Origin of the sequence: Motilimonas sp. 1_MG-2023, assembly GCF_030547455.1 — a bacterium.
Lineage (GTDB): Bacteria > Pseudomonadota > Gammaproteobacteria > Enterobacterales > CBDFNC01 > Motilimonas.
This window is the reverse complement of the sequence record NZ_JAUOPX010000006.1, coordinates 1-57671: the sequence shown is the minus strand read 5'-3', so window position 1 is coordinate 57671 and position 57671 is coordinate 1. Positions and strand designations below refer to the sequence as shown.

General features: G+C 42.5%; 53 protein-coding genes and 1 tRNA gene (1 of these 54 running past the window's edge). 20 read left to right on the top strand and 34 right to left on the bottom strand.

Annotation, left to right across the window (positions count from 1 at the left end):
- The 10 genes in view from pseB to Q4519_RS04630 are tightly spaced (at most 31 nt apart) and all read left to right on the top strand, a layout consistent with a single transcriptional unit that may run on beyond the window.
- Positions 1 to 831, top strand: the 3' portion of a protein-coding gene (gene pseB, locus Q4519_RS04675; protein WP_232800382.1) for a UDP-N-acetylglucosamine 4,6-dehydratase (inverting). Its footprint begins 159 nt before the window's first position; only the last 831 of its 990 coding nucleotides appear in the window; the start codon falls outside the window, past its left edge; its stop codon occupies positions 829 to 831.
- Entirely contained in the window at positions 831 to 1991 is a 1161-nt protein-coding gene (gene pseC / locus Q4519_RS04670; protein ID WP_303510064.1) for a UDP-4-amino-4,6-dideoxy-N-acetyl-beta-L-altrosamine transaminase, read from the top strand. The genes pseB and pseC overlap by 1 nt, the downstream gene beginning before the upstream one ends.
- On the top strand, positions 1988 to 2863 hold the full coding sequence (locus tag Q4519_RS04665; RefSeq protein WP_303510062.1) for an aldo/keto reductase: 876 nt from the start codon (positions 1988 to 1990) through the stop codon (positions 2861 to 2863). Before pseC ends, Q4519_RS04665 begins: the two co-directional genes overlap by 4 nt.
- Positions 2864 to 2894: 31 nt before the next feature.
- Positions 2895 to 3635, top strand: a complete 741-nt coding sequence (locus Q4519_RS04660) for a glycosyltransferase family protein (protein WP_303510059.1) — start codon at positions 2895 to 2897, stop codon at positions 3633 to 3635.
- Entirely contained in the window at positions 3623 to 4897 is a 1275-nt protein-coding gene (locus Q4519_RS04655; RefSeq protein ID WP_303510056.1) for an aminotransferase class III-fold pyridoxal phosphate-dependent enzyme, read from the top strand. The genes Q4519_RS04660 and Q4519_RS04655 overlap by 13 nt, the downstream gene beginning before the upstream one ends.
- Complete coding sequence (gene pseG, locus Q4519_RS04650; RefSeq protein WP_303510054.1) at positions 4897 to 6384, top strand: UDP-2,4-diacetamido-2,4,6-trideoxy-beta-L-altropyranose hydrolase; 1488 nt, start codon at positions 4897 to 4899, stop codon at positions 6382 to 6384. The genes Q4519_RS04655 and pseG overlap by 1 nt, the downstream gene beginning before the upstream one ends.
- The gene (pseI, locus tag Q4519_RS04645; protein ID WP_303510051.1) at positions 6377 to 7447 is read left to right on the top strand and encodes a pseudaminic acid synthase; all 1071 of its coding nucleotides are present in this window, start codon (positions 6377 to 6379) and stop codon (positions 7445 to 7447) included. The genes pseG and pseI overlap by 8 nt, the downstream gene beginning before the upstream one ends.
- Complete coding sequence (locus Q4519_RS04640) at positions 7444 to 8520, top strand: hypothetical protein (RefSeq protein WP_303510048.1); 1077 nt, start codon at positions 7444 to 7446, stop codon at positions 8518 to 8520. The genes pseI and Q4519_RS04640 overlap by 4 nt, the downstream gene beginning before the upstream one ends.
- Positions 8513 to 9796, top strand: coding sequence for a motility associated factor glycosyltransferase family protein (locus tag Q4519_RS04635; RefSeq protein WP_303510046.1), 1284 nt, complete (start codon positions 8513 to 8515; stop codon positions 9794 to 9796). The genes Q4519_RS04640 and Q4519_RS04635 overlap by 8 nt, the downstream gene beginning before the upstream one ends.
- Positions 9769 to 10032, top strand: a complete 264-nt coding sequence (locus Q4519_RS04630; protein WP_303510044.1) for a hypothetical protein — start codon at positions 9769 to 9771, stop codon at positions 10030 to 10032. Before Q4519_RS04635 ends, Q4519_RS04630 begins: the two co-directional genes overlap by 28 nt.
- Here Q4519_RS04630 and Q4519_RS04625 read toward each other — a convergent pair.
- From Q4519_RS04625 to Q4519_RS04515, 23 genes are all read right to left on the bottom strand, one after another.
- The gene (locus tag Q4519_RS04625) at positions 10015 to 10953 is read right to left on the bottom strand and encodes a hypothetical protein (protein ID WP_303510041.1); all 939 of its coding nucleotides are present in this window, start codon (positions 10951 to 10953) and stop codon (positions 10015 to 10017) included. The genes Q4519_RS04630 and Q4519_RS04625 overlap by 18 nt on opposite strands.
- Positions 10953 to 11672, bottom strand: a complete 720-nt coding sequence (locus tag Q4519_RS04620) for a bifunctional 2-polyprenyl-6-hydroxyphenol methylase/3-demethylubiquinol 3-O-methyltransferase UbiG (RefSeq protein WP_303510039.1) — start codon at positions 11670 to 11672, stop codon at positions 10953 to 10955. Before Q4519_RS04620 ends, Q4519_RS04625 begins: the two co-directional genes overlap by 1 nt.
- Positions 11669 to 12985 (bottom strand): NAD(P)/FAD-dependent oxidoreductase, encoded by a 1317-nt coding sequence (locus Q4519_RS04615; RefSeq protein WP_303510035.1) that lies wholly within the window; start codon positions 12983 to 12985, stop codon positions 11669 to 11671. Before Q4519_RS04615 ends, Q4519_RS04620 begins: the two co-directional genes overlap by 4 nt.
- On the bottom strand, positions 12985 to 15078 hold the full coding sequence (locus tag Q4519_RS04610) for a 6-hydroxymethylpterin diphosphokinase MptE-like protein (RefSeq protein WP_303510032.1): 2094 nt from the start codon (positions 15076 to 15078) through the stop codon (positions 12985 to 12987). The genes Q4519_RS04615 and Q4519_RS04610 overlap by 1 nt, the downstream gene beginning before the upstream one ends.
- 6 nt (positions 15079 to 15084) lie before the next feature.
- Positions 15085 to 15402: a hypothetical protein gene (locus Q4519_RS04605; protein WP_303510029.1), complete on the bottom strand. Its 318-nt coding sequence runs from the start codon at positions 15400 to 15402 to the stop codon at positions 15085 to 15087.
- Complete coding sequence (gene fliS / locus Q4519_RS04600) at positions 15399 to 15824, bottom strand: flagellar export chaperone FliS (RefSeq protein WP_303510027.1); 426 nt, start codon at positions 15822 to 15824, stop codon at positions 15399 to 15401. Before fliS ends, Q4519_RS04605 begins: the two co-directional genes overlap by 4 nt.
- 19 nt (positions 15825 to 15843) lie before the next feature.
- Positions 15844 to 17226 (bottom strand): flagellar filament capping protein FliD, encoded by a 1383-nt coding sequence (gene fliD, locus Q4519_RS04595; RefSeq protein WP_303510025.1) that lies wholly within the window; start codon positions 17224 to 17226, stop codon positions 15844 to 15846.
- Between the two features lie 31 nt (positions 17227 to 17257).
- The gene (locus Q4519_RS04590; protein WP_303510023.1) at positions 17258 to 17692 is read right to left on the bottom strand and encodes a flagellar protein FlaG; all 435 of its coding nucleotides are present in this window, start codon (positions 17690 to 17692) and stop codon (positions 17258 to 17260) included.
- A gap of 66 nt (positions 17693 to 17758) precedes the next feature.
- The gene (locus Q4519_RS04585; protein ID WP_303510021.1) at positions 17759 to 18574 is read right to left on the bottom strand and encodes a flagellin; all 816 of its coding nucleotides are present in this window, start codon (positions 18572 to 18574) and stop codon (positions 17759 to 17761) included.
- Positions 18575 to 18869: 295 nt separating this feature from the next.
- A complete protein-coding gene (locus Q4519_RS04580; RefSeq protein ID WP_232800357.1) occupies positions 18870 to 19688 on the bottom strand; it encodes a flagellin in 819 nt (272 codons plus the stop codon).
- 61 nt (positions 19689 to 19749) lie between these two features.
- Positions 19750 to 20973, bottom strand: coding sequence for a flagellar hook-associated protein FlgL (gene flgL / locus Q4519_RS04575; RefSeq protein ID WP_303510018.1), 1224 nt, complete (start codon positions 20971 to 20973; stop codon positions 19750 to 19752).
- 5 nt (positions 20974 to 20978) lie between these two features.
- Positions 20979 to 22976 (bottom strand): flagellar hook-associated protein FlgK, encoded by a 1998-nt coding sequence (gene flgK / locus Q4519_RS04570; protein WP_232800355.1) that lies wholly within the window; start codon positions 22974 to 22976, stop codon positions 20979 to 20981.
- 149 nt (positions 22977 to 23125) lie between these two features.
- A complete protein-coding gene (flgJ, locus tag Q4519_RS04565; protein WP_232800354.1) occupies positions 23126 to 24175 on the bottom strand; it encodes a flagellar assembly peptidoglycan hydrolase FlgJ in 1050 nt (349 codons plus the stop codon).
- 8 nt (positions 24176 to 24183) lie between these two features.
- The gene (locus Q4519_RS04560; RefSeq protein WP_232800353.1) at positions 24184 to 25281 is read right to left on the bottom strand and encodes a flagellar basal body P-ring protein FlgI; all 1098 of its coding nucleotides are present in this window, start codon (positions 25279 to 25281) and stop codon (positions 24184 to 24186) included.
- Between the two features lie 20 nt (positions 25282 to 25301).
- Entirely contained in the window at positions 25302 to 25991 is a 690-nt protein-coding gene (gene flgH / locus Q4519_RS04555) for a flagellar basal body L-ring protein FlgH (RefSeq protein WP_303510011.1), read from the bottom strand.
- A gap of 10 nt (positions 25992 to 26001) precedes the next feature.
- Positions 26002 to 26790, bottom strand: a complete 789-nt coding sequence (flgG, locus tag Q4519_RS04550; RefSeq protein WP_303510008.1) for a flagellar basal-body rod protein FlgG — start codon at positions 26788 to 26790, stop codon at positions 26002 to 26004.
- Between the two features lie 21 nt (positions 26791 to 26811).
- A complete protein-coding gene (flgF, locus tag Q4519_RS04545; protein WP_303510005.1) occupies positions 26812 to 27558 on the bottom strand; it encodes a flagellar basal-body rod protein FlgF in 747 nt (248 codons plus the stop codon).
- Between the two features lie 136 nt (positions 27559 to 27694).
- A complete protein-coding gene (gene flgE / locus Q4519_RS04540; RefSeq protein ID WP_232800350.1) occupies positions 27695 to 29026 on the bottom strand; it encodes a flagellar hook protein FlgE in 1332 nt (443 codons plus the stop codon).
- Positions 29027 to 29072: 46 nt separating this feature from the next.
- A complete protein-coding gene (locus Q4519_RS04535; protein WP_303509999.1) occupies positions 29073 to 29870 on the bottom strand; it encodes a flagellar hook assembly protein FlgD in 798 nt (265 codons plus the stop codon).
- 12 nt (positions 29871 to 29882) lie between these two features.
- The gene (flgC, locus tag Q4519_RS04530) at positions 29883 to 30305 is read right to left on the bottom strand and encodes a flagellar basal body rod protein FlgC (protein ID WP_303509996.1); all 423 of its coding nucleotides are present in this window, start codon (positions 30303 to 30305) and stop codon (positions 29883 to 29885) included.
- A 2-nt stretch (positions 30306 to 30307) separates the two neighbouring features.
- Positions 30308 to 30703 carry a flagellar basal body rod protein FlgB gene (flgB, locus tag Q4519_RS04525; RefSeq protein ID WP_232800347.1) on the bottom strand — a complete coding sequence of 132 codons (396 nt, stop codon included), beginning with the start codon at positions 30701 to 30703 and terminating at the stop codon, positions 30308 to 30310.
- Between the two features lie 182 nt (positions 30704 to 30885).
- A complete protein-coding gene (locus Q4519_RS04520; RefSeq protein ID WP_232800581.1) occupies positions 30886 to 31728 on the bottom strand; it encodes a protein-glutamate O-methyltransferase CheR in 843 nt (280 codons plus the stop codon).
- Between the two features lie 31 nt (positions 31729 to 31759).
- Positions 31760 to 32677 carry a chemotaxis protein CheV gene (locus Q4519_RS04515; protein WP_232800346.1) on the bottom strand — a complete coding sequence of 306 codons (918 nt, stop codon included), beginning with the start codon at positions 32675 to 32677 and terminating at the stop codon, positions 31760 to 31762.
- Between the two features lie 242 nt (positions 32678 to 32919).
- On the opposite strand from Q4519_RS04515, the gene flgA reads away from it, so the two are divergent.
- From flgA to Q4519_RS04500, 3 genes are all read left to right on the top strand, one after another.
- Positions 32920 to 33597 carry a flagellar basal body P-ring formation chaperone FlgA gene (gene flgA / locus Q4519_RS04510; RefSeq protein WP_232800345.1) on the top strand — a complete coding sequence of 226 codons (678 nt, stop codon included), beginning with the start codon at positions 32920 to 32922 and terminating at the stop codon, positions 33595 to 33597.
- A gap of 74 nt (positions 33598 to 33671) precedes the next feature.
- On the top strand, positions 33672 to 33992 hold the full coding sequence (flgM, locus tag Q4519_RS04505; protein WP_232800344.1) for a flagellar biosynthesis anti-sigma factor FlgM: 321 nt from the start codon (positions 33672 to 33674) through the stop codon (positions 33990 to 33992).
- Positions 33992 to 34438 carry a flagella synthesis protein FlgN gene (locus tag Q4519_RS04500; protein WP_232800343.1) on the top strand — a complete coding sequence of 149 codons (447 nt, stop codon included), beginning with the start codon at positions 33992 to 33994 and terminating at the stop codon, positions 34436 to 34438. Before flgM ends, Q4519_RS04500 begins: the two co-directional genes overlap by 1 nt.
- A gap of 44 nt (positions 34439 to 34482) precedes the next feature.
- On the opposite strand, the gene Q4519_RS04495 is transcribed toward Q4519_RS04500, so the two are convergent.
- Positions 34483 to 34559: transfer RNA gene (locus Q4519_RS04495), tRNA-Arg, on the bottom strand.
- Positions 34560 to 34625: 66 nt separating this feature from the next.
- A complete protein-coding gene (locus Q4519_RS04490; RefSeq protein WP_303510260.1) occupies positions 34626 to 35756 on the bottom strand; it encodes a flagellar assembly protein T N-terminal domain-containing protein in 1131 nt (376 codons plus the stop codon).
- 439 nt (positions 35757 to 36195) lie between these two features.
- Here Q4519_RS04490 and Q4519_RS04485 point away from each other — a divergent pair, with 439 nt between their 5' ends.
- Both Q4519_RS04485 and Q4519_RS04480 read left to right on the top strand, forming a co-directional pair.
- Positions 36196 to 37020 (top strand): FlgO family outer membrane protein, encoded by an 825-nt coding sequence (locus tag Q4519_RS04485; RefSeq protein WP_232800341.1) that lies wholly within the window; start codon positions 36196 to 36198, stop codon positions 37018 to 37020.
- A 15-nt stretch (positions 37021 to 37035) separates the two neighbouring features.
- A complete protein-coding gene (locus Q4519_RS04480; RefSeq protein ID WP_303509981.1) occupies positions 37036 to 37488 on the top strand; it encodes an LPP20 family lipoprotein in 453 nt (150 codons plus the stop codon).
- Positions 37489 to 37561: 73 nt separating this feature from the next.
- On the opposite strand, the gene Q4519_RS04475 is transcribed toward Q4519_RS04480, so the two are convergent.
- Positions 37562 to 38410, bottom strand: coding sequence for a hypothetical protein (locus Q4519_RS04475; protein WP_303509979.1), 849 nt, complete (start codon positions 38408 to 38410; stop codon positions 37562 to 37564).
- A 120-nt stretch (positions 38411 to 38530) separates the two neighbouring features.
- Positions 38531 to 39571, bottom strand: a complete 1041-nt coding sequence (locus Q4519_RS04470; RefSeq protein ID WP_303509976.1) for a porin — start codon at positions 39569 to 39571, stop codon at positions 38531 to 38533.
- A gap of 586 nt (positions 39572 to 40157) precedes the next feature.
- Between Q4519_RS04470 and Q4519_RS04465 the strand changes: the two genes are divergently transcribed.
- The 3 genes from Q4519_RS04465 (at position 40158) to Q4519_RS04455 (ending at position 42198) form a co-directional block, all read left to right on the top strand.
- Positions 40158 to 40985, top strand: a complete 828-nt coding sequence (locus Q4519_RS04465) for an SDR family oxidoreductase (protein ID WP_303509973.1) — start codon at positions 40158 to 40160, stop codon at positions 40983 to 40985.
- 37 nt (positions 40986 to 41022) lie between these two features.
- Positions 41023 to 41910: a TraB/GumN family protein gene (locus tag Q4519_RS04460; protein ID WP_303510258.1), complete on the top strand. Its 888-nt coding sequence runs from the start codon at positions 41023 to 41025 to the stop codon at positions 41908 to 41910.
- A gap of 132 nt (positions 41911 to 42042) precedes the next feature.
- A complete protein-coding gene (locus Q4519_RS04455; RefSeq protein ID WP_303509969.1) occupies positions 42043 to 42198 on the top strand; it encodes a DUF3149 domain-containing protein in 156 nt (51 codons plus the stop codon).
- Between the two features lie 20 nt (positions 42199 to 42218).
- On the opposite strand, the gene cobC is transcribed toward Q4519_RS04455, so the two are convergent.
- The 6 genes from cobC to purL all read right to left on the bottom strand — a co-directional run bounded on the left by cobC (position 42219) and on the right by purL (position 53069).
- Positions 42219 to 42815: an alpha-ribazole phosphatase family protein gene (gene cobC, locus Q4519_RS04450; protein WP_303509966.1), complete on the bottom strand. Its 597-nt coding sequence runs from the start codon at positions 42813 to 42815 to the stop codon at positions 42219 to 42221.
- Positions 42800 to 43591, bottom strand: coding sequence for an adenosylcobinamide-GDP ribazoletransferase (gene cobS / locus Q4519_RS04445; RefSeq protein WP_303509963.1), 792 nt, complete (start codon positions 43589 to 43591; stop codon positions 42800 to 42802). The genes cobC and cobS overlap by 16 nt, the downstream gene beginning before the upstream one ends.
- Positions 43584 to 44615: a nicotinate-nucleotide--dimethylbenzimidazole phosphoribosyltransferase gene (gene cobT, locus Q4519_RS04440; RefSeq protein ID WP_232800333.1), complete on the bottom strand. Its 1032-nt coding sequence runs from the start codon at positions 44613 to 44615 to the stop codon at positions 43584 to 43586. Before cobT ends, cobS begins: the two co-directional genes overlap by 8 nt.
- 360 nt (positions 44616 to 44975) lie before the next feature.
- Entirely contained in the window at positions 44976 to 46448 is a 1473-nt protein-coding gene (gene cls / locus Q4519_RS04435) for a cardiolipin synthase (protein WP_232800332.1), read from the bottom strand.
- Positions 46449 to 46513: 65 nt separating this feature from the next.
- Positions 46514 to 48859 carry a GGDEF domain-containing phosphodiesterase gene (locus Q4519_RS04430; protein WP_232800331.1) on the bottom strand — a complete coding sequence of 782 codons (2346 nt, stop codon included), beginning with the start codon at positions 48857 to 48859 and terminating at the stop codon, positions 46514 to 46516.
- Positions 48860 to 49181: 322 nt separating this feature from the next.
- Positions 49182 to 53069 carry a phosphoribosylformylglycinamidine synthase gene (purL, locus tag Q4519_RS04425; RefSeq protein ID WP_303509957.1) on the bottom strand — a complete coding sequence of 1296 codons (3888 nt, stop codon included), beginning with the start codon at positions 53067 to 53069 and terminating at the stop codon, positions 49182 to 49184.
- 253 nt (positions 53070 to 53322) lie between these two features.
- Between purL and mltF the strand changes: the two genes are divergently transcribed.
- Positions 53323 to 54840: a membrane-bound lytic murein transglycosylase MltF gene (gene mltF, locus Q4519_RS04420; protein ID WP_303509954.1), complete on the top strand. Its 1518-nt coding sequence runs from the start codon at positions 53323 to 53325 to the stop codon at positions 54838 to 54840.
- Here the strand turns inward: mltF and tadA are convergent.
- Positions 54837 to 55346, bottom strand: a complete 510-nt coding sequence (tadA, locus tag Q4519_RS04415) for a tRNA adenosine(34) deaminase TadA (RefSeq protein ID WP_303509950.1) — start codon at positions 55344 to 55346, stop codon at positions 54837 to 54839. The two genes, mltF and tadA, sit on opposite strands and share 4 nt — an antisense overlap.
- A 148-nt stretch (positions 55347 to 55494) precedes the next feature.
- Between tadA and Q4519_RS04410 the strand changes: the two genes are divergently transcribed.
- A complete protein-coding gene (locus Q4519_RS04410; protein WP_303509947.1) occupies positions 55495 to 57423 on the top strand; it encodes a methyl-accepting chemotaxis protein in 1929 nt (642 codons plus the stop codon).
- The last annotated feature ends 248 nt before the right edge of the window (positions 57424 to 57671 follow it).

The window sequence follows — 57671 nt, the reverse complement described above, 5'->3', positions numbered from 1 at the left end:
TGTATGCGTTACTTCATCGGTGATGTACGAGATGGCGAGCGACTAAGACGCGCGATGAAAGGGGTTAATTACGTTATTCACGCAGCGGCTTTAAAGCAAGTTCCTGCTGCTGAATACAACCCAATGGAGTGCATTAAAACCAATATCAATGGGGCTGAAAATGTCATAAACGCCGCCTTAGATAATGAAGTCTGTAAAGTGATCGCCCTTTCAACCGATAAAGCGGCAAACCCAGTTAACCTTTACGGGGCAACGAAACTTGCCTCGGATAAGCTATTTGTTGCCGCCAATAATATGGCGGGTGGCCATAAAACCGTTTTTTCAGTCGTGCGCTATGGCAATGTGGTTTGTTCGCGAGGTTCGGTAGTGCCCTTTTTTCAAAAGTTAATAGATGATGGAGCCACAGAGCTTCCCATCACTCATGAAGACATGACCCGTTTTTGGATTACCTTGCCCCAAGGGGTCGATTTAGTGCTAAAAAGCTTTGAACGCATGCTTGGCGGTGAAATTTTTGTGCCTAAGATCCCATCAGTTAAAATCACCGAACTCGCTCGAGCGATGGCGCCAGACCTGCCGCAAAAAATTGTTGGCATACGTCCTGGTGAAAAACTTCATGAAATTATGTGCCCAGCTGACGATTCGTACCACACCTTTGAATTTAAAGATTATTATGTCATTGCGCCCAGCATTAATTTTAGTTCACGCACAAATGATTTCACTATCAATGCATTGGGAGACAAAGGGAGTGAGGTAGCTGCCGGATTTGAATACAACTCAAGGAATAATCCACACTTTCTCACTGCTGATGAAATTTTGGAATACAACCGTTAATGTCTGACTATATCCCTTACGGTAAACAAACCATTTCACAAGCTGACATCAATGCCGTTGTTGATGTACTGCAATCAGAATATTTAACGCAAGGTCCACAAGTCCCTGCTTTTGAACGGGCTGTTACGCAATATTGCAACGCGCAATACGCGGTTGCATGTAATAGCGCAACTTCGGCTTTGCACCTTGCCTGTTTAGCACTCGATGTCAATGCAGGTGATATAGTTTGGACTAGTGTCAATACCTTCGTAGCATCCAGTAATAGCGCATTATATTGTGGTGCCAAAGTTGATTTTATCGATATTGAGCTCACCACAGGCAATTTAAGCATTGATGCCCTAACCGCTAAACTTGAATCTGCAGCCACTAACAACCAATTACCTAAGGTGGTTATCCCCGTTCATTTCGCAGGGCAAAGCTGTGATATGAAGGCTATCTCAGCATTATCAAAAAAATACGGTTTTAAAATTATCGAGGATGCTTCTCATGCCATAGGTGGCAATTATCTCGATAACAAAATAGGCAGCTGTGAGTACAGTGATATTTGTGTGTTTAGCTTTCATCCGGTCAAAATCATCACTAGTGGTGAAGGAGGCATGGCACTGACCAATCAAGCTAATGTAGCCAAAAAAATGCATCTATTACGTAGCCATGGTATCACACGAGATCCCAATGAGATGCAAAGTGAAAGTCACGGTGATTGGTATTATCAACAAATCGAGCTTGGTTTTAACTACCGCATGACAGATATCCATGCCGCCTTAGGTTTACGCCAACTTGCTGACATAGACTCGTGGGTTGAACAACGGCATCAATTAGCAAAAAGATATAATAAAGCATTCGCAAACACTCAAATTACACCATTAAAACAAAACCTAGATGGATACAGTGCATATCATTTATATGTGGTGCGATTAAGGGGGTTAGACTTAAATGCTAAACGCCGCGTCTTTAACGCGTTACGTAAAAATAACATCGGCGTGAATCTACATTATATTCCTGTACATTTGCAGCCTTATTATCAGCACCTTGGCTTTAATGAAGGAGATTACCCAGTATCTGAGCAATACTATAAAGAAGCCATTTCACTTCCATTGCATCCGAGCCTGACAAAGGTGGAACAGGATTTTGTTATCGAGCAACTTCTGGCCTGTTTATGAAGCTAGCACTTGGCTGTGTTCAATTTGGCTTAGATTATGGTGTCACAAATTCATCGGGACAAGTCCCTCTAGAAGAAGCGAGGCGAATACTTTGTTATGCTACACAAGTAGGCATCGATACTTTAGATACAGCGGCCATGTATGGAAATAGTGAACAGGTATTAGGCTCACTTTTAAAGCCGTTTAATAGTGAGTTCAATATTGTCACTAAACTAGGCCATGTCACAACAAAGACAGAACTAGTTAAAAGCTTCAACAACAGTTTATCCCTTCTAAACCAAAGCCAAGTTAGCGGCTTAATGCTTCATCGCCCTGAAGTATTATTGAGTAAAGAAGGCTCTGTTATTGCCAGTACGCTTGCAGCATTAAAAGCCGAAGGCAAAATATCTCATTGGGGGGTTTCAGTTTACGACCCCATACAAACTAAAACCATTACCGAACGATACAAAATTGATTTAGTACAATTACCATTGAATGTATTTGATCAGCGGTTTGCGTCGTCGGGCATGCTCAAGCAACTCAATGAGCAGGGGGTAAGGATCCACGCACGTTCGATACTCCTGCAGGGCTTACTCTGTCAATCACAATGGCCAAGCTATTTTTCACCTTGGCAAGCTCAACGTCTAGCCTACCAAAAACTCGCCAAGCAACATCAGCTTACTCTGTTGCAGTTAGCGCTCAGTTTTTGTCACTCTCAGCCTCTTGTGGAACGATTTGTGCTTGGTTGTCAATCAGTGGCGCAATTAAATGAGATTGTCATGGCTTATAAAAAAAGTCAGGGACAAGAAGTAATCAACTTTGCAGAATTAGCCAACACAGATATTAAACTCATTATTCCGTCCAACTGGCCGACAAATAAACAAAGAGCGTGAATGAAACCGACTACAGCGAGATGCACTCGATATGATCTTAGCCATTTTACAAGCTAGAATGTCGTCGCAACGACTACCTAAAAAAGTACTAAAACAGATTTTAGGCGAACCGATGCTCGCTCATCAAATACGACGTATAAGAGCAAGTAAAAAAATCGATAAACTGGTAATAGCAACTAGCGACCAAATAGATGATTCTGCTTTGGTAGCCTTTGCGCAAGAATATCAGGTTGAAGTTTTCCAAGGTAGCCTGAACGATGTTTTAGCTCGATTTTATCACTGTGCCTGTCACTACAAAGCAACACATATTGTTAGATTGACCGGAGATTGCCCACTGAGTGACGCAAAAATTATTGATAACACAATAGCACTACATATCAATCAGAAAGCAGACTATAGCTCTAATTGCCACCCAGCTACTTTCGCCGACGGCTTTGACGTAGAAGTAATAACATTTGACGCCTTGCAACAAGCCTATTATCAAGCTCAAGAGCAAAAAATGCGTGAACATGTTACCTTATATTTGGCGAAGTCGCCGGATGCATTTGTGCAAGCAAACCTGACCACCTCACCTGATACATCCCATTTCCGAGTAACGGTCGATAATCAAGATGATTTTGAGTTAGTGTCGCAGATATACCAAAGCATGTCAGAACAAGGTAAAGATTTTACTTACCAAGAAATAATTGATTGGTTAAACGCACACCCTAAACAAAGCGGTATTAACGCTCACTATCAACGCAATGAGGCGATTTCTGTATGTCACAAATAGATCCGAGATATCAAACCAGCAGTGACTTTTATCAACAAGCTAAGACGTTAATCCCTCTTGCATCTCAGACATTTAGTAAAAGCCGATTGAGCTTACCTTATGGCGTAGCGCCATTATTTTTAGAGCGAGGCGAAGGCTGCCAAGTATGGGATATCGATAACAATCAATATACTGATTTTATCAACGGTTTATTATGTGTCAGCTTAGGTTATCAAGATCCCGACGTCGACCGTGCCGTGATTGCACAAATTAGTAAAGGGGTTAGTTTCTCCCTGCCCCATAGACTTGAATTCGAAGTTGCTCAGTTACTCGTCGACTTGATCCCTTGTGCTGAAATGGTTCGATTCGGTAAAAATGGCAGCGATGTCACCGCCGCCGCCATTCGCTTAGCACGTGCTTTTACCAATAAAGAACATATTGCCGTATGTGGTTATCATGGCTGGCAAGATTGGTATATAGGGGCTACCAGTCGAAATTTAGGCGTACCAAAATCAACTCAAGCCCTTACTCATCCTTTTCCGTTTAACGATCTTAGTGCACTTAACACACTATTAAGCCAGCATGAATTTGCAGCCGTGATCATGGAGCCAATGAATGTAGTTGAACCTGAGCCGGGTTATTTAGCGGGCGTTAAGGCACTATGTGAGCAACATCAATGCTTACTGATTTTCGATGAAATCATCACTGGCTTTCGTTTTGATTTAAAAGGTGCGCAACATTTGTTCGGCGTGACGCCCGATCTAGCCACCTTTGGAAAAGGCATGGCTAATGGTTACCCACTTTCAGCGATTGTTGGTAAAAAAGAAATTATGATGTTAATGGAAGATATTTTCTTCTCCGGTACATTCGGTGGTGAAGCGTTATCTCTGGCTGCAGCAAAAGCCAGTATCGAGAAGATGATCCGTTGCCAAGTGCCAGAGCACATCAATCAGTTGGGAACAAGCCTGCAACAGGGCCTCGCGTCGCTGCTTGCTAAAAGTGAACTCTTTAAGCTAGTCGGGCATCCAAGCTGGAGCATTTTAAGCCTCAGTCATGATAGCGAACAATTAATTAAAAGCGTCTTTTTGCAAGAAATGTATCAGCGCGGTATGCTCACTCTCGGCACGCACAATATTAGCTACGCTCATCAACAGCACGATATCACGCGATTAATCAGTGCATACCAGGAAATAGTGCCTTTTATCGAACATCACTGGCAACAAGGCACGCTTAGAACAATATTGAAAGGGGCGGTTATAGAGCCTGTCTTTAAGGTGCGTTAATGAAAGTTGTGTTTCGAGTCGATGCCAGTAGCCAACTGGGTTTTGGCCATTTAATGCGTTGTTTAACTTTGGCAAACAGCCTTGCTCAGTGCGGTGTTGAGTGCATTTTCATCTGTAGAGAAATGTCTGGATTTCAACCCGACAAAATTGAGTCTCAAGGCTATCGATTGTATTACCTAACCGCTCAATCTAACTCAGATGAAACGGGAGATGCTCAAGCCACTCTTGAGATCCTCACAACGCTAACACCCAGCTGGCTCATAGTGGATCACTATCACCTCAACTCTGAGTGGCAACACACGATTAAGCAAGGTGGTGGCCTAGCACGCACAAAATTGATGGTTATCGACGACCTTTGCCGCCCAGCACCTTATGCCGATCTCTTATTAGATCAAAGCCTAGGCCGTCAAGATACGGATTACAAACACCTACCAGCTGAGTGTAAACTGGCGCTCGGCGTTGATTACACTTTACTAAATGCAGCCTTCATTGAACAGCGTGCTGCAGCAGAGGCAAAAAGGCGACACTTTGCTCATCGTGAGCTGCTCGTTTCCATTGGCGCAACCGATCCACTAAACCTCACACAATTAGTGATCGACGGTTTGGCCTATTTATCTGCAGAGATCTATCCCAAAGTTACGATTGTTCTCTCAAAGTCTGCGCCCTATTTAAATCATGTAGAATTGGCCATTGCGCAGCAACATAATCGCAACATCATCTTAATTAAAGATGCCACCAATATGGCAAGCTTAATGCTGAATGCCGACTTCGCAATCGGTGCATGCGGAACCAGTAGCTGGGAGCGCGCATGTCTGGGACTGCCCTGTTTGTCTTTTGTGAGCGCTGATAATCAAGTATTTATCAGTCAGTCGATGCATAAGGCAGGTTTATGCCAACTGGTTGACGCTGATATCTCACCACAGCAGTTAGCTCAACAATTAACGCTGACGAGCCAACCTGACATAGCAAAGGCCATGAGTCAGGCTGGTTTTAATATGATCAGCGGTCAAGGCTGCCAACGCCTAGTCACCACATTGTTTAAGAGCAGCCCATTAGAGGTAAAATTGCGACCTTTTCTTGCTAGCGATGAAGCCCAAATTTTTCAATGGCAGCAAGCGCCGAATATTCGTCAATTTGCTCGTACGCCAACGCCCCCAACATGGCCAGAGCATCAACGCTGGTTTCAAAAAATGATGCACAACGATGATCATAACTACATTATCCAATGGAATGGTTTGCCTTGTGGATTGATCCGATTAACGCCGCAAACCAAAGACTGGGAAGTCTCTATTTTGATTGCGCAGGCTTTTCACGGCATCGGCATTGCCAGTCGAGCACTCGCTGAATTGCAATGCAAACATCCCGTTGTAATGACCGCCGAAATATCCCCCTTGAATAAAGCCTCAATAAAACTATTTTTACAGGCTGGTTTTTACCCTATTTCATTAGACCAATACCGCTATACTGGAGACAAGCTAAATGCCTAGCCCGATGAAAATTAATGGCCGAGCTATCGCCAATGGTTTATTGCCTTATATGATTGCAGAAATTTCAGCTAATCATAATGGCGACATTAACAACGCGTTTCGGCTAATTGAACTGGCTAAACAGGTCGGTGCCGATGCCGTGAAAATCCAAACTTATACCGCTGATACAATGACCATAGATGCCAATCAAGCCGAATTTAAAATTAAGGGTGGCTTATGGGATGGTTATTCCCTCTATGAGCTCTACCAGCAAGCGCATACCCCTTGGGCTTGGCATTCCGCGCTATTTGCGAAAGCAAAACAAGTAGGCATAACCTTGTTTAGCTCTCCATTTGATGAGACGGCCGTTGATTTACTGGAGTCATTACAGGCACCTGCATACAAGATTGCTTCGTTTGAATCATTAGATTTCCCGCTGATTGAATACGTGGCCAAAACGAATAAACCGATGATTATCTCAACAGGTTTAGCTACATTAGATGAGATCACAGAGCTACAACAGTTTCTAACCGCAATCAAGCATCAAAATTATTGCTTATTACATTGTGTCAGTGGTTACCCTACTCCTGTCGAGCAATCAAATGTTACAACATTGACTGACTTACAACATCGCTTTCAGTGTCATTCCGGCTTAAGTGACCATAGTTTAAGTCATGGCGCAGCATTGGCCGCTAGCGCCCTTAATGCCGCAATCATCGAAAAACATTTTACCTTTTGCAGAAGTGAAGGAGGCCCAGATGCCGACTTCTCACTAGAACCAAATGAATTAGCGGAGCTATGTAGCTTAATCAAACAAGTACATTTGGCAAAGGGAAAAGTAAATTACGAACGAAAACCCGCCGAGCAACAAAATCTGCAGTTCCGCCGCTCTATTTACGCCGTAAAAGACATCGCTGCAGGAGAAAAATTTACCGAAGATAACATCAAAAGAATAAGACCCGGCCACGGCCTAGCACCAAAGTACTACCCTGAATTAATCGGCTCAAGCGCTAAGCACTCCATTGCTAAGGGGACTCCACTTAATTTCAATCACTTTACTGCAAAAAGTACAATAGACAGATGAGTAACCAAATTCTCGAACAACTTGAACAGCTTTGGCAAAACGTTTTGCTCCCACAATCAAGTTTATCTGTTAAGCGGGCATCAGCCGAGCAATGGCAATCATTAATACACAACAAACAAGGCTTGCCTGTCGACTATCTGTGGCCCGTAATAGATTACTACCATCAGTATAATTTGTCTTATGCCAAGGTCGCATACTCCTTTACCTATGTTATTTATCAAGCAAATACAGCCATCGCGATTTGGCCAATCAACCTGATCACCACAGAGCATGGTATGAAATTGCTTTCGAACTCAGGGCCTATCCTTCCCCCTCATTTTTTATCCCCTGAGGTATCCATCAAAAATAGCAAGAAAATTGCCAAACTATGTTTGTATTGGGCAACGAAAGTGGCTGAATTTAATCACATTCAAAAGCTACAAACTGTCAACTTTTCTAATTTTACCGCAACTCCACATTGGGAGCTGGCCTGGATGAGCCATGGCGCAACGATATCAAGCCACTATGAAAACATTGTCGACCTAACTATGGCGCCAAATGAATACAAAAAGCACCTCAGCAAAGGGGCTACGGCAGATATTAAGCGGTCATTAAAGCTCTGGCGCTTTGAGCACATTAACAACATGAGTATTGAACAGCGAGATATGTTCTGCGCGCTGCACTACAAAGTTGCGGGGAAAGTCACCCGATCTCCAGAAAGCTGGGAGAGCCAACGTCAACTCATCAATCAAGGAGTCTCTTTTGCTGTATTTGCTTTTAGTGAAAAAGAACAATTGATCGGAGCAGCTCAGTTTATATATTCGCATGATTTTGCAACTTATGCGTTTGGGGCTTATGACAGAAGTTTATTTCACTTACCCATTGCCCATGGCGCCCAACAACTAGCCATCGACTACTTACAACAACGGGGTATCAGAAGTTACCTTTTAGGACAGCGCTTTTTTGTCGGAGAAACCCCACCACCCACAGCTAAAGAGTGCAGCATTGGTCAATTTAAGTCCAGCTTTGCTAATTCATATGGCCTTAAGCATACATTTACTTTAGCGCTATCAACGAGTATCTATGATGAATAAACTATCCAACTCTCTTGCCATTATTGCCAAGCGTTGGCCAGAGTTATATCAACCTATTTTAAGCTCCCCAACAATCACTCCTGTCGTCATTCATGAGCCAGAGCCCACTTATGTTATTGATGATATTCAACTAACTAGTTGTTATCAACGCGAATCAGAAGCACAACTACAAGCTAACTCAGTACCCACAAATTGTTCAAAATTAAACATATATGGCGTAGCCTTGGGCGATACAATTAATGCGGTTTTAACCAATAAGCAGCTTAAGTTGGTCAAGGTGCACATATTAAATCTCTCAGTTTTTAAACTGACATTGAGTGATTTAGGGTCGTTAGGGTGGCTCGATGATCCTCGCGTTGAGTTGGTTTACGCCGGCGGTAGCAACGGCATATCACGCCCTTATCTTGTGATGCCAGCCGAGCTGATCTTAGCCGATGATGATTGTGCTAGACTAAGAGATAAACTTATCCTAGATCGAGATAGTGCCCATATAGAATCACAACATACCAATAACCAGCATGCTCAACAGCACATTATCACGACTCAAGCCGTGTTAAAACATGATAGAGATGCTGAAGAGTTGCTTAATAACACATTCAAACGTGCACTTATTATTGCTGCGGGTCCCAGCTTGGAGCAAACTTACCAACTGATTAAAAACCATCAAACCGGAGATATTATAATCTGCGTTGATGCTGCACTACGAGCTCTTAAGCAAGAAGGGATCATTCCGAACATCGTTATTAGCATTGATCCTCATCCAGAAATTTGTTTTAGAGGGATAGACTTTAAGGAATATACAGAAGTCAGTTTGGTATACTTTCCTAGAATGTCACCAGACACACTATCGCAATGGCTAGGCCCACGCTATCAAGCCTATTCAACTAGTTCGTTATATGATGATGTAAACCAAAAATGTCCACGCCTACGATTATTCAGTGGAGGTAGCGTCATCCACCCAGCTATCGATTTAGCGGTAAAAATGTCGGCGGCAGAGGTGATCCTATTTGGTGCTGATTTTGGCTATCCTAGCAATAAAACCCATGCCTTTTGGCCATCTAACTTTGACGTTCCCGCGGTCAATAGCACTGTTGGACATAGCGTGATGAGTTGGCGTGGTAATAAAATAAGTACGCTGCCTAACTTGCGGGGTTATTTAAGAGATCTCGAGGATTTTATAGAATTACACCCAGAAGTGAATTTTTACAGCGCCAGTAGTCTAGGGGCAAAGATAGACGGAGCAAGGTTATGGAACGAAGTTCAACACAACTGCTAAATTTGATTGACAGAACGTGCCAATCCTTTCGTTTAGCACAAGAAGCAAAAGGCAATCATTTTTACACTCAGTTAATTGATGCATTAGAGGCCAATTTACCAAAACTTGCAGCCGATAAAGCAGCATACCTGAATCAAATATTACCGCCGCTGTTTGCCGCCCAAAGTAGAAGAGATACCTTATTTTTGTGCGATATTTTAGAATATGAAATACGACCACTATTTGAAACTCAGTAATAACTCCTCTAGCTGCGTGCTCCATTTTAGCTGGCTGTGAATGGGGAAAGCGAGACAAGGTCGATAGGCCAACTTTAAAGGGTGGCCTGAAAAATTAAAATTATATATAGCTGTTTCTATTCCTAGACTAGACAGCTCGTGTTGCAAAGTCAGCAGTGTCTCACAAGGTAAATTTGAGAATAACGGTGCGATACCAGGGGCTCCACGACACTGTTTAATTATATCGTTCATCCAGTTGGGCCAATCGCTGGTTAAGCCTAAATTTGACAAATGTTGTAACGCTGACTGGCGCGCCGCGGTTTCTACGACAAGCATGGCTTCTAGATCTGCATCAGCTAGGGTCTCCTTTTGCGGAGCACTATTTACGTAAGTTTTATTGATATCGGTGCACTTAGCTTTATCATGGCTGTACTGAATTTTTGGCGCTCTGACTTCCGCTACCATCTGCCAGCTATTATTTGCATATAATAGGCCCCCTTGCTCGAAGCCAAGGCACTTAGACAAACTGATAATAAGTTGAACTTGGCTATTTTCAGGCTTGGTAAGTAATGATTGGTAGCGCTGCACTGCATCAGGCGAGTCAACACAGTCTAATATCACCGCACACCCAGCTTCAGTGATTAGCTGGCTGATAATATGTTCTGAATATGGCCATCCCCATTGTTCATAAACCAATAAGGCATCGATATCAATATCAAATTTAATGACTTCTTGAAGCGGAATAGGACTTGCTACTCGAGCGATACAAGACACAACGCAAGCAGAGCTGTATTCGGGATAAGCGACTCGGTTTACTCGCCCCAAACCTAATGCCAGCATACCTTGTTGCAATGCTTGACGGCCACTGGCAAAAATACAGTCAGTCGGCAAGTTATTGTTAGTTTGAATAGGCGTTGGTTGATCACGCCACAATCGAACCATTAAGCAAATTTCCTTATAACTACATCTTCACGGGTATAGCCAAAAGGAAGGTTGCTTGGTTGCGGCATAATATAGGCTTGAGCGCCTTGGTTTCGGATCCTTCTAACTAGGCTAAAAAGCTTTTCATCATTAAATTCCGTACTTTTGATTCCAGTTTCAAATGGCACTTCCGAGACAGTTGAATCGGCCATTTTTTTTGCCCAATCAACAGAGAAGGCTTGCCCTTCTTTACTATTGAGAAAACGTTGCTTGGTATCCTGATTAGGAATATCGCCAATCAGCATCAGCCCACCAGGGGCGAGTATGGCGAGGGCTTTATCAACAAAATCAATGACCGACTGTTCATTTGGTAAGCAATGTAAAACGCTGTAAATAATAATTTTGTCGAACATACCGAGGTCAGTATTCGGAAGCGTAAAAAAGTCGCCTCCGAATAACGTTATATTATCAACGGAGGTTCGTTGAGTGAATTTATTCAAACAGTTTGGGTGATCGATACCGACGCAGTGTGAAACCAAAAATGACATAGGGATCAGTAAATTACCCGTACCACAACCGATTTCAAGAAGCTTATCAGTACTTTTCAAATCTACTTTATCAATAACATCTTTGACAATATTCTTTTCTGCGTCTCTTTGTATCGCATAGCGTCCTGCAATCTGAGTATGGTTATTAAGTGAAAAAGCACGTTCGCCATAGGCTTGAAAATAGGTATTCATCGTTCACTGGCCTCTTTAGAACTGGTAAAGGCTTGCTGTAACAAGGTGGACATAAAAAAGCCTTTACAATTACCGCGACCTAGCAAAGTTAGGTTCTGAAAATTATTTAAAAGCATATTGTTAAATGACTGTACTTCTGCCTCAATTTTAGCCGTAATAACTGGGAAGCCTTGTTTGATTCGCTCACAAGCTTGATAGAGACACTGGTGTTGCGCAGTTATTAGCCCCATAATCTGTAACTCTTGAAGTACATCGACCGTTGCAGCTTCGAAATCAAACTCCTTATCATTCAAAGCTTCAACCGTTAAATTGTATGAACTTGCGATATTAGGATTTAAATTTTGGTAGATGGTTAACCGCCCTGCGATCAAACTTGGGTCTGGCACATTTATATAGTAAGAGTCAGTCTTAATCGGCTTATCAAATGCAAAATGATACAACGCTGTCGGACGGTATTCTGGCTTACTGACTGATGTGGGAACATCGAGAAAACGCGATAATATTGGGCTAGGAACTGCCCAAAATAATACGTCAACTTCAAATGCACCATGGGATGTAACAACTTTCGTTATGCTACCATTACTGGAAACAATGTCTCGTAGTTCACAACCGGAAATCAAATTTACGCCTGCGGCAATTGTTTTTTTCAATAATGAATGATACCAAGCACCAATTCCACCATCGACGGGGTAGTATTTCTTTACCCCTTTACTTGCACCGTGAAAACCAAGCCGCTCGTTGTATATAGGTAACTGTTTTAAGTATTCAGTTGTCGTTGCATCAAATGCAATGGCTCTGTTGAGATCAAAAAACGGATAGCAACTGGCACTCAATAGTTCAGCATTAACGCCAAAATATTTTCCAACAACACCAGAAAAAACTTTACTATAAATACGGTCACCAAAATGCTGACGGTATTTTTGGGCTAAGTTTTCTGCTTCGTTAGTATCTTTGATCGCTAGAATTGAGTTAGCTATCTCACCGGAGTCAATATCTTTCACATTGTTTAAATTGATGAAGGGACTCACTTCACTCATTTTTTGATAAAAACTACTCGCGATCCCGACGTCAAAGGAATGCATTTCAATATCAAGATCTTCAAACAAGAAACTGTCTAAACCTTGGATACCCGTAGTTGATGCTACGTGCGTACCGTAATCAAAATAGCCAAAAGGTGTCTCTGTACTTTTTAGTAAACCTCCTGGCGCTTTATCACTATCTAACAGAGTAACCTTATGACCTTCTTTTACTAAAGAATAAGCAGCAGTCAAGCCAACAACGCCCGCACCCACAACCAAAATATGTTTATGCATTATTCTTCGCCTGCATTAAAGATTGTTTGGCTTTCCCATTCTTTGGCCATAATGGTGTCATCTGGAATTAATAATGAGTGTGCGTATTTGTGTTTCATTGCGCTTAAGTATTCACGTACAACAAGCAAACCTTTTTCGTGATACTCTAAAGCAAGCGCAGTATCTTCAGTGCTCTGTAGCATACGGCTCAAAATGGTATGGGTATATAAGATACTGCCTCGAATCATATCCCGTAGATATAAGCTTTCATCATCCCCTCCTCCTTCAAGAAATGCGTACTGCTTATAAAGGTTTTGAATTGCCGAAAATCGATCGCTCACAGGCTCATGTGTAATGGCGATCAACTGGTCGATGAACAGGTTAAAATCAAGGGCCTCCAATTTATGTAAAAACAGATCACTGACGGATTGACAATCCAAGCTGTAATAGTCAAAGCAATTGTCAACCAAAGCTTTTTTATCAAGGATAGGGGTATCTATTGCAACCTTGTGCGGCTCTAATGGTTTCGCTCCTTTGATTAACGCGCCATCGCTAAGATTAAAACAGCGTAATTGAGGCGAGCGTAGAATAAAAGCAGTTAAGGATTGCGCTGAATAACCAAAAGCGCTGCTACTACGAACGGTTCCACCGAAGTTCCCCGCTAGCGAAATGGTATCTTGTCCTTTAATATCAAATAAGGCTCGATCTTCCCCTTCTTCATTATAATAAACACTGTCTTTACTATGGTGCTGTCCTGATGGGAAACCAAGGTCAGTGCCAATAAAATAAAACTCACGAAACCCTAACGCTTCTATAAGAGTTAAAGCGCAATTAGCCACCGTGGGATTACAGTAAGCTACTCTCTTTATTTGCATCCCCACATCACCTAATTCTCGGGTCAAAATGGTCGAGGGTTCGTCTGCTTTTAACCCAAACATGCTACGTTCAAACAACTTAAACACTTCAGGGCTGATAGTATTGATAGAGAGGAATGCAATCTTACTAAGAATTGACTTGTCTACTGAAAGTAACCTATCTCGAACAGGTCTTGTTCGTTCTTGCTCAACATGAAAATCGGGTAATATGCCATTTCGCAATAAAGTATCGATAGTCGTTCCGCAACTGACAACAAGTACACGGCCTTGGTATTCTTTTATTAAGTCTATGTTTTTATCAAGTGATGGACCGTTACCACAAATAAAAACCGGAACATTGTTATTATCGCTAAGAGGGAGCTTATTCTCAATTGCGGTCGATGTTTGTAAATTATGATAATGATGCGCAACGGCCATTAATGCGTCATCAAAAAAACCAAAACCATAAGCCAACTCATACGACTTTTGTTGGAATAGCTCTAATGCTCGCTTTATCATTTCATCCTGATAATGCTCATAAATAAAGCTCTTCGATATATCATAACGGCCTTTTCGAAATAATTGATTACCTAAATCACCAAAAAATACTTCTTCATCTCCACCCAAGCATAAGTGAATAGATCCACCACGTTTATCAATGTGTTTGAGAATATTAGCCCAATCAATTAAATGTAATGAGGCATAAAAAAAATCATGATTGGGTTCATAAATGTATAACCGATTCACATCATGAGCATCAAATAAGCGCTCAAGATAAAAGCCTGTACCTAAACCAAAACAAATCAGCATGCCTAAAGAATCTGGAAAAAAAACCTTTTCGCTTTGATATTTTTGTGACTCTTTTTCTAACTCAGCTAATTGATCTAAATAAGTTAAGTGGATAAACCCCTGTCTATTTTCACCATTAGATTGCTTTACAACAAAGTTTGTCGCTTTTGGTGATAGTTTAAAGTATTCAAAGTCCATTAAGCTGGTACGAAACCCATCCCCTCCAAATACCAAATCATCAGTACCAATAGTGGCTAAATCAACACTAAAGTCCGTTGCAACCAGTTCAAACTTGCTAGGTTCATAGTCGCTAAATGCCTCTGCAATTTCTGGGATATAATCATGAAAGGCCAATATGTTTTTTGCAAAGACGCTTTGATAATCTTTCGCTATGTAAGGAATGCGAGCAATAGTCTCTTCTATCGAAGGAGCGCTAGCTGAAGTAGAATTAGCAATTGGGGTTTCGGACATGGTTGGTTACCTAAGTTTGTTAATCGCTATGTACTTTGATACCTTTGCATTAGCTAACTTTCGAGCCTGCTCTTGCTGTTTCAGAGTTTGTTTTAGCAGACTAAGTTGGCTTAACTGTTCAGCATCACGAGCTTGAATCGAAAGTAAAAAGTCTTTAATTTCTGATGTTGTAGCAGATTGGTTAGCGCTATTCCACAGTTGTTCAATCAAGTTTTGACGTTGCAACAAAACTTGATTTAATTCCTCTATACTCTCTCCTGCAATTAATTCACTAGCCCGGCAGGTCAAATATTCAATTTTTTCAGTAAGCTCTGTTCGCATCATGCTGTTGAATTCTGGGCCGCTCGCATTTGCTCTGCTTTTGCTTTATCCGCTTCTGAGATACCTTCCCATGCCTCTTTAATTGGTGAGATTAAAGAGACAACTTCATCAATTTGCTGGCCAGATTGATCAGCAGAAGCCTCGCCTAACCTTCTAATCATGTAATCATATAACTGATAGAAGTTTTCACCTATTTCAGGGCTTTGTTTCATATCAATGCCATCTTGTAACCCTGCAATTATACCAATCGCTTTATTGAGTGATTTTGATTTACCTTCAAAATCTTTTCTCAAAATACATCCTTTAGCAACTGCAAGAGTGTCAACCACCCCCTGCATCAACATTAATATGACTCGATGTGGATCAGCGGCAAGCAATGATGATTGATGATTTGTATTCTGATACGCTTTTATATTAGCCCGCATGTTGGTTTACTCCCTACCTCTATTTCTTCTCTATGGGTTTCAATACACTTTCTATGTAAGAGCTGGTCGCATTATATTGAGCAATCGTCACATCCAATGCGGTATATTTCTGTCTCAGAGTAGCCTCATAGGATTCCATATAACGACCCAGTTTTTCCCTATCATCAGCAACACGAGTGAGAGAATCCTTGAGAGCTGCCTCACGCTCTTGTACGACACCACCGTTTTCCAAGTAAGACGCCGTAAACGTACTTAATTGTTTTGCCACACCATCGTCACCTGCAAATAATGCGCCAAGATCAGCAAGGTTATTAGAAATAGCGCTATCCAAACGCTGCCTACCACTTTGCTGCCCATTTTTCATGATGCTTGAGACTTCTAGTTCACCGTCAGCATTCATCGTGATACCTGCATCATAAAGCATTGATAAGGCACCGGATGTGCCTGTCACAGGAGAGCCAACAATTGATCGGAGCTGTGATTCATAACTGCGAATACTTGAGTCGAATGCAAGCGGCCCATTCGTGGGGTCGGATAAAGCATTAAGTGTTTTCTGTAATGCATTATAGCCGTCAACGAAATCATTGATTAAGGCTTCAACACCGTCGGTGTCAACCCCTATATCCAAAGTGAGTTTTTCCCCTGCTTGCGTCAAATTACTGACTTCCAATGCAATACCACTGATCGCATTTGAGAATGTATTGGTTGATGATGTCACCGTCTGACCATCAATTTTGATCTCTGCATCCGTTGCGTTTTTTGCCGATACCATACCTGTTGATATAGCCGCTAAGCTGGCATTATTATTAGTCACTGATAATTGATTTGCCAGGCCTGTTACTTCAGAGGTATAAGTCAATACAGGGCCTGCATCAGAGTTAATTATATTTGCTTTAACGCCGAAGTTATCACTTGAGTCGTTAATTTTCTTTTGAATATCTTCCAGTGTATCGGTCGCGTCAACTGAGATATCAAAGGTATTACTACCTGCACCAAATGTTAGTACCCCACTACCAACAGTATCCGTTGCGGCAGAAAAAGCTCCTGGCGTAGAGTCAAGCCGAGAGCCTTGAGCAAGTTTCAGTACCTCAACTTCAAAGGTGCCTCCAGTTACTACGCCGTCGGTGGTTGCCTTTATTATATTACTACTACTATCTGTACTGCCGAGATAAGAATATGAAGACTTATTCTGAAAGAAAGTGTCAGGATCTGATAACTTTTTGAGTACATCTTGGAATTGAGAAAGGGATGACTTAAGAGTACCTACTCCGGATAATTCTTCCGTCGCATCTAATTCACGTTCATTAATAGAAGCGACCCGAGTACTTTGCTCTGCTTTAACAAAGGTAGATATGATGCTTTCAAGATCTAATCCAGATCCAATACCCGTTAGTGTCGCCATTTATGGCCTCCAAACTTGATCACAAAACACATTAAGCCTTACTATCAATAAGTATACCAACTTTATTGGTTAACTCCTGCTCGAGCTCTTTAATTTTTTCTGCAATCCTTAGCATTTCTTCACTTGGAAGTTGTCTGACTAACTCCTTAGTCTGCTTGTCTGTAACGGTAATCACTGTTTTATCGGTTGAGTCGTCAATGGAAAAGTTAACTCCTCGCTTGCTGCTATCTAGGAATCGTTGTACTAAAGAGACGGCTTCTTCAACTTTTTTATTATCCGAAGCGTCTATCTTAGCATTTCTAGGTATTTCTTTGCTCTCGACATCAGCATTACTTTGATATTTATTGCTTGCTTCAGATGCTAATGCGACTTGGTCATGACTGTTTTGCTTGTTACTCGACGGTAAACTTTGTTTAGCATAAGAATCAATCACAAAGGAAGCTACATTGGGCTCACTCGTTTTCATATTAACCCCCTACGAATTAAAGCACCTATAAGCATAGGTGCTTTATCTGTTACCTAGTTGCCCTGATTAACCTATTAATGATAGGGCAATTTGCGGCTGTTGGTTAGCCTGTGCGAGCATAGAGCTTGCAGCTTGCTGCATAACAGTATTCCGTGCCATTGAAGCTGATTCAGCTGCAAAGTCAGCATCCATAATACGAGATTTAGACGCTGATACGTTTTCAGCGATGTTAGTTAAGTTACGGATAGTAGATGAAAAGCGGTTTTGCTTAGCACCCAAATCAGCCCGTTTATCATTTACTGCTGATAATGCAGAGTCAAGATCAGCAATCGCAGTCTGTGCTAATGCTGAAGTTGAAATACCTGCATTTACACCAAGTGCTGTTGCATCCATTGAAACAGATACTCGAACATCAATTGTTTGACTTTGGTCTGCACCCACTTGGAATGCTGCGCTGTAGGTGCCATCTAATAACGTTACACCACCGAAGGTTGTGGTTGACGCAACACGAGTTATTTCGTTTTGTAGCTCAGTGTATTCTTTGTTTAGGGCTGCTCGGTCAGCAGTGGTATTTGAGCCATTCGCTGATTGCAGTGCCAATACACGCATGCGTTGTAGCATATTTGTCGTTTCATCTAACGCCCCCTCAGCTGTTTGTGCTAAAGAGATACCGTCATTAGCATTACGTGCGCCTTGGTTTAAACCATTAACTTGAGCTTGTAAACGAGAACCAATTTGCATCCCAGCAGCATCATCTTTAGCGCTATTGATACGTAGGCCTGAAGATAGACGCTGGAATGATGTCGCTAGCTCATCACCCGCTTTAGTTAAGTTACGTTGTGAGTTCATTGATTGAACGTTGGTGTTTACATAAAGAGCCATGGTATTTCTCCTATTAAGCTTTAATATCCAGGGTCTGCTGCTTAAACTTGATGTTGCCACAGCCCTTTGTGTTTGTTTGCACCTTACTTTCTGTGCTCATAAACTGTATCGGCGTAAGAAGATAATCCTTGAATCTTTTTTTTAATATTTTTGAATATGCTGAACTTTGACTTAATAAACAGTAACTTACAAATAAATCAAAAGGTGAGAGCAGGTGATTAATGAAAATAATAGAAGATAATATAGAAGGGATAAAAAGGGAAAAGCCCCAAAAAATGGGGCTGAGGATCACTCCTCACCCATTTAGAAGTGATAATGCAATTTGTGGTTGTTGATTAGCTTGTGACAACATAGTGCTTGCAGCTTGCTGCATCACCGTATTTCGAGCCATCGCTGCTGATTCCTCAGCAAAATCGGCATCCATAATACGTGACTTTGACGCCGATACATTTTCTGCGATATTTGTTAAGTTGCGGATAGTAGATGAAAAACGGTTTTGCTTAGCACCCAAATCAGCTCGCTGGTCGTTCACATTCGCTAACGCTGAACTTAAATCGGCAATTGCCGTTTGTGCATTAGCTGCAGTCGAAATACCGGCCGTAACCCCCAAAGTAGTCGCATCCATCGAGACACTAACACGCACGGTAATGGTTTGATTTGCATCTGGACCAACCTGGAAAGCGGCAGTATACGTACCATCAAGTAAGGTCACACCACCAAAAGTGGTTGTTGACGCGACACGGTTTATTTCATTTTGCAGCTCAGTATACTCTTTATTCAAAGCCGCACGGTCTGAGGTTGTATTAGAGCCATTGGCTGACTGCAAAGCTAATACACGCATACGCTGTAGCATATTAGTCGTTTCATCCAATGCACCTTCAGCAGTCTGGGCGAGGGAAATACCATCATTTGCATTTCGAGCGCCTTGATTTAAACCGTTAACCTGCGTTTGAAGACGTGTGCCTATTTGTAAGCCAGCTGCGTCATCTTTTGCGCTGTTAATCCTAAGGCCAGAAGATAAACGAGTAAAAGAAGTACCTAATTCATTACTCGCTTTAGTTAAGTTTCGTTGCGAGTTTAGAGACGCAACGTTGGTATTTACATATAGTGCCATTTTTTTATCTCCATGATTTCCAACACTGATAAAAATGCAACATGTATGCCACTTTTAACAATCAAACGTAATCGAATAACGACAAACTAGTGACTTTATTAAAAGTGGAATACGCAACTTGCATTGCCATCTCTTGTTGCGCGAGTTTAGCTGAGGCTTCTGCGTAATCAGTTTCTGATAAGCGCGCCCTTGCTTCTTGGTTTAAAATATCAAATGAGCTGTTAGATGCTTCGACACGTTTCATGGTGTTGATGCGAGAACCTATCTCCCCTATAACACCTAAAATTGAATCAGCTGAATTCTTTAAACCAACCGTTACGTCTTTTAAAATAGGCTGCAAATCAGCTTGATCAACAGTTGGATCTTTCAATGCATTTTTAAAATCTTCTAAATGATTCAAGACGTTTTCATTACTAGGAGGATCGAGGTCGACCTGCGCAGTCGTGCCTGCAACGCCGTCTAAAGTTATTGCCATACCGGCAAACTCAATGGCTTGTCCTGGCACAAAGTTGCCGCTTATGGGTGGAGTCAATGGGTTATTACTAGCGTCAAGAATAACGAAGGTATCTGGAGCACCTGGGGTCGTGACGACATTCAGCTGACTATTCGCCGGATTAGCAAAGTCATAGCTTGCTTTGTGATAATTATCAAATTGCTCTTGCGCAGTAATTTCCACCTTAATGGTTCCCGCTGAAGGAACACCAGTTGCGGTATAGCGTGCAGGCACTTTTTCAAAAATATCTAGGCCAGAGTCACCTTGTTGTACGAATACACTCGGTGAAATTTGGATTTGATTAGTGACGCCATCTCCTTGAAATACATAGCGCCCTGTTGCAGGATTTTTAGCAAAAGCCTGCATATTCGACTGGCTGCCGGAGAAAATAAAATCACCACTGGCGTTGCGCGCATTCATCAAATCATAAATTTCGCTTTGTAACCCCTCAACCTCCGTTGCAATCGAAGCGCGCTCTTGGCTCGATAAAGTACCGTTATTCACTGTGATAGTTAGTGTACGCGCCCTATCAATCGCAATTTGAATTTTATCTAGTGTCGACTCTTCGACACTTAGGCCCCCCGTAACCAGTGTCGAGTTTTTAATGTATTGCTTATTCGCTTCAATCACTTCCGATAAACGGTTGGTTTTGGCAAAACCAGTCGGGTCTTCAGACGCCAATTGGTAGCGCTCACCACTAGTAAGTTGATGTTGGGTCTTGACAATATTGCTGGTGCTACTGGCCATATTGGCAGTGCTAGCATGAAAAATCTGGTTGGTTGAGATACGCATGAATATTACCTCGCCGCATTCAATAAGGTATCAAAGGTGGCCCTAGCAGCACTGACAATTTGCGCTGCAGCGCTATAAGACTGCTGGAATTTCAATAAATTAGAAGCCTCTTCATCGAGATTTACACCCGACACGCTTTCATGCCAATTAGTGCTTTGATCAAGTTTGGCCACCGAGGCTTGAGCGGCAACAATGGCATTACCGGTACGCTCACCAATACTTGATTGCATACGGGAAAACCCTTCATGTAGCGTCATTAAATTGTCGCCTGATGCGACGACATTTTTACGCATTAGGCTTTGGTTTTGTAAATCTGCCATTTTTAGGCCGTTACTATTATCAGCAAAGCCGTTGTCGTTAAATCCAATTGAGAATGTCTCGCCATGAAGCGGGTTCCCCGTTAGGCTAATCTCATAGCCGGGATCCGTAATAGCTGGCACAGCGTTCGCTAACAGGTTCTCTCCAGTGCCAGGAGGACTCGTCACACTACCCAGTAAATTTGCGGGGCTATTGCCGTCATAGATTTCATAAACGATGTTACCGCCAGAGGTATTTATCAATACCTGCTGTGGCGCAGCAGCAGTTAGCCCCGTCGTTGCGTTAAAAGCATAGGTATCGGTTGCCGTTACCCCTTCTAATTCAATATGAGCTTTACTGGTATTGCTAGCACTCGCATCCACTCGAATAGGTGACGCCAACGCTAGCTCTTCAGGGCGCACCATGCTGATATCAATTAAGTCGGCGGCATCACGGGTAGGCTGAACTAAAAATTTGTCTCCTGCCACATATGGCGGCGGATCAAAATCGAATTTAAGACCGTGGCTTGGAATTTCAATACTGCCTGGCAATGCCCCTACTATATCCCCAGCGGGGATAAGGCTGCGTTGTCCATTCTCTAGCGCATAAACTTCAAAACTATTGGCACCAGTCATCCGCACTTCGTAGTCAGCAGCCGTAACGGCACTGCCTAAGCCGGGTAAAAAACTACTAGTAATCCCTTTTGAGGTATCAGAATTACTGGCGTAATTATGCGAAGTTGTGGTAGGTAGCTGAAAAATATCGCCACCAATATTGCCATCTAAATCCATCCCTAAGCGGTTTTGAGTATTAAATGCATCCGTGATAGCAATGGCCAACTGCCCCATACTATTCCTAACTTTGCCTATTTCTTGATCGCGAAAATCAAACAAAGCGGCCAATTTACCACCTGCTTTGGTGCCGTTAATGCCAGCACTAACGCCCGCAATAGAATACTCTAAATCACTTTTTCGGCCATCGGGGTTACCGTTAACAACCTGAAATTGTGAATATTCAATTCCCGTCACTAACGGATCACCGTTACGCAGCATTACCTGCACAGCACCACTTTTACCGTCAATAACATTGATATCGACCTTTTCAGCAAGCAAGCGTATGGCCTCATCACGATGATCGAGTAACGCGCCCGATGCACCACCGGGCAAGTTATTGGCTTGCATTACTTCTTTATTGAGTTCACCGACGTTTTTAATTAAGGCGTTAATTTCAGAAACTTCTGTACCAATTTCTTTATTAACCGTTTTCTCTTGCTCGCTGTAATTCTTAGCTAGCATGTTATAAGTGCTGATCAACGATTTAAGCTCGCCTAACATCAGCTGTCGTGTATCAAGGGAAGTGGGATCGTCATTGGCGGTATGAACAGATTGGTAGGTCGAATCAAAGGCGGTGCCTAAGTTATTCGCCTTATCGCTCATCATAGCGTCGGTACGCTGTAGCTCAAAACTTAACGCTTGAGCATAGGCATTTATACTGGTGTCGCGGCGCATTTCACTTTGAGCAAATTGGTCTAACACACGACGATCAACAATACCTGACACCCCGGCATTAAACTGATCGGAAACGGCTATATTGCGCTGGCGGGTATAACCCTCAGTATTAATATTTGAAATATTATTACCTGTGGTCGCCAACATGCGCTGAAACGCATTAATGCCTGATGTGCCAATTTGTAATAGATCTGCCATAACAACCTCAGTTTCTTCCATGCCCGAAACGGACACCGACGGAAAACAATCACTTGTTCTAGCAATGCATTAATTATGCCAATTATATATAGCGAGTAATATAGTAGACTAGGAAACGGCGGCAACCTTTTACCGCATAATGCGCTGTATTAAATGTGTGATTCGACGCGTTTTAGCACACTCATCACTTTATCGGCGTAGCGAGGATCGGTGGCATAGCCGGCTTTTTGTAGCTGACGCATAAAACGCTCGGGATCATCAGTGGTTTTAAGAGCATGTTGGTAGCGTGGGTTTTGCTGTAAAAACTGCACATAATCGCTAAAGCTTTGTTCAAAATCTTGATAAACGCGAAACTTAGCGCGCTCTTTCACTGCTACCCCATCGTAGTATTCTAACGTGTCTTTATTCGTGTGTTTGCCTTCCCAGCGACGGTCCGCCTTAATGTTAAACAAGTTAAAGCTAGAATCATTATTCATGGTTTGAATAACCTTTTTACCCCACCCCGTTTCAAGAGCCGCCTGTGCCACCAAAATAGTTGGGCTCACGCCAAGTGCCTGCGCCGCTTTTTTGGCAAAAGGTAATAACGACTGCACAAAAGATTCTGGGCCATCAAATTTAGCCGCCTTACTCGCTTCAATTTTTAGTAAATCCGCCTCTGATAACGCCTGCTCTAGTGCGCGACTTGAAGCTGCGAGCGCTTTTACATCATGAGAAGAAGGTAAAATGGAAGACGGTGATAACGGCAATGGGCCATGATTAGAAACACTGCGTCGCGCTGGCACACTGAAAGCGTCAGGGGTGCTATCTTTCATCACGGTGGCAAAAGTTTGGCGCCCTGGCATATTGAGTGGCTCACCCTCTTCGCGCTTGGTGTGGCCATAACTGGGATCAAGCTGTCGTGTTAACACCTCAGCTAAGCCCATGGTACCCGACTGGCTTAATTCCAGGGATAGCTGCTGATCTTGCATTTGCTGATAAAACTTAGTGTGACGATTATTAAATGGACTGTCGGTTTCAAACGCTTCGTTTGCTTGGCGCATGCTTTTAATTAACATCCCAGTGAACATAGCTTCAAATTGCTTGGCCACTTCTGATAGTGCACCCTTCTCATCTTTTTGCGCGGCTTCACGCAATGAGTTTAAGCTTTGCACATCGTAATACGTGCTGGGTTGTATATTGCTTGCGCCTAGTTTATCCATGTTACCGCCTAGATAATAATTAACTCACCTTGCAGCGCGCCGGCTTGCTTTAAGGCTTCTAAAATTGCCATTAAGTCACCCGGTGCTAAACCGACTTGGTTCACCGCACGAACCAACTGGTCTAAACTCACGCCAGTATCAAACTTAAACATACGACTGTCTTCTTGAGTGACATTAATTGTACTGTTATCTGTCACAACTGTTTCACCACCCGCTAATGCATTAGGCTGTGACGCAGTCTGCGCTTCTGCGATAGTCACCGTGATACCACCGTGAGTAATGGCTGTTGGCAATAAACGAACATCTTTACCAATAACAATGGTACCAGTGCGTGAGTTCACTATTACTTTGGCACTTTCTGACGCAGGCTCAAAGTCTAAATTCTCTAACGTTGCAAGATAAGACACACGTTGCGAGATATCTCTTGGCGCATAAACACGGACCGACGTCGCATCCATTGGCTTTGCAGTATTTGGGCCAACTAGCTGATTGATGGTATCCGCCATACGTTTAGCGGTGCTAAAATCAGGTCTATTTAAGTTGAAAGTGAGATAATCACCATTGCCAAAGGGAGAAGCGATCTCACGTTCAACAATCGCACCATTAGAAATACGACCAACGGTTGGCGTATTGATAACGACTTTTGAGCCATCAGCCCCTTCGGCGCCTAAACCACCTACCACTAAACTACCTTGTGCAAGGGCATAAACGTTACCATCCACCCCTTTTAGAAAAGTTTGTAACAATTCACCGCCACGTAAGCTTTTTGCTTCACCTATAGCAGACACAGTTACGTCAATTTTTTGACCAGGTTTAGTGAAAGCGGGTAGTTCAGCAGTGATCGCCACAGGGGCAACATTTTTTATTTTAAGTTTTACGCCCTGAGGTACATTAATGCCAAAGTTACGTAGCATAGTGGCAAAAGACTGCTCTGAAAACGCACTGCTTTTTTCACCTGTGCCAGGTAAGCCAACCACTAAACCGTAACCTACCAATTGGTTAGAGCGAACCCCTTCAACAGAGGAAACATCTTTTATCCTCACCGCTTGGCTATTGAAGCTAAACAATAGTGCACTGAAGGTAAATATTGCGAGTAAGCGTTTCATAATCTATTCCTTCACTTAATCTATAGTGGCCAGTATGGGCCGTTGAAGAATTTGGTTAACCACCCCTGACGCTGAGTGTTGGCAAAATCACCGGTACCGCCATATTGAATGCGTGCATTAGCTATACGCATTGATGAAACCGTATTATCACTGGAGACATCTTCCGCTCGTACAATCCCCGTTAGGCGCACAAATTCATCACCGTTATTGAGCATGATCCACTTCTCACCTCGTACCACAAGGTTGCCGTTGCTAAGCACTTTCACCACATTAACCGAGATATTACCGTTCAAGCTGTTACTTTGGTCAGCTTGTCCTTGCCCGCTAAAGGCGCTGGTTTGCCCCAGTCCAAGTTCAATCGGATTACCGCCAATTTTAGCTACACCACCTGGGATGGTTATCTGGTCAAGACTAAAATTATTACTCTTATCTAGGTCAGATTTAGCTTTCTTTTTCGCTGATGTTGATTCTTGCAAATAAACAGTAATGATATCGCCGACACGATGAGCCTTAATATCAGAATAAAGGTTATTAGCGTATTTTTCTTGAAACAAAGAGCCCGTTTGCACCACTTGTGTCTCAGGATCTTCTGGTATCACTGGCGCAAACTCAGGATCATTTTTAACCGGATCATCAGGCAGTGAAGTACATGCGCCCAGCGATAAGACAAGCATGGATATAGTAAGTTGTTTTAATTTTGAAGAATTCATGACGCTCTCCTTACAACTGCTGGCTAACAAATGACAGCATTTCGTCAACGGATTTAATCACTTTTGAGTTCATTTCATAAACTCGCTGACTTTCTATTAAATTAACCAGCTCTTCAGTAACATTAACGTTTGATGTTTCCAGTGCGCCTTGCACTAAAGAGCCAATGCCATCATTACCCGGAATACCTTGTAGTGGCGCACCACTTGAACCCGTTTCTAAGTACAAGTTTTGACCTATGGGTTCAAGACCAGAGGGGTTAACAAAGTCCGACAGATTTAACTGACCAATGACTTGTGCCTCTGCTTGACCGGGTACTTGAACCGACACTTCACCATCTTGTGACACGGTAATGGATTGCGCATCTTGCGGCACTTGAATCTCAGGCTGCAACGGATAGCCCGCTCCTGGTGTCACAATTGTCCCTTCATCATTGAGCATGAATTGACCATTGCGGGTGTAAGAAGTGGTGCCATCGGGCATTAATATTTCAAAAAAACCACGGCCATCGATCATCATATCGAGAGAATTGTCAGTGGTTAAAATATTGCCTTGCTCAAAGTTTTTTTGGGTTGCCACTACTTTTGAACCAGAGCCGACCATTAAGCCAGAGGGTAATTTAGTGTCTTGCGACGAACGACCACCTGGTTGATTGATGGTTTGATATAACAAATCTTCAAATATGGCGCGGCTCTTTTTGAAGCCCACGGTACTGGCATTTGCCAAGTTATTAGAAATGGTCGCAACATTAACTTGCTGCGAATCTAACCCTGTTTTACTTATCCATAGAGCGGGATGCATAAAGCCTCCTAGTAAAAATTATTAGATAATGCGCAGTAAGCTGTCTGACGCGCGGTCAATATCTTCTGCTGTTTTCATCATTTTGATTTGCATCTCAAATTGACGCTGTAAGTTCATTAAGCTGGTCATTTCGCTGGCGGCGTTAACATTGGAGCCCTCTAGCGCACCTTGTAGCACTTCGACGCCCAATGCCGCAGGCTCAGGTTGGCCATCTGCGCGGCGAAAAAAACCATCTTCACCACGCATTAGATCTTTAACATCTGGGTTGACCGTTTTAATCATACCCAATTCTTCCATCGCATTTGGCGGTGCGCCTTCAGGGCGAATTTCCACCATACCATCACGACTAATTTCAATTTTTTCTAACGGCAGCGGAAAGATGATTGGCGTACCATTAATGCCTAGCACCGAATTTCCCTTCATGTCTTTTAGCTCACCTGTGACATCAATGGTTAATTTACCATTCCGGGTGTACATTTCTTCACCCGCAGGGTTTTGCACTGCAATCCAACCTTGGCCATCGATTGCTAAGTCCAAGTTATTACCTGTTGTTTGCAGTGGGCCAGGCTCAAAGTTTTGTGAGGTCACTTCTGTTAAAGAAAATACTCGCGTTGGTAAACCAGGACCAAAGGCTTGCATCGAGCGAGCTTGCTCCAAGTCTGATTTAAACGCAGTGGTATTCACATTTGCAAGGTTGTTGCCGCGTACGGCAATCCCGTTCATGTTTTCTTTGGCGCCTGACATGGCGATATACAGTAAATTGTCCATCTGCTTACCTTAGTCAATTCTCTGGCACTGATGCCTTAACTAGGTTAATGCAAACACAATGCCAAAAATAATAAATAAGCAAAATGGGATAAAAAAAAGGCCACTTTCGTGGCCTAATCAAGGAGAGGTTTCCTGGTTACCTGATCTGTAGAATAGTTTGCTGCAAGGTACTGTTCACTTCCAGCGCCCGTGAGTTAGCTTGGAAGTTTCGCTGTGCGCTGATCAAATCCACTAACTCAGTCGATAAATTAACGTTAGATTGCTCTAAGTTCGATGAATTGATTTTACCAAAGGTACCCGAGTTACCCTCACCGGCAATAGGCTCACCTGAGTTTTGCGTCGCTTGCCATGACGTGTCGCCAATCTGCGCTAACCCTTGAGTGTTATTAAATTTTGCAATCGCAACTTTACCCATATATACGGTAGAGCCATTACTAAACGTCGCCTTCACTAAGCCATCAGTTGCGATGTCTATCCCTGTCAATTTACCGACTGTTGAGCCATTTTGTGACAACGCAGACACTTCAAAAGCAGCACCAAATTGTGTTGGATTATTAAAATTAAATGTCACGGTCTGAGTAGGATCTGCGCCATTAGTTGACCCCAAAGCAACCGTAGTAATGGGTAATGGGGACACTGGTGTTCCTGGATCTAATTCACCATCGGTTCCAAATACCATACGGGCCGATGTTGGTATAGTTGTATTCGGGTTACTCGCATTAGCAACATTAGCCGTACCGCCAGCAATATCAACGGGCTTTTTATCAACATAAGTGACCACATCCCAAGAGTTTTCAGCGATTACTGGCGGGCCGACAGGATCTGGCGTACGTTTGATGAAATAAGTTTGGGCGACATGAGGTTCGCCTAAAGAATCATAAGTTGTAACAGAAGTTGATGACGTGTAGGTATCAGGATTACCTGGGTCAAAGTCGCCAATATCATGCTCTGTACCACCCGATGGTAAATTAAACGTCATATCAACCTGATCGGTTTGGGTGGGCGAACCAACACTTGTACTGATTTGCAATGGCCGCGTTGCCGCCATACTCACAGAAGATGGGTTACCGTTTGAATCAACAGGGTAAGCTTGTAAAAACTGACCACTAGCGTTAACAACATAGTTTTCTGAGTTTAAATTAAATGCGCCAGCACGAGTGAAATTGCGGGTTAATGTTGTCGGATCTTCTGCTGTTACAAAGAAGCCTTCCCCACCAATTGCCATATCGAGAGAGTTTTGGGTTGTGAGTAAACTACCTTGATGGAACTGCTGAGCAACTTGAGCTGTTTTAACCCCATTACCCGTAGCCGTTTTACCATTCGAAAAAATCGATGTAGCGTAAACATCGGCAAACTCTGCTCGTGATTCTTTGAAACCAAATGTGTTGACGTTAGCTATGTTATTAGCGGTAACATCAAGGTCTTTTTGCGCTGCATTAATGCCGCTAAGTGCAATATTAAAAGACATAACTACTCTCCTTTATCATTCTTTGATGGCAATTGAGTTATCATTATTAAGCACCCAATTGCTCTTTAAGTCTTGCTGCTACCTGCTCTACACTCTCCCCAGCATTATCATCAGGCTCTGAGGGTACAGTGGGAGGCGTCACTGGTAAGTTACCCGCCGTCTGAGATACCTCAAGAACATCAGACAACATCACACTTCCTATCCCTTGCAAATTTAATACCACACCGTTAGTTCCACCAGCCAAGCTGACACTTTCAACGTGTGCATAATTAGCAGTAGGTAAATCCGTACTCTCACCATTTACTCGGGCATTTGCTTTCACTTTATAGTTGCCAGGCGGCATTAATTCGCCGGCTTCATTCTTGCCGTCCCAGCTATAGCGCACATTGCCAGCAGGTTGATCATCCATTTTAATAACTCTAACTAAGTTACCTTTTTCATCTTCAATGCGCACGGTCAAGTTATTCATTGGCTGACCAGAAATGGCGACACCTTCTAATGCTTTATTTTTGGCGAGGTGTCCTTCATCAGTGGGAACGAGTACATTTCGTCCAACTAAACCGGAAGCCTGTAGCGCTTGGGTTGAACTCATAATTGAGTTCATGCTCTCAAACTGCTTCCCCATATCAGCAATACCTTCTGCTGTGGTAAACGACGCCATTTGTGCCACCATTTGCGCATTATCAACCGGCTTAAAAGGGTCTTGATAAGCAAGTTGCTGTGATAAGAGCGAAAAAAAGTCTTCTTGATCAAGCTCTTTTTTATTCGCTTCAGCGGCCTTATCGGTAATGCTTTTCTCTTCCCAATATAAGTTGCTGGTCGAGACATTATTTACGCTACTCATTTAATGCCTCCTTTACTGGCTTTTACCAAGTTGAAGTGTTTTTGATAGCATTTGTTTTGCCGCATCCGCTATCTGTACATTAGTCTGATATGAGCGAGAAGCACTCATCATATTGGCCATCTCCTCCACCACATTCACATTGGATCGGTAGATAAAGCCGTTGTCGTCAGCCATTGGATGATTAGGTAGGTATTCACGTGTTAATGGCGCATCACTTTCAACAATACCAAGCACCTTTACTTTCACATTCGCACTTTGCTGACCTTGAGCCTTGCTTAATTCAGCAGCAAAAACAGGACTACGAGCACGGTAGATTTTATCGACACTGCTACTGACACTATTGGCGTTCGCCAAGTTACTCGCGGTGGTGTTCAACCGTACAGATTGAGCGCTCATCCCCGAAGCAGAAACATCTAACACTCTAAATAAGCTCATAATTATTGTCCTTTAATGGCTTTTCTGAGAGAGGCGATCTTACTGTTTAGAAAACTCAGACTCGCTTGATACTCCATTGAGTTTTGCATAAATTGATTTCGCTCAACCTGAACATCTACGGTGTTACCGTCGCCTGTGTCAGGCTGATTCGGCTGTCTGAATTTAATACCCGGCTGTAAATCTGATTGCATAGTGAAGTGCCTAGTATTCGTTTTCTCAAGTGAAAACTGACTCCCTGATTTCGCGGCAGCAAGGGCATCAGAGAAGCTAATATCTCTTGCCTTATAATTAGGTGTATCTGCATTGGCAATGTTACTTGCCAGCATTTCAGAGCGCTTAGATCTAATGCCTAACGTATACTGATGTATGCCTAATGCTTTTTCAAAATTAATGGCCATATATCCTCCTGCCTAACTAGGGATATACAAAGCAATTCATGTGCCAAGTTTTAATATAGGTTTTTATTAACTTTTAACTGATAAACAGCAGTCATTAGCGGTATGGAAGGACAACAAGGTCTAGCAGAGGGAAAAAGTTTGCCATAAAAAAAGCGGCAACTTGCCGCTTTTTATTGGTCGAGTTAGCGCCTAGGCTCGGGAGCCTTCAGCTTATATACAATACCGGGATTACAACGTTGCATTTCAAACCTGTCGGTTAAACCGGTTAATGATTCAGACGCCCCCAGCATTAAATAGCCGCCAGGATTAAGGGCTCCAGCAAATTGATTAAGAATTTTCGATTTAACTTCAGGTGAAAAATAAATCAGCACGTTACGACAAAAAATAATGTCAAATTTACCAAGCAGAGTGTAACTATCAAGTAAGTTAAACGAACGAAAAGAAGCCAATTTTTTGACTCTTTCTGACACCCTCATGCGACCGGAGCCGTCATTAACCGCCTCAAAAAACTGTCGTTTGCGTTCCGGCGATAAACCTCTAGCTAAGGCTAAAGAGTCGTACTCACCTTTTTTACAATGCTCGAGCATCGCACTCGATATATCCGTGCCCAATATCTGTACGCCTTGCGGCATTGCGCCAGGCTTTTTCATTTGGTATTCAAGTGTCGACATCGCAATGGAATACGGCTCTTGGCCTGAAGATGATGCGGCAGACCATATTTTAAGTGGTCTTTTATTCGCACTTAAGTCTGGGTAAAGCTTATCAACTAACAATTGGAATGGGTAAGTATCACGAAACCACAGCGTTTCATTTGTTGTCATGGCATCAATAACAGAGGCTCGCAAGTCTCGTTCACGAAAACTCATTGAACGCTGAATTAACTCAGGTAATGAATCGACCTTATATTGGCTTAATAACGGCGATAGCCTACTCTTCACCAAATATTGTTTATTTGCCCCTAAAACAATCCCACACTGTACTTCTAAAAAGTCAGAAAATTGTTTATATACTTCATCAGACAACATTTTTGCAGTCAAATTAATGCCCTTTTAATATTTAACTGTTCACCGCTTCTTTCACCGCAGTCGCTAGTTCATCAGGATTAAACTTGGCAATAAAATTATTTGCACCAACTTTATTAACCATAGCTTGATTGAAAACGCCGCTTAAAGAAGTATGCAAGATAATATGCAGTCCCTTTAGTGCTGGTGTAGCTCTAATTTCAGCCGTAAGGGTATAGCCATCCATTTCTGGCATTTCTATATCAGAAATAACTAATGCTATTTGATCGGTAATAGGCCCATCTTTCGCCATCTCTTTCAGCATGACCAAAGCTTCACGCCCATCTTTAGCCAGTAAGCATTCTACACCTAACGATGTCACCGCTTTTTTCACTTGATTACGTGCCACACTAGAATCATCTGCAACTAAGATTTTCCGACCATGAATTTTTTCACTGGTATCTGGTGTTTTAAGTGACTCACTGACATCCGTATTAACTGGAGAAATTTGGTCCAAAATTTTCTCTACGTCAATAATTTCTACTAACTCATTGTCAACCTCTGTAACCGCAGTCAGGTAACTAAAGCGCCCTGCGCCCTGCGGTGGCGGCATAATTGCCTCCCAGTTCATATTAATAATACGTTCAACAGAATTAACCAAGAAACCTTGCACTGAACGGTTATATTCAGAAATGATAATAAAGCACTTAGACAAGTCTTCAATTGGTCGGCCACCTGTTGCCAAACTAAGATCTATCACTGAGATCGTTTTACCACGAATGTGAGCGACACCTCGAACAACTGGGTGTAGTTTTGGCATGGAAGTCAATGGCGGGCATTGCAGTACTTCTTTTACCTTAAATACGTTGATACCGTAACGTTGGCGCCCCACCAGTTTAAATAGTAATAGTTCTAATCGGTTTTGTCCTACAAGCTGGGTACGCTGGTTTACCGAATCAAGTAATCCTGCCATAACTGTCTCCGTTTATAATTCAATCGCTTCTGCATTCGTTCTGCTCGATACACCTACCTTGCAATGGCATCGCTATTGCAAGTTTGCAAATGTGTATCCAAACGCTCATGCTTAATTGTGTTTAGTTGCAATGAGCAAATTGCATGAGTTAAGTTTAAACCCTATTTTCGCACTAGGTTGAGAAATTAAACCTAATATACTGATTTTTTGACACCAAACCTTATATCAATACTAGGAGCAAAATGCTGAATCGGATTTTTATTTTATTATGCAGTTTAGGTATTTATCAGGCTTTTGCTAGCCCTAATTACCATATATTGATAGAAAAGATGGCAGAAGATGAAGTTGCAGCACAAATTCAGTCACCCGCCAATGGCAAAGTAGACATCCAAGCAACGCCATTGGATGATCGATTATCGCTGACACAATGTGAAGCACCGCTAGATGTCGTCATAGTAAATGGCCAAGTTAGAAAAAACACCGTGGTCAAAATTACCTGCGATACCGCCCCTTGGCACACTTATGTCCAAGTTCGTGTCAAAATAACGACTCCTGTAGTAGTCGCTAAACGGTTACTGGCACCTGGTGCCATTCTTTCAGACCAAAACATTACAATCTCATTTGTTGAGCTTTATACACTGAGAGGCAATGTAGTTGCCGATCCACTCAAGTTATATGGCGTAAAAGCAAAACGCAGGATCCCGAAAGGTCGTGCAATTAAAATGCGTGATGTTTGTTTTATTTGTAAAGGGGATAATGTAGTGATTAAAGCAAGAGTGAGTGGCCTTGAGATAAAAACCAATGGTATTGCTATAAATAGTGCCTCACTCGGTGATACCATTCGTGTTAGAAACGCCCAGACGAATAAGGTTGTGGTAGGAAAAGTGACCGGCATAAGCGAAATGGAAGTAAAATTATAATTTCTGCTAAAGTTAGTGCTATCGCTGCCGATAAATCTAATACCGGTATTATTACATCTAGATAGGTTGTTATTATGGCTATTAATATGCACAACGTTGGTAACAGGTCCAACCTTAATGTAGAACAAAAACAACAAAAGCAAGAGCAATTGACTCGTGCGAATGAGCAAGCGCCAAGTAAACCGGCTGCAAGTAAAGATTCTGTTTCTTTAACGCCACAGGCACAAGCATTGAACAGCTTAAAAAAGCAGTCGTCAGAGCCAGCGGTTAACCGTGAGCGTGTTGAGACCCTCAAAAAAGCGATACTCAACGGTGAATACAAAATTGATGCAGACAAGTTAGCTAAAAATATGACAGAATTTGAAGCTAAATTCGGTCAATCATTTGGTGTCTAATGCCTAACTCAATCTCAGATTCAATTTTAGCTTTGCTAAAACAGCAACTTGACAACACTAGCTTATTAGCAAAAGTGATCGATGATGAGTATCAAGCACTAATAAAGCGCGACTCAGATACGCTTAACCAGTTGGTACAAGATAAACAATCTTTACTCGCACAAATAGAGCAACAGGATCTCAATATACAACAGCACCCCGAAGCAAGTGCTTTAACAGATCAGTCAGCTCAAGACGTGCAGCAAATATTGAATGAAATAAAGCAGCAATTTATTACATGCCAGCAGCAAAACAGCGTTAATGGTGAGTTAATTGAAATGAGCTTGCGCACTACTCAGCATCTAGCCGGCGTGCTCAACCAGGCCAAAGCAGCTAATTCATTAACATACGATGCTAAAGGGCAAGCAAGAGGAGGAAGTTTACTCGGTAAAGGCATAAAAGCGTAAAAGCGTAACCTGCTTTGTATTAGCTGTATTAGTTCAGACAAATATGGCGCTTCCTACAGGAGTCGAACCTGTGGCCTACCCCTTAGGAGGGGGTCGCTCTATCCTACTGAGCTAAGGAAGCATGGCATAATTATACTCAACCCTTTTATTAAATATACTTTTTATTTCAATACGCCGCTCTTGAAGCTTATTTAATATTCGCAAAATCATTGAGTTGGATGTTACTCGCTGGCAGTGAATCCAACGCCTGCAAAACTGCAGAATCCCGATACAATTCTATAACCTTAGTATGAATTGCACTACTCTCTTGACGAAAGCGTGGAATGCCAAATTGATCCGTATAACTGCCATTATGTGACAACTGAATAGCTTGACCAATTTTCAAACCATTTTTACTGCCAAGATTAATCTGTACCTTATCATCATGAACGGCAATAACTTTTGCCATCGTATCAACACACTCCAACGCAGCAGTTGTATTAATCAACACATCATCCATTACGGCTAATAAACGCTGACCATAGGGAGCATCCCAGAATTTTTTTGAAGATAAATCAACAATATCTTGCTCTTTATAGGTCCACATTGCGCGCTGACGATAGTGTTTAACGTCAAGTAGTTCGCCAGATAGACCATCAAATAAATAAGTACTTAAGTAAAAATTTCTTGGTGCCTCTTTAAAGAAGAAGTCGTATGGTTGCTTCTTGTCTCGCTCAACGGAAACATCATCGATACTCCCCAGCAGCACAAACTGACTATCAGCCCGACTGGCGATAGCAATGACTTGATCACGTACCGCATGGTGCCTAGCATCAAGTAAATTAGGATTAAAATTAACATTTTGATTAATGAATTGGCGCACATCAAAGGCACTATGATTAAGGCTTAACAAATTATTAAGCTTGCTTGTAAATTCACTATCAATATGAAATATTCCCCCATTTATTGCTTGCTCTCTATTTCTAAGCTTAAAACGAACCAATGCCAAAGATTTGGCATATTGCTGTTGCTGACAGCGAGGTTGATCACTCGCTAAAACATCTACTTGAACGGAAACATAAATAAAACCATTTTCAATACGTTCACTCGTTACTTTCAAGCCTCTAATTTCACCTTCTCCGGCCAGCTGTAACTGCTCCTTAGCTAAAATGCCATTATCAAGTTGCTGTAAGCTTTTGATAGAAGCGCCTGCATACAATAGCGCTTGTCTGACAGCGTCTTTCACACCACTTTCCCGAGCTTGAGCTATATCGTCATTGAGAATAGGCGCTTGCCCTTGGGCTTCAAACCATGCCGCTTGTGCCGAGCTGGTAACCATAATGAACCAAAAAATGCAGATAAACCTAGCCATAACACAGCCTCACTAATGCAAAATAAACGAGTCGATAAAAAGACCATTGACCACAGCCCAAATTGAATAAACGCCCAAGTACGAGAACAATATAGAGCCAATACCATTTCAAGTGACATTTAGACTTAAAGCAATAAGCAAGCAATATTTAGGCCAAAATAATCTACTGCAGATTGTTAACAGCACATCAGTTGTGGCACTTGGTACATTTATTGCTTTATTTCTAACCGAGGTGTTAGCAAGACATTGGGCTTACTAGTCACATTTACCTAAATTTTAATTATTTAGCCAAAAGTCATAATGTTCATCGTTAGTAGTCACTAAAGTGTTAAAGCTTTATTTAGCTAAAGAATTGAGCATGTAAGTCGATATAGCTATTTATAGATAGATCGATAGAGGGAATGAAATGAACAAACAAGCTTGGTGTCTCTGTTGTGTCGCCATAACAATGTCTGGCTGTGCAACCCAACCTAAAAACGATATTGTCATTATCGATCCGAATGCATCGGAAAATATTACCACTAACAGTCGGCAATATACTGCCGATTCACAAACCTCAGTCAATACGATTTATGTCCGTTCAAGTACATTACCCACGAGCCATGCTGATAATGAAACAAAATCGCAATACTATGGCAGCTACGTCTCTCCGGGATACCGCAGTTGGCGCCAAGTTCAGCCGAAGCGACCTGATATGTTGCCGGGCGACCGCGCGCGCGAGCTTGACTACATCATACGTGCTTTAGCCGATCAACTAGCCCTAAATAGGGATCCTAACGCGAGTAAAACGCCTATTGCGGTCACTTCTTTATCTAATATTGATGACTTACAAAATACGAATTGGCTCGGGCAGGCAATTTCTGAGGCGTTTATTCATGAACTGCATATTCGTGAAGTGCCTGTCATTGACTTTAAAACGACAGGGAAAATAAAAGTAACTCCAGAAGGTGACTTCGTATTTAGCCGAGAGTGGGACCAGTTGCGTAGTAAAATTCCGGTTTATCGTATTTTCACTGGCACCATGTCACGTAATGATGAAGGTGTGGTAGTGAACGTTAGAACCATTAATATGCAAACTTTACTGGTAGAGTCTACAGGACGTGCTTTCATTCCGAATCGCTTATTAATAGGTGCTAAAAACAGCTTAAATGCAGGTAAAAACGATGCCTATATTCAAAGATCCAGCGTCCCTTCAGGGGTGAACGGTCGTACTGTCGAATTTGTAAAATAATTAGGAGTCATCGCTATGTTCAAGGCGCCTCTCATTGCTGCAGCATTACTCCTTAGTGGTTGTTCGCAAATTGCAAATACGCACATCGAGTATGAAACCGTCAAACCAGAAAAATTCCCTGTTCTGATTGCAGTGGGCTATGCTCCAATTGATTTACAACCTGGCGCAACTAAGCAGCAAAAAATGCTCAATGCTATCCGCGCATCTAAACTCGATGCTTATAGAGAGCTAGCGGAACAAGTTTATGGGCTACAAATCAGCAGTCAAAATACCTTAAACACATACATTATCGGCTCAGATAAGGTAAAGGCCCAAGTAGATGGCTTGATCAAAGGTGCACGAGTGGTGCAAAGCTACCCAATGGGTGAAATGTATGCCACCGAATTAGAATTAGATACTGAGCAGCTATATTACATAAACGAAATGCAAAGCATGCCACAAAAAGTGAAAAAGATTACTTACTACTAGCCAATTACTCATCTAGCCCCATAAAAAAAAGTCGCGTAATGCGACTTTTTTTATTCTCAGGAAGACTGATGCTCTATTTAATATTTTCTACTGCCCAAGTCAGTAGCTCAGAACGCTCAGCAACCGTTGCTTCGTCATACCAATAAGCCAACATTTCCATTTCTTTGTTATCTGCTTGCAATGGCGAATCTATCTTCTTGCGATTCTTAAGAGCCCAAGAAATAAAAGCCTCTTGTTCAGCGGATGATACCTTAGCAAACCAATACTCTGTCATTTCTACAGCAGTGCTTTGTTGAGACTTAGCTTTTGCAGCAACCGGTGTTGCCACTACCGCAGCTCCTGCAGCAGCGTTACCTGCTTGGCCATTAATGGTATTTAAATCTATATTTGCTTGTTTATAACGCAACATCATGCCATCGATGTAAACAGCTGGAATAACATATTTCAGACCTTTGCTAGAACCTTCGAATAATAGTTCGAAAGGTAAACCTTGCTCTCTAGCGTCTATGATATCAGCTGTGGCTACTGGAAACTTTACCCATTGATTCGTAACGCAGTTGTCATTACACATCTGGCTGCTAACCTTGCGGTCTTCTAAATCAACTAACTGTGAGTTAACTTTTGCATGAGTAAATTCATTGGAAGTCTGAAAGTAACTCACATCTAAAAAAACATAAGAAAAAGCGTTTTGCGGATTATCTCGAGGTAGTTCAGAAAGGAGATATAAAACTGTGTTTGAAGCTTTTACGCCATGCTCAGCTGTTGGCTTCAGGCTAATTTTTGACCCTGCTATTTTTACCGAGTTATACCCTAATTCAACTTCCGTATTACTGGCAAACTCATTAGCACTGGTCTTCTCTGGGTTCGCTGCGCATGCAGACAGCCCAATAACAGCAACAGCCATTAGCAAAGGTTTTATCATTGTATTTTCCAATAAAGCATCTAAAAACAAGTAACTTATTCTATCATGTCACCATAAAGATGACAGACAAAAAAAACGCCGGCATAAGCCGGCGTTCAAAGTTTTTAATATTAAGTAATATTAGAAACCGTATTCTAGACCAACACGTACAACTGTATCTTCGTTAGTGCCGCCTTGTAGGTCACGGTTAGCAACACGTAGGTAAGGTACGAAACCGTTTACTACGTACATAACTTGACCAGAAACAATGCTATCTTCAACGTTCTTAACTTTATTGCCACCAACTTCTGGGTCTAGGTTAGCAGTGTAACCTAGTTTGAAGCCTAGTGAACCAGCCCAGTATTGACCGATGATAGAGTAAGAGTCTTGAGTACTCTTGATGTTAGTTACGTTGTCTTTTGACTCACCAGATTTGAATGCACCAGCAAGACCGAAACCAGCAGGTAGGCTAGCTTCAAAACCTAGTAGGTAACCAAAAGTATCTACGTCGTTACCACCGAATTTATCAGCAGTTTCGAAACCACCGTGTAAAGTAACCATATCAGCGATAGTGTAGTTTACGTTACCACCGAAGTAGTAAGAACTTTTAGTAGCTGCACCTGAGATAGATTTAGCGTTTGCAGCATCGTCATCACGACCAACAGCTAGAGCGAATGTTAGACCGCCTAGAGATGGAGAGTCGTAACGGATTGTGTTTGATTGACGATCGTAGTAGTAAGCAACGTCACCGCCCCAGTCCCAAGAAGCACCTAGACCTGGGTTAGCGTATGGCCAGTCGATTAGTTCGTACATAGGAGTTAGAACACGACCAAAACGTACTTTACCCCAGTCGCCTTTAAGACCGATGAAAGTATCACGTTGACCTAGAGTACCGCCAGCAACGCCGCCGTGTGCCCAGTCGATGTTATCAACGTAACCGCCTTCGATTTGCATGAAAACTTCAATGCTATCAGTCATTGCTTTACCAGCACGGAAACCGATGCGAGATTCGTTTTCTAGTACAGGACCTTGATCGTTAGCAATATCGCCGTAGTCAACGATAGAGATTGCAGCAACACCGTAAACTTCAACATTAAAGTCGTTGTTTTGGCCGATTTCGTAAGCATTTGCGCCCATTGATGCAGTTGCTAAAGCAGCTGCTACTAGAGTTTTCTTAAACATTTGTCGCTCCTTGAATATAGACTCAGCGTTTTAAGTCAGTTCCTGTGTGTATAAATCCTATACAGCTGGAACTTTATTTCTTCATTAAATGTAACCAAATTAGTTACAAATTCTTATTTGGTGGTATAGCAAATCATTTGCTCACCGCCTTATGGAATTTCATACTACCTTCGCATTACAAATTATCAATATAATTTACCAAACAAAGAACAGAAAACAGAGTTTGATCACAAAAACATATTGAACTTTTTTCAATTCATTATAAAACAATGGGTTACGTGATTTTGAATGTTACCGAAGGGGGTTTAAATACTGCTTAGCTAACAATGAATATCTAAACATTTGTTAGCAAATTGTCCAGCACTGCTAATTCATGTTTATTTATCATAGGGTTAAGATAAGCCTTAGCCAAGGCTGAATATAAATACAAAATTTGAGTATTTTGTAAGTAAAAGGATTATAACGCCCTTAACCGAGCGTTCAACTTTTCAACACAAATTATGTTTGAGTATTTGAGTTAGCTCGCCTTTTTGCTTAAGTTAAGCCTTGGTTATTGTACATTTCATGTCTATCAGTAGAGAAAATAATGAATTCGACAGTTTTAATTAGCGGGTGCTCTAGCGGAATCGGTCTTTATTGTGCAGCCCAGCTACAACAAGCTGGCTTTCAGGTTTTTGCCACAGCGCGAAAAAAATCAGACTTGGCCCATTTACGCGCAATAGGCTGCCAAGCTATTTATATGGAAATGTCTGATCCTCAATCTATACAGCTTGCAGTAGATGAAATTCTAACTGCTACTAATGGCAAACTGGATATATTATTCAACAATGCAGCCTTTGGCCAACCTGGCGCCGTGGAAGACTTACCAACACAAGCCCTAAGGGAGCAATTTGAGACCAACTTATTTGGCTGGCATGAATTAACCAAACTTATTATCCCTGTGATGCGCCGCCAGGGTCATGGCCGAATTATACAAAATAGTTCGGTATTAGGATTAGTCGCGATGAAATACCGCGGAGCCTACAACGCCAGTAAATTTGCTTTAGAGGGATTAACCGATACCTTGCGGTTAGAGTTAGCTGGCTCAGGCATCCATGTATGTTTAATAGAGCCCGGCCCCATCAAAAGCCAATTTAGACATAATGCACTACGAGCATTTCACCAACACATTAATATTGCGAATAGCCATCACCAGCAAGCTTATGAAAATACAATTGCTCGCCTTAGCGCATCAGAAAGCAGTAGTGCATTTACCCTAGAGCCCATAGCCGTATTTCGCGCGCTCAAGCACGCGATTCAAGCACCTAAACCCAAAGCGCGGTATTATGTTACCTTGCCAACCTATGTTTTTGCTCTGTTGCGAAGAGTATTACCAACACGTTGGCTCGATTACCTGTTAAATAAAAGCGATTAATTAGCACACTCTTTTAAAGGAAACTAATGTGAAACGGATGGTATTATTTTTTGTTGCAACCCTCGTATCTCAATTTTGCTTTGCTAATAGCACCCCTGCGTTCTGGCAACTGACCAAACAAGATCATGCAACACTGCACATTTTAGGCTCCATTCATGTCGGCAGTGAAGAGCTTTATCCTCTTCCCGCTCATATAGAACAAGCATTCAATAATGCTTCACAACTTATCGTAGAAGTCGATATGAGCAGAGTAACAAAATCGGATTTAGAGGAAGTACAACGCTTAACCCACTTACCTAATCCGCAAAGGCTAGCTGACGTTATGCCTATTGAACAATATCGCACTTTAAAGGCTATGCTAAAGCCGCTGGGATTAAATCGTCCTGAAGTAAAAGCATTACAACCTTGGTTTGTTATTATTTCAGCCATGCATTTAAAGTTAGAGCAAATTGGCTATTTAGCCGCAATGGGTATTGATCAACATTTCATTCAAAGCGCTAATAAAGTCAAAAAACCTATCGTTCAACTTGAAAACATGCAAAAACAAATCTGGTATATGTCGCAGCTAGCGCAAGAGAGTGAAGAATTTGTTGAGCAAAGTATGAAAGAGTTAGCAGAAATCGACCAACTCGCTCCCAAGTTATTAGAGGCTTGGTCTCAAGGTAACTTGTCGAAATTAACAACCTTACTCATTGCAAATGACCAGCCAGAAAAAGATCTCAATGCTTTTCAAACAATGATGTTAGAGAGAAATCAAGACTGGTTCGAGCAATTAACTGCACTCCCCAAAGAAAGTGACGCATTCATTGTCGTTGGTACATTACACCTTACTGGTGAATCCAACCTGATTGAACTACTCGAGCAGAGCGGCTATCAAGTCACAAGCATTGCACAAGAGATTGAGCCAGCCAGTGTTGTTGATTAACAAATTGTGCAAAGCTCCCTTTCGCCTTGACTCGATTAACGTTGTTATAACATCCTTGCTTGATCAGGATCATCACATTTAAAACGAGATGTTTTTACACTTTCGTCACTAGCTATATATGAGGATACAGTGATGGAACTTTGGATGGACCTACTTTTTGGCAACCCTATCGGACTTGCATCTATGGCTGTTATTGGCACCACAGTTGGCCTATGCACCTTTTATGCGGTGTATTTTTTAATCAAAATAAAAAATGCGAAGCCGCCAGTGGAAACCCATAAAGCATGATTTCATTGGATTGCCCTGACTTAGGTGCAATCCGGCTTTTTGTCAGGCAAGCGATTAAGGTAGTCAAGCCTGCAATATTTGCCTTGGCAAATAACCTTAGTGACAGAGCCATAAGCCAAACCAAGTTGTACGCTATTTTCAAGGGGGATCCCCAGTAAAGAAGCAACAATGGAGCGGATCACGCCAGCGTGAGTAACGATCACTATCTTACTATCGACATTATCCTTGCTATTACAAAGCGCGAACCAAGCTTTTACTACGCGTTGATGAAACACCTCTAAGCTCTCGCCATTGGGTAAACGGTGGTGAACAAGGTTGTCATTCCATTGTTCGATATCACCTTTCTCGATATCACACCATAAACGCCCTTCCCAATCACCAAAGTCAAACTCTGACCAACTGGGCTCAATTAACGGCGTTGTCGTCAACTTTTGCGCAAGTAATAAGCAACGTTGTGCCGGACTTGAATAAACTTGATTTGGCGACATATTTCTAACGAGCGCTTCAAGTGGTTTTGCTTGCTCAGCAAAATCAACACTAAGGGGTAAATCTAAACGCCCATAGCAAGTGCCCACAGCTACATCGGGCTGCGTGTGACGTATTAGATAACATTCCATACTGATGCTCCCAATACCAAGTACACCAGCACTTCAGTTATTTGCTGGCTGGCGCCTAAACAATCTCCAGTAATCCCCCCTAAGACTCTGTTAAACCAGTAACGTAATGCAAAAAAAGTGACCACCAACAATGCGATGGTAACCATAATGACTTCTCCTGCTAGCCAATACAACGGAAGAGCAGCCAGCACAGCAGCCACGAATAACTCCCCAATTGACAACCCTAACTGTGTTTGGCCTATTTTACTGTCAGATTGTTCCCGTACATAAGGAAGCGATGCCATTAATAGTAGCGGTACGAAACGACTCACACTGTGACCCACCCAAACGCTAAGTAAGATATCAGGTACACTCAACAGCGCCTGATGCTTCAGTAATAGCAGCAAACATAAGCCAACACTGGCATAAGTACCCACCCGAGAGTCCTTCATGATGGTCATAATGGCTTGTTTGCCGTAACCACCACCAAAGCCATCACAAGTGTCTGCAAAACCATCTTCGTGAAATGCACCTGTTAACCAGATAGTCGCCACCATCGAGCAAATTACCGCAATGGACTCACTCAGCACTAAACTCGCGAACCAGTAGACTAAACAAGCAACGGCCGCAACCAACCAACCTACTAACGGAAAATATACATTCCCTTTAACCAGATCTTGCCCGTTAAATGTCATACCTTTTGGCCAAGGTATTCGGGTATAAAATGTCAACGCATGAATAAATCGACGCCATTGCCCAACTAAAAAAAAGGGCTTAGGCGCAGAGACATCAGGCATGGTCGACACCTGCTGAATCAAAGGAAGCCATTTCGTTGACAAAAGATATGGCCGATACTAATAATGGATAAGCCACAGCAACACCAGAGCCTTCACCTAATCGCATATCAAGATCAAGTAGAGCCTCAACCCCCATAGCCTTAAGCATTTTTTTATGGCCCTGCTCTTTTGATTTATGGCAAAAAACGGCGTAGTCAATAAAATTCCCATCCATTTTACTCGCCATTAAAGCAGCACTGGTGGCAATAAAGCCATCTACAAGCACCAACATTCTTAGCTCTGCCGCTTTGAGCATAGCGCCACACATCATAACAATTTCAAAGCCGCCAAATTCAGCCAAAATTTGTTGTGGCGAAAGCTTGTTACCTTTAATTCTTTTAAGGGCTTTTTGAATAACTTTAGCCTTATGCTCTACCGCCGTTTTTTCTAAGCCTGTGCCACGACCAGCACATTCAGTTGCGCTCAATCCTAACGTCACAGCCATTAACGCAGCGGCCGACGTGGTGTTACCTATCCCCATTTCGCCAAAACCAATAACATTCGCACCGCGTTTATGGCGATCGTCAACTAATTCAGCCCCCTTAGTTAACGCTTGTTCGCATTGCGCCATAGTCATAGCCGCCTGAGTAACAAAGTTTTGTGTCCCCTTGGCAATCGACGCATTAATTAACACACTATCTTCTGGCAACTCACCATTTACTCCCGCATTAACCACGCGAAATTCAATGCCGTGTTGGCGACAAAAACAATTAATTGCCGCACCACCTTGAATAAAATTAAGCACCATTTGCTGTGTTACCCCTTGAGGAAACAAGCTTATCCCTTCCGCAACGACACCATGATCGGCAGCAAAAACCAACATTTGTGGCTGCGATAAATTAGGCTTTAATGTCTGCTGAATACGACAAATTTGCAAAGCAAGGGATTCAAGTTTACCTAAACTACCAAGGGGTTTAGTTTTGTTATCGAGGCAATGTTGAATTTCAGTATCAAGCTGTTGATTTAACGCAGGGATTGTAAACATAGCGAATTTCAGATGAGAATAAAGCCGCTTACTATAGCCTAGCAACGAAGAAAAAACAGTGACAAATCACAATCCCACGGTGAAAGCGCCTAGCGGATCGAAAAAATTCTCTCTTCACGGCTAAAAAATGATCTTTAATCGGAATTAATCCAAGAAAAATTAACAACAAACTTCAGTTTAAAAAGTAACGCAACTGACATTACTTTCTTTCACTTTTGCTCTGTTTAAACCAACCAATATAATGAATGGAACACTTTTATCTCGATATTTCGATTTCAGGAATGAAAATGCCAAGGAACATATTCACCACGTTTTGGTGAGAGCAAGCATGCTGTTTTGGTTATGTCGAGCTGGGATTATTTACAAAATAGGGCTAAATAAATAAAAAACATTCTCCCAAAAACGCCTAATACGCGAACGCTGCCGCCACTGATTAAGCGTTAATTTTTCTGACGCGAGCATGTACTGTAATTGCAGGTTCAAAACCCGCCCAGCAAACTCAGCATCATCCACTAGCATAGTCACTTCAAAATTTAGCCAAAAACTGCGTCGATCAAGGTTCACCGTTCCCACCAGTGCTACCACTTCATCAACCACAATGCTTTTTGTATGTAATAGGCCACCATGAAACTTGTATATTTCAACGCCCGCAGCTAATAGCTCGTCATAAAATGCACTAGCGGCATATTTCACCATTAATGAATCATTCAGTGCCGGTAAAATAATTTTAACCTGTACACCGCGATGGGCCGCGGCCTGTAAGGCCTTATGCAAACTATCATCGGGAACAAAATAAGGCGTTGTTAGTACCAAACTGTGCTTGGCTTGATAAACACAGGTCAGCAGTAATTGATGAATACAGTCACCGCCGGGGAATGGACCTGAAGGGATCAACTGCACGCGGTCGCCGCAACCACCATGTAATGTGTCTTGCGTGCCAAAGGGAGTTAACAGCCGTTCGCCCGTTTCCATCTCCCAATCCCACTGCAATAAAGATGTAATCAAAGCAACGGCTGGCCCTTGTACCCGAACCATCACATCAATCCATTCACCTAAGCCTGCATCTTGTTTAAAAAAACGAGGATCAACAATATTCATACTGCCGGTATAAGCAATCCGCTCATCAATACAGACCAATTTACGATGCATGCGCAAATCTTGTCGCTGAAAAAACATCCTCAATGGGCCACTTTTTAACACCTCAACTAACTGTACCCCTGCAGCGCGCAACTCATCAGGGAGTTCAGAATCAAAAAAAGCACGGCTACCAACAGAATCTAATAACAGTTTACAATCTACCCCACGTTTGGCTGCATTACCTAATGCATCTGCAAGCTGGTCAGAAAAACCACCTAAATGCCAGATATAAAATTCCATCATACAGCTGTGCTCGGCCTGATTAACCTGCTCAATCAGTTCAAGCAAAATAGTATCTGTTGTATCCAGTAGCGTTAAATGATTGCCCGCAATACTGGGCATTCCCAACAAGCCTTCAATTAAATCATGCATGGGCTTGGCTGTATCGCTCACCTCAAGGGCACGGGCAGACTGGTTTTCACGAAAAGTTTCAATGGCTAATTTAAAAGGTGAAAACATGTGTGTCGCGCGCTGCGCACGTTTTTTTCCCAGGTTTAATTCACCAAACAAGAAATAAAAGCCAACACCGGCAAAAGGTAATGCATAAATAATTGCTAGCCAAGATAATGAAATACCAATTTCTCGGCGTTTCATGATGACGCGTAAGGAAACAGAAATGATGATCAAGGTATGGAGTAACACTAAGCTCCAAGCTAGCACGTCACGCCAAACGTAATTAATCCATTCACTTAACATGATAACCCTAAAGGCATAATTTAGATTACATAATCATACCTTCAGAGCGCGCCGTCAAGTAAGCCTTAACGACGACAACGCAAGAAAAATGCAGCTTTTGCTTTGCGCATTGGTTTTGAAACATGAAAGCCTTGCACTAAATGACAACCCAAGTCAGACACGTACTCTACTTGCATATCGGTTTCAGTGCCTTCGGCTACAACATCAATACCGAGATTATCTCCCAGCGAAACAATTGATTTAATGATGGCTTTTTCTATCGGGTCGACATGAGCATGACGAATAAAATCTTGCGCTATTTTGATTTTATCGACATGAACTCTCTTCATATTATTAAGGGATGAACGGCCAGTTCCAAAGTCATCAATCGCTAAACGCACACCAAGCTTACTCATATTAATCAAATTAGCCCGCACCACGGCCGAATCATCTGATAATACGTCTTCCTGCACCTCAAATTCCAACAAGTGAGCGGCGCAGCCTGTGTCTTTTAAGTAACTCAACACATTACTCATCAAATCGGCTTGCATTAATACACAAAGGGATAAATTCACAGCAACCCGACCAAAGTGTATGCCTTGTTCTTCCCACTCCGCCGCTTGTAAGCATGCTTGTTGGATCACCCATAAGTCGATGTTTGCCATTAACTCACTTTCTTTAGCCACAGACAAAAATGACAATGGCTCTATAATGCCGCTAGTCGGATGATTCCAACGAATTAACCCTTCTACAGCGACCACTTTATTTTTTTTCAAATCAAGTTGAGGTTGGTAATAAAGTTCAAACTCATTGCGTCTTAAAGCAAATCGCAACTCATTTTCTAAGGTAAATTGTCGCTGCGCGGCCAAAGTCAATTCTTCAGTATAAAACTCGTAATAGTTACTTCGATCTTGTTTAACCCTGATCAACGCGGCTTCGGCATTACTGAGTAACGAATCGGCGGTTTCCCCATCATCGGGATAGAGGCTAATACCAATATTGACATTTAAATATACGGCTTGTTCGTCAACAATTAAGCCACAAGATAACTCTCTAGCCAATTTCTTCGCGGCATGAGCAGCATCTTGTTCATGAACCATTTCATCTATCATGATCGCATACTCATCACTACCGAAACGGGCGATCACATCTTTTTCAGAAAATATCTCCGTTAACCTTTTGGCCACTTCTTTCAATACACGGTCACCAAAATTATGACCCAAGTTCTTATTCACTCGACTAAAGCGGTCAAGATCAATATGCATAATGGCAAAACCATGGCCATTACGCCGTGCCCGTTGCACACTGTCTTCGAGGCGATGAACAAAGAACAGGCGGTTACCAAGACCTGTTAAACTGTCATGATATTTAATATATTGCAGCTTTTCCTCTGATTGTTTCAACTCACTTAAATCAGAGAAAGTAGCAACATAGTTAGTGACTGCGTTATTCTTATCTTTGATTGAGCTAATATTCAGCCATTGATGATAATCTTCACCATTCTTACGTCGATTAATAATTTCACCATGCCAATTACCCACACTGTCTAGTTGATGCCAAAATGATTGGTAAAACGCATCATCATGTTTACCCGACTTAAGTAATGCTGGCGTATTACCTAGCGCTTCTTCTTCACTGTAACCAGTAATCAAACTAAAAGCCGGATTAACCGATAAAATAGTGCCCTTTTTATCAGTAATTAGAATCCCTTCTTGAGTATTTTCAAACACAATGGCTGCGCGTTTTAACTTTTTCTCAGCTTTGCGCTTTTCGGTAATATCTCGACCAACACCAATTAACCCTAGTACTTCTCCTTGTTTATCAAAATAAGGGACCTTGTACATATCAATTAAGTGCTTCTCACCGTTGTGATAAGTCAGGGTTTCTTCTGATGTAAGAATTTCACCCGATTCAACCACGTATTTATCTTGCTCTTGACACATTAACGCCTGATTGGGTTCAAAAAAGTCATCATCTGTATGACCTAAAATGGCATATTCAGGCTGACCAGCAAACACTTCAAAAGCCTGATTACAGCCCATAAAACGGCTAGTAGGATCTTTATAAAAGATAAGATCTGGGATAGTGTTTACAGTGGCTTTTAATAAAGAGTGAACATCGTCTAATTGTTTTTTTAGTATGCGGTTTTGCGCCATTAAATCACCAGTGAGCTCTCTCTGAATTAAGTCTAATTGCAGATGAACCAGCTGTGTTTGCTGCTGAGTTTGGCATTTTGATAGCATGTCTTGTTGCTTTGGTGTAACAGGCTTATCAATCAGAATCAGTTGCCAAGCTTGCTGCAACTTTTCTTCAAAATCGTTACTGTTATTCACATCAGAAAAACTAAACAACTCCTGAGTTAGGATTTGTTCTACGAGTTTTTTTGCCGATAAGGCATTATCACCAAAATAAAGAACTGTTTTTAAACTCAAGCAAACCACCTATTATGTTCAAGTGAACAAAACGCTCGCCGATTAGTTTGCTGCCCAAAACAAACCAATCAGACAAAGAACATGAAAACTCAGTTTTAGTAGAATAATTATTAGTACAACTGATATTGAGCTGAGAGCAAGGACTCAAATGAGAACATTATTATGAAAGATAAGCTTCCCAGCAGTTCTAAAATATATATCTAGTTTAATTAAAGTGAGATCAGCATCAAACTCTTGAGCTCGTTTATATTTATTGTTGGGTTACAGGCACAAAAAAAGGCCGAAACATCACTGTTTCAGCCTTAATGCTTAAGTACTAGATTTAACCTATATTAGCACGCGCATTTCTAAACATACGCATCCATGGGCTGTCTTCGCTCCACTCATCTGGGTGCCAAGAGTTGGCTACCGTTCTAAACACACGCTCTGGGTGAGGCATCATGATAGTGACACGACCATCTTGCGTGGTTAAACCTGTAATGCCGTTTGGCGAACCATTCGGGTTCGCGGGGTAGGCTTGTGTCGGTTGACCATAGTTGTCAACAAAACGCAGTGCTACCGTGCCAGATTGCTCTATGGCGGTTAATGCGTCAGCACTGGCTACTTCAACACGACCTTCACCGTGAGAAACAGCGATTGGCATCCGTGAGCCAGCCATACCGCCTAAGAAGATAGACGCGGACTCTTGCACTTCAACCAAACTAAAGCGAGCTTCAAAACGCTCAGAATTATTACGCACAAAACGTGGCCATAACTCTGACCCAGGGATCAACTCTTTTAGGTTTGATAGCATTTGACAACCGTTACACACACCGAGTGCAAAGCTATCATTACGGTTAAAGAAACTTTGGAACTGGTCACGAGCGCGGTCATTAAATAGGATAGATTTAGCCCAACCTTCACCGGCACCGAGTACATCACCGTATGAGAAGCCGCCACATGCCACTAAGCCAGCAAACTGCTCAAGATTGACGTTACCCGCTAAAATGTCACTCATGTGTACATCTACCGCAGAGAAACCAGCGCGATCGAATGCTGCCGCCATCTCTTGATGTGAGTTAACGCCTTGCTCACGCAATATCGCCATTTGCGGCGCAACGCCCTTAACAATGTAAGGCGCAGCGATATCTTCATTGATATCAAAGCTTAACTTAGCCGACAAACCTGGGTCCTTAACGTCCGCTTTGGCGTCAAGCTCTTGCTTAGCGCACTCAGGGTTGTCACGCATGGCTTGCATTTGGTAAGTGGTTTCAGCCCACACCATACGAAGTTCATTACGAGACTCAGTCAGTACCGATTCACCATTACGGGTAAAGCGCACCGTATCGTCGCTATTAAGCGTACCAATTACATGACTATTTGCCGCCAAGCCATGGCCTGCCAACGTCGTTAATACCGCTTCTTTATCGCTGCTACGAACTTGAATCACTGCACCTAATTCTTCACTGTACAGTACCGCTAAATCATCCGAGCCAAGGGCATCAAGTGCTACGTCAACACCGACATGACCGGCAAATGCCATCTCCGCAATAGTGGTGAATAAACCACCGTCACTGCGGTCGTGGTAAGCCAATAGTTTCTTATCGATTACCAAAGATTGGATAGCATCGAAGAAACCTTTTAGCAATGCAGGGCTATCAACATCTGGTACGTCGTTACCAAGCTGTTTGTACACCTGTGCTAGTGAAGAGGCGCCAAGACGGTTTTTGCCGTTGCCTAAGTCGATAAGGATCAGCTCGCTGTCACCTTTATCAGTGCGCAATTCAGGAGTGACTGTATCGCGAATATCTTCAACGCGAGCAAACGCTGTGATCACAAGTGACAATGGTGAGGTCACTTCTTTCGCCTCTCCGTCCTGCTCCCACTTAGTCTTCATCGACATCGAGTCTTTGCCTACTGGGATAGTAATATCTAGCTCAGGACACAACTCTTCACCGACCGCTTTCACCGCTTCATAAAGGCCGGCATCTTCACCCGGGTGACCCGCTGCCGCCATCCAGTTAGCAGATAGCTTAAGACGGTTTAGCTCACCAATATTGGTTGCTGCGATGTTAGTGATGGCTTCTGCCACCGCTAAACGCGCAGAGGCGCCAAAGTTAAGTAACGCAACTGGCGTACGCTCACCTAATGACATCGCTTCACCGGTATATGTATCGTAGCTACTTGCCGTCACGGCGCAGTTAGCTACCGGAATTTGCCAAGGGCCAACCATTTGGTCACGTGCCACTAGACCCGTTACCGTGCGGTCACCAATAGTAATAAGGAAGGTTTTCTCAGCAATAGAAGGCAAACGCAGTAAACGATGCGCCGCATCTTTTACTGTAATACCGGAAGTATCTAATTCCTTACCTTGCGCTTTCGCACTTTTCACATCGCGGTGCATTTTCGGCGCTTTACCTAACAACACATCCATCGGTAAATCGATTGGTTTGTTGTTAAAGTGATCATCATTTAGGGTTAAGTGCAGCTCTTCGGTTGCTTCACCTAATACCGCAAACGGCGCGCGCTCACGCTTACAAATAGCTTCGAATACTGCCATGTTTTCTGGCTTGATCGCCATTACATAACGCTCTTGCGACTCGTTACACCAAATCGCATGTGGCGCCATGCTTAGCTCATCGTTCGGGATAGCGCGCAGATTAAAGTTACCACCACGGCCGCCGTCATTAACCAGCTCAGGCATTGCATTGGATAAACCGCCCGCGCCCACATCGTGGATAAATTGGATGGGGTTATCATCACCCATCTGCCAACAGCGATCGATCACTTCCTGACAGCGGCGCTCCATTTCTGGGTTTTCACGCTGTACTGACGCAAAATCTAAATCTTCTGCCGATTGCCCCGAGTCCATTGACGATGCCGCGCCGCCACCTAGACCGATATTCATCGCAGGACCGCCCAGCACCACTAGCTTAGCGCCAACTGGAATGTCTTTTTTCTCAACATGCTCTTCACGAATGTTACCTAAACCACCCGCTAACATAATTGGCTTATGGTAACCACGTACTTCAAGGCCATTGTGGCTGTTTACTTGCTCTTCATAAGTACGGAAGTAACCTAAAATATTTGGACGACCAAATTCGTTGTTAAATGCCGCGCCGCCCAATGGGCCTTCTAGCATAATATCCAACGCTGAAACAATGCGACCAGGCTTGCCAAAGTCTGTTTCCCAAGGCTGTTCAAAACCTGGAATGCGTAAGTTAGATACACTAAAACCGACTAAGCCTGCTTTTGGCTTAGAGCCAATACCCGTTGCGCCTTCATCACGAATTTCACCGCCGCTGCCCGTAGCTGCGCCCGGCCAAGGCGAAATAGCCGTTGGATGGTTATGGGTTTCAACCTTCATTAAAATGTGAATATTTTCTTGGTGGTAGTTATATTCACGGCTGTCTACATCTGGGAAGAAGCGACCTGCCTTAGACCCCACCATTACCGCGGCATTGTCTTTATAGGCTGACAATACGTTTTCGCTGTAGTTTTCGTAGGTATTTTTGATCATTTTGAACAGCGACTTTGGCTGCTCGATACCATCGATTGTCCAATCGGCATTAAAAATTTTGTGGCGACAATGCTCAGAGTTAGCTTGCGCAAACATCATTAATTCAATGTCATTTGGATTACGGTTTAACTTAGTGAAGTTTTCAACCAAGTAATCAATTTCGTCTTCCGCTAACGCTAAGCCTAGTTCAACGTTTGCCGTTTCAAGCGCTTGACGGCCACCCGCTAAAATATCAACACTCGACATTTCACCTGGCTGCGCTTGTACAAACAGCTTGTCTGCTTGAGCAAGTTCGTTGAATACGGTTTCCATCATGCGGTCGTGCAATAAGTCAGCAACTTGGCTAAGTTGCTCAGGTGAAACCTCACCTTCTATGTAATAAGCAATGCCGCGCTCTAAACGCTTCACTTTTCTTAAACCACAGTTTTTTGCAATATCGGTCGCTTTCGATGACCAAGGAGAAATGGTACCCGGGCGAGGGGTAATTAAGACAAGCTGGCCAATTGGCTCGTGCTCTTGAATACTCGGTCCGTAAGTTAATAATTTTGCTAAAACCGATAACTCAGCTTCAGTTAATGATGCCGATACGTCGGCAAAGTGCATGAATTCAGCGTAAATATTGGTTACAGGCAGTTGTGAATCAACGCAGTTTTTCAGTAACTGGTTCACTCTGAAAGCTGACAGTGCAGGTGCACCTCGCAAAATTTCCATCAACATCTCTCACTCTTATTGTGTGGGTGGGGTTTGAATCGCGCGTATTATAGAGAAAAGGAGAAGACAAGGCTATACAACAGATGAGATAAGAAGCTGTTGAGATGACCTCACCACCTACATAAGATAAAACAAAAATCAAATAACAGTGACATAAGCTACTCACTTCGCAGCTTTATTTTGATTCTAATGACTCAGATAGTTATAGCTGGTATAAATAGTTTGATTTTGGTTATTAAGGCAGTTCTAACGTTTGAAAAACAACTCTTCTATTACATGTTTATTGTTGCTAGCCCTGAGTCTATTCATGAGTGGCTGTGAGCCTTTGCAAGACTTTAGTCAATTGCAACAAATACAACAACGCGGCGTGCTGCGCGTGGGCACCTTAAACACCCCTGTCAGTTATGTTTATGTTGGTGATACGTTATCAGGTATGGATTACGAGTTAGCCAATGATTTTGCCAACCACTTAGGGGTGCGCCTTGATATGTCCCCCGCCTATTCATTGACTGAATTATTTAATGAGTTAGATAACGGCAACATCGATTTTATTGCTGCAGGGTTAACCTTAACACCAGAGCGCGCCGAAAAATATCGCAGTGCTCCGCCATTTTATAATGTCTCGCGTACCTTAGTTTATCGTCAGGGCAGCAATAAACCTAAAGACTTTTCTGAAGTGGATGACCCTATTTTAGTATTGAAAGACTCCGGCCCAGAGGAACTGCTCAAACAGCGCAAAATTCAATACCCCACCTTAGATTGGATTGCGACTGACGATGAAGATCCAATGGTAATACTGCGCATGGTGGCAGACGGCGAAGCAACTTATGCCATGGTAGATGATAAAGTGCTCGCGCGAGCACAGCGATATTACCCCAGTTTAGCTGAAGCCTTTACCCTAGAAAAACAGCTTCCCGTTGCTTGGATGTTAAAGAAAGGTATTGACGATAGTTTGTATTCCGCTCTGATTGAGTTTATTGGTAGTAACCATCAATCAGGCCATGTTGCCAAATTAATTGAGCGTTATTTTGGTCATATTGAAAAATTTGATTTTGTGGATGCCCGCAGCTTTTTACAACGTGCAAAAACAACCTTACCTCGCTATCGCGAGCTATTTGAAAAATATCAAACAGAGCAATTTGATTGGATTTTGTTAGCTGCTATTAGCTACCAAGAAAGTCACTGGAAACCCAATGCTCGAAGCCCAACGGGTGTTCGAGGCATGATGATGCTAACCAACGACACCGCCGATTTTGTGGGCATAACCAACCGTCTTGATCCCGAGCAAAGTATTGAAGGTGGGGCAAAATACCTCACCTATTTATTAGGCTTAATACCAGATAGCGTGCATAAAGATGAAAAAATTTGGTTTGCACTGGCGGCTTATAATCTTGGCTTTGGTCATTTAATGGATGCGAGGCGACTAACTAAATCGATCGGTAAAGATCAAGACAACTGGGCAGACGTAAAAGATGTATTGCCTTTATTACAACGTAAACAATGGCATCAACGCACGCGATACGGCTATGCACGAGGTGGTGAAGCGCGCCATTATGTTAATAACATTCGCCAATACCAGGAGAGCTTGGTTTGGCTAATTCGTGAGCAAGCCAAAGAAGCATTACTGGCAGAGCAAGCAGCATTACAGGAACAACCGCCAACCTTGAGTGAAGATGCCTCTTCAGCGACAGCGACACTTGAGCAAACGAGCTCAGCGGTTACGTTAGAACAAGCCAGTGCTGCAATCAACACCGAAATAGTAACGCCTTAATTTTCTCCTTTAGCTAACGCCGCTTTTTGCGCTAATTTTAGCGCTTTATGCTCAGCGCGGCGTTGGCGAAAAAACGCGCTTATTTTTTCACTGCACTGTTCGCTTAATACGCCAGCGCAAACGTCCAAATTATGGTTTAACTTGTCACTAGCAACCAAATTAAAAGCGCTACCTGCCGAGCCTGTTTTAGCATCAGCAGCGCCATAAACAAGGCGACCCACACGCCCGTGTACCATCGCCCCTGCACACATAGGGCAAGGCTCTAAGGTAACGTATAAAGTTGTATCTAATAAGCGATAGTTATTGATATTTGTACCGGCTTGGCGCAACGCGATAATTTCAGCATGGGCACATGGATCGTTGAGCGAAATAGACTGATTCCAGCCTTCACCAATCACTTGATTATCTTTAACTAATACTGCACCAACTGGAATTTCACCGACTGCCTGCGCTTTGTCGGCCAGTGATAATGCATGCCGCATCCACTTCTCATCGTCTTCTGACATACCGCCTCCTTGAATCGGCGCATTATGGCTGAAGCTACCTTACGAGGCAATCATTGCGCAACACAGCATAAATTAACAATTCTGATACATTTCGCTAAAATAGCTTGCTAGACTTAGATCTTATACCTTTACCGAATAGGGTCATAGTATGCTCGCGAGATTTAAAAGCCCTCTATTACTGCAAGTTATGCTAGCAGTATTTATTTTGGTCGCCCTACAGACGCTCCTTACTCTAAGCGTGACTAAAAGTAGCATTAACAGCCTAGTGGATAATTTGGCGCTCGAATTTAAAAGCAGCAATCAAAGTACGCAGCAAACTATAGACTTAGCTCAACAAGCCATCGCAAACGCAATGCTCAATAGCACCCAAAAAAGCCAAAGAGCACTCGACACTAGCTTAAATCATGGCCTAAATGAGGCACAAAAAAATATTAGTGATTTGGTCGCTAACCACGCCAAACAAAGTATTCAAGCGCAAGCGACTTTACTCGCTTCCGTCTCTCCTCCATATATTTGGGATAAAGATATTCCCAAACTAACAGAGTTAGTTATCGCTGCTCATCAAAATCCTAAAGTGTTATTTGCCATCTATTTTGACGCACAAGGAAAGTACCTAACTCGGCATATTGACCGCAGCTCAGCCAAAGTGACAGCGTTAATAGAACAAGGCACGGGCAGAAGGAAAATGGATAAACTGATCAGTGGCGCAAAGTTGTCAAAACAGGTTTATATTGCTGAAGCGGATATTAACCCTAAAGGCTCAGTTATTGGCAAGTTCATCATCGCCGTAGATACATCAGAACAAGCACAATTGAATGAAACCTTAGGCCAACAATTCTCTAGCTTAATTGATACCAGTGCAAATGAAGTAGAACAAGTTTTAAACAACGAAGCCAAATTAACACAACAAACCTTAAACTCATCATTGGATAAAGTCCGCGAAGGAAACCAGCAAACGGCCAATAATATCAACCAGGCTGTACAAGATAACGTCGTTAGCTTAATTAACGATCTTTGGGTTATTTTACTGTGTTCAGCTGTCGCATTATTAGTTGCCCTCACCTTTATTATCAGCAACCGTATTTTGTCGAAAATAACCATGCTGACCAGTGCTCTACAAAACCTAGCTCGCGGCGGTGGTGACTTAACACAGAAAATTTCCATTCATTCTAAAGATGAAATCGGTGCTATGGCCCATAGTGTTAATGCTTTCCTAGAGAAAACCCGTAAATTGATAATTGAAGCCAACCTAGCAGCCGATCAAACGGCATCACAAAGCCAGACTATGCAACAAAAATCAGCAAGGGTTTATCAAGCCCTGACTAAACAACAACAGGAAGTTGATGTGGTAGCAAGTGCCATGGTTCAAGTCATGCAAAATATCAATCAAGAAGAAGCCGAAGTACAAAAGGTGATGTCGAGCATTGATCAAGTAAAAACAGACAGTGAACAAAACAATGCAACATCACAACACGTAAAACGATTAATTGAGCAACTAGTTGAACGGGTAAGTCAAACCAACCAAAGAGTCGGCCAATTTGAGCAACTAAGTTTAAAAATTGGCAGTGTACTCGATGTGATCCAAGGCATTGCCGAACAAACAAACCTATTAGCCCTTAATGCGGCCATTGAAGCTGCGCGAGCAGGTGAAACCGGACGAGGCTTTGCCGTGGTTGCTGATGAAGTTCGCACCCTTGCCAGTCGTACACAAAGCTCAACCTTAGAAATTCAACAAAGTATTGAAGCACTACAAACAGAAGCTCGCACTTTAGTGAATGAAATGGAAAGTACCTTTGAACATGCCAATGAAGGTATTAATGAGCTTAATCAAGCAGATGCTCTGCAAGATGCCATTTTCCACTCGATTGCTGAATTATATGAAATGATTGAAAATATCGCGCAATTATCAAAACAGCAAGTTGACGTCACTCATGAAGTAAACCAAAGCACTGAACGAATGCAAGATGCCTGCGCTTCGTCACTGCTTTCTGTTGAACAAGCCAATGAAGTAAGCGAGCAACTTTCTAGCTTATCAGCTAAGTTAAAACAGACCATGTCGCAGTTTAAAGTTGATTAATTTGCAATCAGCGATGAAAAAACGGTGGCCAACACCACCGTTTTCATTTTAGTTTATTGCTTTTTAAGATTATTAATAAGCAGTTTAAACTCTAATAATTCAACCAGTTAAAAACTGAAATATTAAACCATAATTTCCTTGCTTAAAATATTCAGTCATAATTTTTAAGCAAATAACCGGACTTACTCACCCCCATCACAAGGCAGATTAAGGCGATAGGGAACTGGCCAGACTGTTTTTTAATTGAA

Coding starts and splice junctions, on each gene's coding strand:
- pseC (WP_303510064.1), top strand. CDS start 831: ATGTCTGACTATATCCCTTACGGTAAACAAACCATTTCACAAGCTGAC.
- Q4519_RS04665 (WP_303510062.1), top strand. CDS start 1,988: ATGAAGCTAGCACTTGGCTGTGTTCAATTTGGCTTAGATTATGGTGTC.
- Q4519_RS04660 (WP_303510059.1), top strand. CDS start 2,895: ATGATCTTAGCCATTTTACAAGCTAGAATGTCGTCGCAACGACTACCT.
- Q4519_RS04655 (WP_303510056.1), top strand. CDS start 3,623: ATGTCACAAATAGATCCGAGATATCAAACCAGCAGTGACTTTTATCAA.
- pseG (WP_303510054.1), top strand. CDS start 4,897: ATGAAAGTTGTGTTTCGAGTCGATGCCAGTAGCCAACTGGGTTTTGGC.
- pseI (WP_303510051.1), top strand. CDS start 6,377: ATGCCTAGCCCGATGAAAATTAATGGCCGAGCTATCGCCAATGGTTTA.
- Q4519_RS04640 (WP_303510048.1), top strand. CDS start 7,444: ATGAGTAACCAAATTCTCGAACAACTTGAACAGCTTTGGCAAAACGTT.
- Q4519_RS04635 (WP_303510046.1), top strand. CDS start 8,513: ATGAATAAACTATCCAACTCTCTTGCCATTATTGCCAAGCGTTGGCCA.
- Q4519_RS04630 (WP_303510044.1), top strand. CDS start 9,769: ATGGAACGAAGTTCAACACAACTGCTAAATTTGATTGACAGAACGTGC.
- Q4519_RS04625 (WP_303510041.1), bottom strand. CDS start 10,953: ATGGTTCGATTGTGGCGTGATCAACCAACGCCTATTCAAACTAACAAT.
- Q4519_RS04620 (WP_303510039.1), bottom strand. CDS start 11,672: ATGAATACCTATTTTCAAGCCTATGGCGAACGTGCTTTTTCACTTAAT.
- Q4519_RS04615 (WP_303510035.1), bottom strand. CDS start 12,985: ATGCATAAACATATTTTGGTTGTGGGTGCGGGCGTTGTTGGCTTGACT.
- Q4519_RS04610 (WP_303510032.1), bottom strand. CDS start 15,078: ATGTCCGAAACCCCAATTGCTAATTCTACTTCAGCTAGCGCTCCTTCG.
- Q4519_RS04605 (WP_303510029.1), bottom strand. CDS start 15,402: ATGATGCGAACAGAGCTTACTGAAAAAATTGAATATTTGACCTGCCGG.
- fliS (WP_303510027.1), bottom strand. CDS start 15,824: ATGCGGGCTAATATAAAAGCGTATCAGAATACAAATCATCAATCATCA.
- fliD (WP_303510025.1), bottom strand. CDS start 17,226: ATGGCGACACTAACGGGTATTGGATCTGGATTAGATCTTGAAAGCATC.
- Q4519_RS04590 (WP_303510023.1), bottom strand. CDS start 17,692: ATGAAAACGAGTGAGCCCAATGTAGCTTCCTTTGTGATTGATTCTTAT.
- Q4519_RS04585 (WP_303510021.1), bottom strand. CDS start 18,574: ATGGCTCTTTATGTAAACACCAACGTTCAATCAATGAACTCACAACGT.
- Q4519_RS04580 (WP_232800357.1), bottom strand. CDS start 19,688: ATGGCACTATATGTAAATACCAACGTTGCGTCTCTAAACTCGCAACGA.
- flgL (WP_303510018.1), bottom strand. CDS start 20,973: ATGCGTATCTCAACCAACCAGATTTTTCATGCTAGCACTGCCAATATG.
- flgK (WP_232800355.1), bottom strand. CDS start 22,976: ATGGCAGATCTATTACAAATTGGCACATCAGGCATTAATGCGTTTCAG.
- flgJ (WP_232800354.1), bottom strand. CDS start 24,175: ATGGATAAACTAGGCGCAAGCAATATACAACCCAGCACGTATTACGAT.
- Q4519_RS04560 (WP_232800353.1), bottom strand. CDS start 25,281: ATGAAACGCTTACTCGCAATATTTACCTTCAGTGCACTATTGTTTAGC.
- flgH (WP_303510011.1), bottom strand. CDS start 25,991: ATGAATTCTTCAAAATTAAAACAACTTACTATATCCATGCTTGTCTTA.
- flgG (WP_303510008.1), bottom strand. CDS start 26,790: ATGCATCCCGCTCTATGGATAAGTAAAACAGGGTTAGATTCGCAGCAA.
- flgF (WP_303510005.1), bottom strand. CDS start 27,558: ATGGACAATTTACTGTATATCGCCATGTCAGGCGCCAAAGAAAACATG.
- flgE (WP_232800350.1), bottom strand. CDS start 29,026: ATGTCTTTTAATATTGCACTTAGCGGCATTAATGCAGCGCAAAAAGAC.
- Q4519_RS04535 (WP_303509999.1), bottom strand. CDS start 29,870: ATGAGTAGCGTAAATAATGTCTCGACCAGCAACTTATATTGGGAAGAG.
- flgC (WP_303509996.1), bottom strand. CDS start 30,305: ATGAGCTTATTTAGAGTGTTAGATGTTTCTGCTTCGGGGATGAGCGCT.
- flgB (WP_232800347.1), bottom strand. CDS start 30,703: ATGGCCATTAATTTTGAAAAAGCATTAGGCATACATCAGTATACGTTA.
- Q4519_RS04520 (WP_232800581.1), bottom strand. CDS start 31,728: ATGTTGTCTGATGAAGTATATAAACAATTTTCTGACTTTTTAGAAGTA.
- Q4519_RS04515 (WP_232800346.1), bottom strand. CDS start 32,677: ATGGCAGGATTACTTGATTCGGTAAACCAGCGTACCCAGCTTGTAGGA.
- flgA (WP_232800345.1), top strand. CDS start 32,920: ATGCTGAATCGGATTTTTATTTTATTATGCAGTTTAGGTATTTATCAG.
- flgM (WP_232800344.1), top strand. CDS start 33,672: ATGGCTATTAATATGCACAACGTTGGTAACAGGTCCAACCTTAATGTA.
- Q4519_RS04500 (WP_232800343.1), top strand. CDS start 33,992: ATGCCTAACTCAATCTCAGATTCAATTTTAGCTTTGCTAAAACAGCAA.
- Q4519_RS04490 (WP_303510260.1), bottom strand. CDS start 35,756: ATGGTTACCAGCTCGGCACAAGCGGCATGGTTTGAAGCCCAAGGGCAA.
- Q4519_RS04485 (WP_232800341.1), top strand. CDS start 36,196: ATGAACAAACAAGCTTGGTGTCTCTGTTGTGTCGCCATAACAATGTCT.
- Q4519_RS04480 (WP_303509981.1), top strand. CDS start 37,036: ATGTTCAAGGCGCCTCTCATTGCTGCAGCATTACTCCTTAGTGGTTGT.
- Q4519_RS04475 (WP_303509979.1), bottom strand. CDS start 38,410: ATGATAAAACCTTTGCTAATGGCTGTTGCTGTTATTGGGCTGTCTGCA.
- Q4519_RS04470 (WP_303509976.1), bottom strand. CDS start 39,571: ATGTTTAAGAAAACTCTAGTAGCAGCTGCTTTAGCAACTGCATCAATG.
- Q4519_RS04465 (WP_303509973.1), top strand. CDS start 40,158: ATGAATTCGACAGTTTTAATTAGCGGGTGCTCTAGCGGAATCGGTCTT.
- Q4519_RS04460 (WP_303510258.1), top strand. CDS start 41,023: ATGGTATTATTTTTTGTTGCAACCCTCGTATCTCAATTTTGCTTTGCT.
- Q4519_RS04455 (WP_303509969.1), top strand. CDS start 42,043: ATGGAACTTTGGATGGACCTACTTTTTGGCAACCCTATCGGACTTGCA.
- cobC (WP_303509966.1), bottom strand. CDS start 42,815: ATGGAATGTTATCTAATACGTCACACGCAGCCCGATGTAGCTGTGGGC.
- cobS (WP_303509963.1), bottom strand. CDS start 43,591: ATGCCTGATGTCTCTGCGCCTAAGCCCTTTTTTTTAGTTGGGCAATGG.
- cobT (WP_232800333.1), bottom strand. CDS start 44,615: ATGTTTACAATCCCTGCGTTAAATCAACAGCTTGATACTGAAATTCAA.
- cls (WP_232800332.1), bottom strand. CDS start 46,448: ATGTTAAGTGAATGGATTAATTACGTTTGGCGTGACGTGCTAGCTTGG.
- purL (WP_303509957.1), bottom strand. CDS start 53,069: ATGGAAATTTTGCGAGGTGCACCTGCACTGTCAGCTTTCAGAGTGAAC.
- tadA (WP_303509950.1), bottom strand. CDS start 55,346: ATGTCAGAAGACGATGAGAAGTGGATGCGGCATGCATTATCACTGGCC.
- Q4519_RS04410 (WP_303509947.1), top strand. CDS start 55,495: ATGCTCGCGAGATTTAAAAGCCCTCTATTACTGCAAGTTATGCTAGCA.